Raw genomic sequence first — 55,324 nt, 5'->3', positions numbered from 1 at the left:
GCCGGAGCTCTTCGCACAGCAGCTGGCGGCCGGCGCCTGGGGCCTGACCTTCGCCACGGCCTTCCAGGTCGCGGTGGGGGTGGAGGCCGGTGCGCGCCGCGTCATCATCGCCAACCAGGTGGTGTGCGATGCCGACCTGGACGCGCTCGATGCGCTGCTGGCGCGCCATGCGGATCTCACGGTGTGGTTCCTCGTCGATTCGCTGGCGCAGCTCGCGCTGGTGGAGGACTGGAAGCAGCGCCGCGGCAGTGCCCGTGTGTTCAACGTGCTGCTGGAGATGGGCATCCCCGGCCAGCGCACCGGCTGCCGCACGCTGGACGCGGCACTGGCACTGGCGCGCGCCCTGGCAGCCTCGAAGGCCGTGCACTTCGACGGCACCGAATGCTACGAGGGCGGCGTGGCGCGCTGCGACAACGAACATGACGCACGGGAAGTGACCGCCCTGGTGCGCCGCGTGCTGGAGGTGGCACGCGCCTGCGATGCAGAGCACCTGCTCGCACAGGACCGCATCCTGCTCACCGCAGGTGGCTCGGCCGTGTTCGACCTGGTGGTGCCGCTGCTGCAGGCCCAGGGCCTGTCGCGCCCCGTGGAGGGGGTGCTGCGCTCTGGCTGCTACGTGACGCACGACCACGGCAACTACGCGCGCTTTCTCAAGAACGTGGAGCAGCGCGAGGGGCTCGATGACTCGCTGCGCCCGGCCCTCACGGTCTGGGCCATGGTGCAGTCGGTGCCCGAGCCTGGCCTGGCCTTGCTGACCTGCGGGCGCCGCGACATCTCCTACGACCTGGAGATGCCCATCCCGGTGCAGCTGGCGCGGCGCGGCGAGCGCTCGGCAGCAGCCGCCCCTGCCGGCTGGAGCGTGAGCGCCTTGAACGACCAGCATGCCTACCTGCGCTTCGATGCCGCAGCCGGCGACGCCGCTGCGCCCCGTGTGGGCGACCGCGTGGCGCTGGGTATCTCGCACCCCTGCACCACCTTCGACAAGTGGCGCTGGATGCCGCTGGTGGAAGACGATGGCGCCGTCACGGGTGCCATCAGCACCCGATTCTGAGATGCGGAGAAGCGCATGAACAGCAGCCTGCCTCCTTCGCCATCGTCCACCCAGCCGCCCAGCCCCACGCCGGGGCTGCTGCAGCAGCTGCGCGAGCGCCTGGACAGCCTGCCCGAGGCGCAGCGCAGCGTGGTGCGCGCCGTGCTCGAAGACCCGCGCGCGGCAGTGGCCGCCACGGTGGAGCAGCTGGCGCAGCAGGCGGGCGTGTCCATGCCGACCATCGTGCGCACCTGCCGCAGCTTCGGCTACGACTCGGTGCGCGAATTCATGCTGGCGCTGGCGCAGGACCTGGCGGTATCGGGCTCCTACCTGCACCGCAGCGTGCTGGCCGAGGACACGGCGCAGGACGTCTCGAGCAAGATCATCCATGCGGCCGTGTCCTCGCTGACCGAGCTGGGCCGGCGCATCGACGTGGACGTGATCGACCAGGTGGCAGCCAAGCTCGCCAAGGCGCGGCGCATCGATTGCTATTCGGTGGGTGCGGCGTCGACCTTCACGGCCAGCGAGCTGCAGAGCCGGCTGTTCCGCCTGGGCCTCACGGCCAATGCGATCTTCGACGCGCACCAGCAGCTTGTGTCGGCCAGCACCCTGGGGCCCGAGGGCGTGGCCTTCGTCATCTCGCACGTGGGGCGCATGCCCTACACGGTGGAGGCGGCCAAGTTCGCGCGCTCGCAGGGGGCCACCGTGGTGGCCCTCACCCAGCCGGGCACGCCGCTGGCCGAAACGGCCGACCTGGTGCTGGCGGTGTCGGTGCCTCAGGACGCGGTGATGCGCGTGGGCACCGAAGCCTACCTGGCGCACCTGGTGGTGATCGAGATCCTGATGGTGCGCCTGGCGCAGCAGCTGGGGCCGGTGGCCACGCGGGGCCTGCAGCAATTCAAGGCCCTGCTGCACAAGCACGGATTCGACAGCGCCGAGTATGCCGGCGCACTGGACCATGGACCGGCCATGCACAAGCCGGGCAAGAAAGAACATTGATGGCAGCAGCAATGCAAGCAGCGACCCTGCTCAGGAACGGAACGATCATCGACGGCACCGACCGCCCCGGGTGGGCGGGTGACCTGTTGATGGCGGGCGAGCGCATCGTGGCGCTGGCCGCGCCAGGCGAAATGGACCCCGCACTGCTGGCCGGCCTGGCCGTCGCCACCGTGGACTGCACGGACCGCGTGATCGCGCCGGGCTTCATCGACGTGCACACGCACGACGATGCCGCGGCGCTGGATGCGCCCGACATGCTGCCCAAGCTCTCGCAGGGCGTGACCACGGTGATCGTGGGCAACTGCGGCATCTCGCTGGCGCCGGTGGTGACCGACGCGCCAGCCGCCCCGCTCTCGCTGCTGGGCCGCCAGCAGTTCCGCCATGCCAGCATGGCGGCCTACGCACAGGCCGTGAATGCGGCGCAGCCCGGCGTGAACGTGGCTGCGCTGTTGGGCCATACGGCCCTGCGCATGCGCCACCTGCCCGAACTGGGTCGCGCGGCCACGGCCCATGAACGCGCTGCCATGGCCGCCGATATGCAGGAGGCCATGGATGCGGGCGCGCTGGGCCTGTCGTCGGGCGTGTTCTACAAGGAAGCCTATGCGGCCGACCTCACCGAACTGACCGAGCTGGCCAGCGTGGCGGCGCGCAATGGCGGCGTATATGCCACCCACATCCGCGACGAGCTGGCCGGCATCTTGCCGGCGCTGCAGGAGGCTGCGCTCACGGCGCGCCAGGCCGGCCTGCCGCTGGTGCTGTCGCACCACAAGTGCGCGGGCGCCTCGAACTGGGGCCGCACGCGCGAGACGCTGCCGTTGATCGAGTCACTCGCCCAGGGCCAGCCCATCAGCCTGGACGTGTATCCCTACACTGCGGGCTCGACGGTGCTGCGCACCGACCTGGTGGACGGGGTGATCGACATCCTGATCACCGGCAGCCAGCCCCACCCCGAGATGGTGGGCCGCTACCTCAAGGACATCGCGCGCGAATGGGGTATGAGCGAGCAGGCGGCCTGCGACCGGCTGCAGCCCGGCGGCGCCTGCTACTTCCAGATGCGCGAGGACGATGTGGAGCGCGTGATTGCGCACCCGCTGGCCATGATCGGCTCGGACGGGCTGCCGCACGACGAGCGCCCCCACCCACGGCTGTGGGGCGCCTTCCCGCGCGTGCTGGCATGCTACTGGCGCGAAAAGGGCCTGCTGCGGCTGGAAGAGGCCATCCACAAGATGACGAGCCTGTCGGCCCAGCGCTTTCGCATCGGAGAGCGGGGGCGCCTTGCCGTTGGCTGCATGGCCGATGTGGTGGTGTTCGATCCAGCGCGCGTGCGCGATACCGCCAGCTACGAACAGCCCGTGCAATTCAGCGAAGGCATCGAACAAGTGTGGGTGAATGGCGTGCTGAGCTACACCGCCAGCGGCCGGGCGACCGGTGCGCGCGCTGGGCGCTTTGTGCGTCGGCAAACCATGGGGTAACCCGGGATGGGGGCGGAACCCCCCGTACTTCGGAGGCACCCGGTCTGCCAGGGCAGCGCGGCCTCGACCGAACACCTCACCTCATGACCCGAGGGTAGCGGGCCCGGGGAATTCATCACGGAGCGCCCCACACACAAGGCCCTGACCTGACCTTCGCCAACCCGCAAAGGCTGCAGCCATGACCGCGAAATCGACCGCAGAAACAAAAACGCCCACTGTTCAGTGGGCGTTTGCTGCAAGCGGTGACCGCTACATATTGGTTGCGCGAGAAGGATTTGAACCTCCGACCTTTGGGTTATGAGCCCAACGAGCTACCAGACTGCTCCATCGCGCGGTATGAGATAAATTATACTCTATTATTCAGCTGCTGCCGAATTATTTTCAGTTTCTGCAGCGCGATCGACCAATTCGACCAATGCCATAGGCGCATTGTCGCCCACGCGGAAACCCATCTTCAGAATGCGGGTGTAGCCGCCGGGACGCACCTTGAAGCGGGGGCCCAGGTCATTGAACAGCTTGGTCACGCTGTCACGGTCGCGCAGGCGATTGAAAGCCAGGCGGCGGTTGGCAACGGAGTCTTCCTTGGCCAGGGTGATCATGGGCTCGATCACGCGGCGCAGTTCCTTGGCCTTGGGCACCGTGGTCTTGATGGCCTCGTGCTCGATGAGCGAGTTCATCATGTTCTGCAGCATCGCGAGGCGGTGCGAGCTGGTGCGATTGAGTTTGCGGAGGCCGTGTCCGTGGCGCATGGTGCTTTCCTTCTACTGTCTATGTAATTAAATCGGGCAGCCGTGTCAGGTACTGTCCGAGGCACTGTTCCCTTTCAGTGTCTTACTTCCAGGGAACAAAAAGTCCCCCTTGCGGAGGACTGAAAAACCGGGCTCCCCGTTTCGGGGAACCTGGAATTATAGCGTTTGCTTAACGCTTGTCCAGGCCTGCTGGCGGCCAGTTCTCAAGCTTCATGCCCAGCGTGAGACCACGCGAGGCAAGCACTTCCTTGATTTCGTTGAGCGACTTGCGACCCAGGTTAGGCGTCTTGAGCAGCTCATTCTCGGTGCGCTGGATCAGGTCACCGATGTAGTAGATGTTCTCGGCCTTCAGGCAGTTGGCGGAACGCACGGTCAGTTCCAGCTCGTCCACAGGGCGCAGCAGGATCGGATCGAACGTGGCATTGCCACGTGGGCCGGCCGGTGCGTCGAACGCAGCCAGCTCGCCACCTTCCAGCTGTGCGAACACAGCCAGCTGTTCCACCAGGATCTTGGCCGAGGCGCGCACGGCGTCTTCGGCCGTGATGGCGCCGTTGGTCTCGATCTCGACGACCAGCTTGTCCAGGTCGGTACGCTGCTCCACACGGGCGCTTTCCACGGTGTAGCTCACACGCTTCACGGGAGAGAACGAGGCGTCCAGCACGATGCGGCCAATGGACTTGGTCGATTCATCAGCATAGCGGCGCAGGTTGCCCGGCACATAGCCACGGCCCTTTTCCACCTTGATCTGCATGTCCAGCTTGCCGCCTTGCGACAGGTTGGCAATCACATGGTCAGGGTTGACGATTTCCACGTCGTGCGGGGTCTGGATATCACGGGCCGTCACCACGCCTTCGCCATCCTTGCGCAAGCTCAGTGTCACTTCGTCACGGTTGTGCAGCTTGAACACCACGCCCTTGAGGTTCAGCAGGATGTTGACCACATCTTCTTGAACGCCGTCAATCGACGAGTACTCGTGCAGAACGCCTGCAATCGTGACTTCCGTCGCTGCGTAACCCACCATGGACGAGAGCAGGACACGCCGGATGGCGTTGCCCAACGTGTGGCCGTAACCACGCTCGAACGGCTCCAGTGCGACCTTGGCACGGTTGTGGCCAAGCTGTTCGACATTGATTGCCTTGGGTTTCAGCAAATTGGTTTGCATTCAGACTTCCTCTCAATACCCCCAGCTCGTTACACCGGTAAGGCTGGTGAAGCGCCTAAACCGCGATGCCTCGCGGTTCAGGGACGGTTTTCTTGAATTACGTACTCGACCGATTAGCGCGAGTACAACTCAACGATCAGCGATTCGTTGATGTCGGCACCGAACTCATCACGGTCTGGCGTCTTCTTGAAGATGCCTTCAGCCTTGTCGGCATTCACTTCCACCCATGCAGGCATGCCGACCTGGGCAGCCAGTTGCAGGGCTTCAACGACGCGGGCTTGCTTCTTCGACTTTTCACGCACGGCGACCACGTCGCCAGCCTTCACGAGGTACGAAGCGATGTTGACGGACTTCCCGTTCACCGTGATCGCCTTGTGGGACACCAGCTGACGCGCTTCAGCGCGGGTCGAACCGAAACCCATGCGGTACACCACGTTGTCCAAACGCGATTCCAGCAGGAACAGCAGGTTGGCGCCGGTGTTGCCCTTCTTGCCATCTGCGGCTTCGAAGTAACGGCGGAATTGCTTTTCCAGCACGCCGTACATGCGCTTGACCTTCTGCTTTTCACGCAGTTGCAGGCCGTAGTCGGAGGTGCGGGCACCCGAAGTGCGGCCGTGTTGACCAGGCTTGGAGTCGAATTTGGACTTGTCAGCGATCGAGCGGCGGGCGCTCTTCAGGAACAGGTCCGTGCCTTCACGGCGGGAGAGTTTGGCCTTGGGGCCGAGGTAACGTGCCACTTGAGCTTCCTTTTTGTCATCTGCCGCAAACCATTGCGGGAGCCGCCTGAGGCGCTTGCGCGTTCACAGGCGGCGGTGGGCTTAGAGAAAAATTAGATACGACGGCGCTTTTGTGGGCGGCAGCCGTTGTGGGGCACGGGCGTCACGTCAGAGATCGACGTGATGCGGATGCCCAGTGCGCCCAAAGCGCGCACCGAGGATTCACGGCCAGGACCTGGGCCCTTGATTTCGACGTCCAGGTTCTTGATGCCTTGGTCGATGGCAGCGCGGCCGGCCACTTCCGAAGCCACCTGGGCTGCGAAGGGGGTGGACTTGCGCGAGCCCTTGAAACCTTGGCCACCGGACGAAGCCCACGACAGGGCATTGCCCTGGCGATCGGTGATCGTGATGATGGTGTTGTTGAACGAGGCGTGCACGTGGGCAATGCCGTCCGAAACGTTCTTCCGGACCTTCTTGCGGACGCGCTGAGCTGCGTTATTGGCAGGAGACTTAGCCATGATGATCTTTCAATCTTTATTTCTTCAGTGCAGCAGCACCCTTGCGCGGACCCTTGCGAGTGCGGGCATTGGTACGGGTGCGCTGACCACGCATTGGCAGACCGCGGCGATGGCGGAAGCCACGATAGCAGCCGATGTCCATCAAACGCTTGATGTTCATCGTGGTTTCGCGGCGCAGGTCACCTTCAATGGTGAACTGCTCGATTTGCTCGCGAATTTTTTCCAGATCGCCATCCGTCAGATCTTTGATCTTCTTGGAGTAAGCGATACCAGTTGCTTCGCAGATCTTGCGAGCGCGGGTGCGACCAATGCCAAAAATGGCGGTCAAACCGATTTCCGCGTGCTTGTGCGGCGGAATGTTAATGCCAGCGATACGTGCCATATGCGTCCTCTAATACTTTCCAATCAACCTTGGCGCTGCTTGTGACGCAGATCCGTGCAGATCACACGCACCACACCCTTGCGGCGGATGATCTTGCAGTTGCGGCAGATTTTTTTGACCGAAGCCGAAACTCTCATTGCATTCTCCTAAAACTTTTCCATCCGTCCCGGCTGCTTCGCACGGAACACAATTTGTGCCCGCGAAAAATCGTGGGGCGCCAACTTAACCGACATTCAGTCGTTTGCAAGCGGCACCGCCATGCGGCCACCGCTTTCCTTCATCTTCAACCGCCGGCATTGCCCTTGAAATTGGCTTTCTTGAGCAGCGACTCGTACTGTTGCGACATCATGTAGTTCTGAACCTGGGCCATGAAGTCCATGGTCACCACCACAATGATCAGCAGCGATGTTCCACCGAAGTAAAACGGGACGTTGTACTTCAGGATCAGGAACTCCGGCAGCAAGCACACAAAGGTGATGTACACGGCGCCCGCCAAAGTCAGGCGGACCAGGATTTTATCGATGTAGCGTGCGGTCTGCTCACCTGGGCGAATACCCGGAATGAACGCACCACTCTTCTTCAGGTTGTCTGCCGTTTCACGGCTGTTGAACACCAGCGCCGTGTAGAAGAAACAGAAGAAGATGATCGCTGCAGCATAGAACATCACATAGATGGGCTGACCGGGGGTCAGAGCACCCGAAATGTCCTTCAACCAACGCATCGACTCACCAGCACTGAACCAGTTCACCACCGTTGCAGGCAACAGGATGATCGACGAAGCAAAGATCGGAGGAATCACACCCGCCATGTTCAGCTTGAGAGGCAGGTGCGACGATTGGCCGCCATACACCTTGTTCCCCACCTGCCGGCGAGCGTAATTCACCAGGATCTTGCGCTGACCCCGTTCAACGAACACCACGAAGTAAGTCACCAGCCCCACCACAAGGACGATGAAGATGGCAGCCAGAATGCTCATGGCACCCGTGCGCACCAGCTCCAGCAATCCGCCGATCGAACTGGGCAGACCTGCAGCAATCCCACCAAAGATGAGGATCGAGATGCCATTGCCCAGGCCGCGCTCGGTGATCTGCTCACCCAGCCACATCAGGAACATCGTACCGGCCGTCAGGCTGACCACCGCCGTCACACGAAAACCAAAGCCGGGGCTCAGCACCAGACCGGCAGAGCTTTCCAGTGCCACAGCGATCCCCAGCGACTGGAACAGGGCCAGGCCCAGGGTTCCATAGCGGGTGTACTGCGTGATCTTCCTGCGGCCGGCTTCGCCTTCCTTCTTCAACTGTTCGAACGCGGGCAACACATAGGTCATCAGCTGCATGATGATCGATGCCGAGATGTACGGCATGATCCCCAGAGCGAACACCGTGAAGCGCGAAAGCGCACCACCCGAGAACATGTTGAACAGGTTCAGGATGCCGCCTTGCTGGCCGCTGAACAGCTGCTGGAGTTGGGCTGGATCGATACCTGGCACAGGGATATGAGCCCCGATGCGATACACGACCAGCGCAAGCAACAGAAAAACCAGACGACGACGCAGGTCGCCGAACTTGCCGGTCTTTGCAATTTGAGCCGCGCTAGTAGCCACAGATGCCTTCCTTCAGTGTCACATTCAGGCGACGCTGCCGCCAGCAGCTTCGATCGCTGCCTTGGCACCTGCCGTAGCGCCCACACCATTCAGCTTGACAGCCTTGGTGAGGGAGCCGCTCTTGATCACCTTGACCACCTTGGCCAGCTCACCGATCAGACCGGCTTGCTTCAGCGCCAGGACATCCACTTCGGCCAGGCCGAGCTGGTCCAGAGCCGTCAGCGTCACTTCTGCATTGAACTTGAGCAGGTGCGACTTGAAGCCGCGCTTGGGCAAGCGACGTTGCAGAGGCATTTGACCGCCTTCGAAACCCACCTTGTGGTAGCCACCGGAGCGGGACTTCTGACCTTTGTGACCACGGCCAGCGGTCTTGCCCAGGCCGGAGCCGATACCACGGCCTACGCGGCGCTTGGCATGCTTGGCGCCGTCTGCGGGCTTGATGCTATTGAGTTCCATGATCTATCTCTCAGACGATTTTGACCAGGTAGCTGATCTTGTTAATCATGCCGCGCACTTCGGGCGTGTCCTGCAGCTCGCTCACACTGTTGAGCTTGCGCAGACCCAGGCCACGGACGGTGGCGCGGTGCGATTCCTTGGTGCCAATCGGGCTGCGCACCAGTTGAATCTTGACGGTTTGTTGCGTAGTCATATTCAAACTCCGGTTCAGGCGAAGATGTCTTCGACCGTCTTGCCGCGCTTGGCTGCGACATTCGACGGAGTCGTCGAATTGACGAGCGCATCGAACGTAGCACGAACCATGTTGTACGGGTTGGACGAGCCGTGGCTCTTGGCCACGATATCGGTCACGCCCAGCACTTCAAAGACTGCGCGCATAGGACCGCCGGCGATGATACCGGTACCCTTGGGAGCGGGAGCCATCATCACAACAGCGGCGCCATGGTGGCCCGTCACATTGTGGTGAATGGTGCCGTTCTTCAGAGAGACCTTGACCATGTTGCGGCGGGCTTCTTCCATCGCCTTCTGCACGGCAGCAGGCACTTCCTTGGACTTGCCCTTGCCCATGCCAACGCGGCCGTCACCGTCGCCAACCACCGTCAGTGCGGCAAAACCGAGAATACGGCCACCCTTCACGACTTTGGTCACGCGGTTGACCGCGATCATTTTTTCGCGCAGACCGTCGTCCTGACCTTCGCTCTGCACTTTGGGTTGAAATTTAGCCATTTTTTATTCCGCTCCGCTTAGAACTGCAGGCCGGCTTCACGGGCTGCGTCGGCCAGGGCCTTGACGCGACCGTGGTAGGCAAAGCCTGCGCGATCAAATGCAACCTTCTCGACGCCTGCTGCCTTCGCCTTTTCAGCGATGCGCTTGCCGATGATCTGGGCTGCAGCGGCATTGCCACCCTTGCCCGAACCGCCGAGCGACTTGCGCACGTCGGCTTCTGCGGTGGAGGCACTGGCCAACACCTTGCTGCCGTCGCCGGAAATCACACTGGCGTAGATATGGAGGTTCGTGCGGTTCACGGTGAGACGGGCCACGCCTTGCTGTGCAATGCGGATGCGGGTCTGACGCGAACGACGAAGACGCTGCTCTTTCTTGGTCAACATGTTGCAGCTCCTTATTTCTTCTTGGTCTCTTTGATCGTGATCTTTTCGTCCGCATAACGGATGCCCTTGCCCTTGTAAGGCTCGGGAGGACGAACAGCACGGATCTCAGCAGCGATTTGACCGACGCGTTGACGGTCGGCACCCTTGATCACCACTTCCGTGGGCGTCGGGGTGGCCACCGTGATGCCTGCGGGCATTTCGATGTTGACCGGATGCGAATAACCAACGGCCAGGTTCAGCTTGGAACCAGAGGCAGCGGCCTTGTAGCCCACGCCCACCAGGCTGAGCTTCTTTTCAAAGCCCTTGCTGACACCGACCACCATGTTGTTGACCAACTGGCGAATCGTGCCGCTCATGGCGTTGGCTTCGCGGGAGTCATTGACAGGCTCAAAGCTGAGCTTGCCGTCATTGCTCGACACCTTCACCAGCACGTTTTGTGCAAGCGACAGGGCGCCGCCAGAACCCTTCACAGAGATCTGGTCTTCTTTCACGGACACATCCACACCTGCGGGGATGGTCACGGGCATTTTTCCTACTCGGGACATTTCAGTTTCTCCTCAATGCCGCGGGTTAGGCCACGTAGCACAGCACTTCGCCACCGACACCGGTAGCACGCGCCTTGCGATCGGTCATCACGCCCTTGGGCGTCGTGACGATTGCTACACCCAGACCGTTCATGACTTGTGGAATGGAATCACGGCCTTTGTAGACACGCAGGCCAGGGCGGCTGACGCGCTCGATGCGCTCAATCACGGGGCGACCTGCGTAGTACTTCAGGGCAATTTCGAGTTCGGACTTGCCAGCTTCGGTTTTCACCTGGAAGCCGTCGATATAACCTTCGTCCTTCAGCACCTGGGCGATGGCGATCTTCACTTTGGAAGAAGGCACCAGAACCGTGGCCTTGGAGACCATCTGTGCATTACGGATGCGGGTCAGCAAGTCAGCGATGGGATCACTCATGCTCATGTTTAATCTCTCCTGCCTGCTTACCAGCTGGCCTTGGTGACACCGGGGATGTCGCCTGCAAAAGCCAGTTCGCGGATCTTGGCGCGAGCCAGACCGAATTGACGGAAGGTGCCGCGTGGACGACCGGTGATTTCGCAACGGTTGCGCTGACGCGTGGGGTTGGCGTTGCGGGGGAGCTTCTGCAGACCCAGGCGGGCTGCATCACGCTCTTCGTCGCTGCGCTTGGCATCGCCAGCGATTGCCTTCAGTTCCGCATACTTCGTTGCGTACTTGGCGGCCAGTTTTTCGCGCTTCAGTTCGCGCTGGATCAAAGCTACTTTAGCCATGCTTCGCCTCAGTTCTTGAACGGGAAACGGAAACCAGCGAGAAGCGCCTTGGCTTCTTCGTCGGACTTGGCCGTCGTGGTGATGCTGATATTGAGACCGCGCAGGGCGTCGACCTTGTCGTACTCAATTTCAGGGAAGATGATCTGTTCTTTGACGCCGATGTTGTAGTTGCCACGGCCGTCGAATGCGCGACCGGAGATACCACGGAAGTCACGAACGCGGGGCAGAGCCACGGTCACGAAACGGTCCAGGAACTCATACATCTGCACGCCACGCAGCGTGACCATGCAACCGATGGCCTGGCCTTCGCGGATCTTGAAACCAGCGATAGCCTTCTTGGCCTTGGTCACCACAGGCTTCTGACCAGCAATCTTGGTCAGGTCTGCCACGGCGTTGTCCATCACCTTCTTGTCCGAGACTGCCTCGCTCACGCCCATGTTCAGCGTGATCTTGGTCAGACGGGGGACCTGCATCGGCGAGGTGTAACCGAACTGCTTGGTCAGCTCGGGGGCGACTTTGTCGCGGTAAATTTCTTGCAGTCGTGCCATGTTTACCCCTTAGGCCGCCTTGATTTCAGCGCCGCTGGACTTGAACACGCGAACGCGCGTACCGTCAGCCTGCACCTTGATGCCCACGCGATCACCCTTGCCGGTAGCCGCATTGAAGATGGCCACGTTGGACTGGTGAATCGGCATTGCCTTTTCAATGATGCCGCCCGTCGTACCCTTCATGGGGTTTGGCTTGGCGTGCTTCTTGACCAGGTTGATACCGTCGATCACGAGATGGGAGTCATCCTTGCGCAGCGACACCGTGCCACGCTTGCCCTTGTCACGGCCGGTCAGCACGATGACTTCGTCGCCCTTGCGAATCTTGTTCATGGCGCGTCCTTAGAGAACTTCAGGAGCCAGAGACACGATCTTCATGAACTTCTCGGTACGCAGTTCACGCGTCACGGGTCCAAAGATGCGGGTGCCGATGGGCTCCAACTTTGCATTCAGCAACACTGCAGCGTTGCCATCGAATTTAACGAGCGAGCCATCGCCACGGCGAATACCCTTCGCCGTACGGACCACCACTGCGCTGTAAACCTCGCCTTTTTTGACGCGGCCACGCGGAGCAGCTTCCTTGATGCTCACCTTGATGATGTCGCCCACGCTTGCATAGCGACGCTTGGAACCACCCAGCACCTTGATGCAAAGGACGGACTTAGCGCCGGTATTGTCGGCAACCTCTAACCGAGATTCTGTCTGGATCATTTCAATATTCCCAACTTGCACCAGAAGACAACAGCCCCAGAGAACTTCTCAAGGGCTGCAGATCAGCCAGTCAGTCTTGGGCCCGTCGTCCGCACCGCAAACCATTTGCAGCACTTCCCGCTGGGCAGAAACTTCACGCTTTGAACGCGAAGCCCTCGATTATTGCAAAAGACTTTTACGAAGTCAAGTGCAAGTACCGGGATCAAGCCGGAACATGCAGGTACTGCTGGGCCAGGGCCAGGAAGTCGTCCAGGCGCGGGTCGGCACCAAGCTCCTCCTGCAGGATGCGAGCCACCACTGGCGCCAGCGCGATCGCCTTGCGGGCATCCAGGAACAGCAGCCGGGAGCGGCGGGCCAGCATGTCCTCGACCGTGCAGGCGTATTCGTGGCGCGCGGCAAAGCGCACCATGGCCTCCGTGAGGCCCCCACCCAGCTCCGTCTGCGCCCCAGGGATGTCGAGCACGGCTGCGGCCTCGCTTCCGTAGGAATGCAACCCCTGGGCGTCGCAGATGCGATGCCGGACTGCCTCCTGGGGCGTGCCTACCAGGGGCAGGTGATTGGTCACACCCGCAGGTTTTTCGGGGAGCAGGCCCGTTGTGAAGCATTTTTGCAACACATCCTCGGCCATGGCCCGGTAGGTGGTCCATTTGCCCCCTGTCACGGTGATCAGCCCGCTGCGGCTGGCCAGCACGGTGTGCTCGCGGCTGATCTTCTTGGTGTTGTCGCCGTCGTCGTCCTGCGGCTTCACCAGAGGGCGCAAACCCACCCAGATGCTGCGGATGTCGTCCACCTTGGGCGCGCGGGTGAGGTAGCGCGCAGATTCCTCCAGGATGAAGCGGACCTCTTCGCTGAACGGCTCCGGCTCCCGCACGATGTCTTGGCGCGGGCTGTCGGTCGTGCCCAGAATGAGCTTGCCCAGCCATGGCACGGCAAACAGAACCCGGCCGTCGGCCGTCTTGGGCACCATCAGGGCGTGGTCGGAGGGCAAAAACTCGCGGTCCACCACGATGTGCACGCCCTGGCTGGGCGCGACGATGGGCTTGGCGGGGCGGCCAATGGCCTCGCCATCCATCTGGCGCAGCGAGTCCACCCACACGCCCGTGGCGTTCACCACCGTGCGGGCGCGCACCGTGAACTGCTGCCCACTGTCCGCATCCTCACACACAAAGCCGGCCACCTTGCCGGCCTCGTGGACCAGGGCCCGCGCGGGGCAGTAGTTGACCACCAGTGCCCCCAGGCTGGCCGCCGTGCGCGCCAGCGCCAGCGCCAGGCGGGCATCGTCGAACTGTCCGTCCCAATACTTGACGCCGCCCTTGAGCCCTTCGGTGCGGGCCGTCGGCAGGCATTCGAGCGTGCGGGCGCGCCCCAGGAACTGGGTGGCGCCCAGCCCGGCCTTGCCCGCCAGGGCGTCGTACATCATGAGCCCGATGCCGTAGAACGGCGTCTCCCAGAAGCGGTAGGACGGCATCACAAACGGCAGGGGTTGCGCCAGGTGAGGCGCGTTGTGCAGCAGGGTCGTGCGCTCATGCAGCGCCTCGCGCACCAGCGCGATGTTGCCCTGGGCCAGGTACCGGACGCCGCCATGCACCAGCTTGGTGGCACGGGACGAGGTCCCCTTGGCGAAGTCGTGCGAGTCCACCAGGACCACGCTGAACCCGCGTGCCGCCGCATCCAGAGCCACCCCCAACCCCGTCGCCCCCCCACCGATCACGGCGAGGTCATAGTGGTGCGGCTGGGCCAGACGGGCCAGCAGGTCGGCGCGTCGCGTAGGAAGGGGTGCGGAGGCAGTGGTCATGGGGGTGATTGTCCATGGGTGAAGCAAAAATTAAGGGTTTACCCTTTAATTCTTGACACATCCGGGGAGAAAAACGGCCCTCGGCGCAGTCACCGGCGAGGGCAGCATGGAGTGAAAAAGGCAGCCAGAGACCTTGTGAGCCCTGGCTGCCAGTGGGTTGTCAAAACGCGGTGGTCACAGACTCACTCAACGCGTCTTGCCATCCTTCCAAGCCTGCAGCAGCTTGTCGTAGGCAATGGTTTCGCCCTTTGGCTTCTCGTTGGCCAGCTTCTTCCAGGGGGCCTGCTTGTCGCTCAGCCACTTGTTGGGATCGCTCTTGGGGTTGAGCTTGGGCGCGCAATGGGCCATGCCCGCGCGCTCCAGGCGCGCCATCACCTGGTCCATTTCGTCGGCCAGCGTGTCCATGGCACCCTGGGGGGTCTTCTCGCCGGTCACAGCCTGCGCCACGTTCTTCCACCACAGCTGGGCCAGCTTGGGGTAGTCGGGCACGTTGGTGCCGGTGGGCGACCAGGCCACGCGGGCCGGGCTGCGGTAGAACTCCACCAAGCCACCCAGCTTGGGCGCGGCGTCGGTCATGGCCTTGGACTGGATGTCGCTCTCGCGGATCGGGGTCAGGCCCGTCAGCGTCTTCTTGAGCGACGTGGTCTTGGCGGTCACGAACTGGGCGTAGAGCCAGGCGGCGGCCGTCTTGTTGGCGTCATGGTCCTTGAAGAAGGTCCAGCTGCCCACGTCCTGGTAACCGTTCTGCATGCCCTGCTTCCAGTAGGGGCCATTCGGGCCAGGGGCCATGCGCCACTTGGGCGTGCCATCGGCATTCACCACGGGCAGGCCGGGCTTGGTCATGTCGGCGGTGAAGGCGGTGTACCAGAAGATCTGCTGCGCGATCTGGCCCTGGGCGGGCACGGGGCCGGCTTCGCCGAAGGTCATGCCCGTGGCTTCCTTGGGCGCGTACTTCTTCATCCAGTCCACGTACTTGGTGAGCGCATAGACGGCGGCAGGCGAGTTGGTCGCACCGCCACGGGCCACCGAGGCGCCCACGGGCGTGCACTTGTCGTCGGCCACGCGGATGCCCCATTCGTCGATTGGCAGGCCGTTGGGCGCACCGATGTCGGCCGAGCCAGCCATCGACAGCCAGGCATCGGTGAAGCGCCAGCCCAGCGAGGGGTCCTTCTTGCCGTAGTCCATGTGGCCATAGATGGCCTTGCCGTCGATCTGCTTGACGTCATTGGTGAAGAACTCGGCGATGTCTTCGTAGGCGCTCCAGTTCAGCGGCACGCCCAGGTCGTAGCCGTACTTGGCCTTGAACTTGTCCTTGATGTCCTTGCGGTCGAACAGGTCGGCACGGAACCAGTACAGGTTGGCGAACTGCTGGTCGGGCAGCTGGTACAGCTTGCCGTCAGGCCCGGTGGTGAACTTGGTGCCGATGTAGTCCTTGAGGTCGATACCGGGGTTGGTCCACTCCTTGCCAGTACCGGCCATGTAGTCGGTCAGGCTCATGATCTTGCCGTAGCGGTAGTGCGTGCCGATCAGGTCCGAGTCCGAGATCCAGCCGTCATAGATGGACTTGCCCGACTGCATGGAGGTCTGCAGCTTCTCGACCACGTCGCCTTCCTGGATCAGGTCGTGCTTGACCTTGATGCCCGTGATTTCCTCGAAGGCCTTGGCCAGCGTCTTGGATTCGTATTCGTGCGTGGTGATGGTTTCGGACACCACCGAGATTTCCTTCACGCCCTTGGCCTGGAGTTTTTTTGCTGCGTCGATGAACCACTTCATCTCGGCCATCTGCTGGTCTTTGTTCAGCGTGGATGGCTGGAATTCGCTGTCGATCCACTTCTTGGCCTCGGCCTCGCCGGCCCAGGCAGCCTGCCCCATTGCCAGGGCCGCGGCGGCGAAAGCGATCGCCTTGAACTGCATCTTCATTGCTGTCTCCTCTCAGATTGAGACCCCCATTGGTAGACCGGCACCAACCCGGGGGGGAACCAGGCCAGGCCTTCGACACTACAAAAACAATAGCTACAAGCGCTTATCCATCATGCGCAAGCGACCATTTTCCAGATCAACCCTTGCGCAAGATCAGCACCAGCAGCGCCATCGACGCCACAAAGCTGATCCAGACCGAGGGGTCGCCCTGCAGGCTGAACCACTGGGCCAGCTTGCCGCTGACGCCCACAAAAATCAGGTTCACATAGGCCGCCGACAGCAGCCCAATGAAGAGCCGGTCGCCGCGCGTGGTCTCCAGGGGCAAGAACCCCTTGCGCAGGGCCGTGGGCGACTTGATCTCCCACACCGCCATACCCACCAGCATCAGCACGATGCAGACAAAAAACACGGCCACCGGCAACGTCCAGGCCATCCAATCAAACATGGCGCATCCTCCTCAAACCCGGCCCATCGCGAAACCCTTCGCGATGTAGTGCCGCACAAACCAGATCACGATGGCACCCGGCACGATGGTCAGCACGCCCGCCGCCGCCAGCGTGGCCCAGTCCATGCCCGAGGCGCTCACGGTGCGCGTCATGGTGGCCACGATGGGCTTGGCGTTCACGCTGGTCAGCGTGCGGGCCAGCAGCAGCTCCACCCAGCTGAACATGAAGCAGAAGAACGCCGCCACGCCCACGCCCGCCTTGATGAGCGGCAGGAAGATCGCCACGAAGAAGCGCGGAAAGCTGTAGCCGTCGATGTAGGCCGTCTCGTCGATCTCGCGCGGGATGCCGCTCATGAAGCCTTCGAGAATCCACACCGCCAGCGGCACGTTGAACAAGAGGTGTGCCAGCGCCACGGCAATGTGCGTGTCCATCAGCCCCACGGTGGTGTAGAGCTGGAAGAACGGCAGCAAAAACACGGCCGGCGGCGTCATGCGGTTGGTGAGCAGCCAGAAGAACACATGCTTGTCGCCCATGAACTGGTAGCGCGAGAACGCGTAGGCCGCGGGCAACGCCACGGTGAGCGAGATCACCGTGTTGATCGCCACATAGATCAGGCTGTTGATGTAGCCCAAGTACCACGACGCATCGGTAAAGATGGTCTTGTAGTTGGCCCAGGTGAAGTGCTGCGGAAAGAACGAGAAGCTCGACAGGATCTCTTCATTCGTCTTGAAGCTCATGTTGACCATCCAGTAGATGGGCAACAGCGCAAACAGCAGGTACGCAATCAGGAACAGCGTGCGTTTTTGAAAACGTTTTTCATTCATGGCCGGCTCCTTCGTCGCTGACGGTGCCCACGCGCTGCATCCAGTTGTAGAGGATGAAACACAGCAGCAGGATGATGAAGAAATAGATCAGCGAGAAGGCGGCCGCAGGGCCCAGGTCAAACTGGCCAACCGCCTTGGTCGTGAGGTACTGCGAGAGAAAGGTGGTGGCATTGCCCGGCCCGCCGCCCGTGAGCACGAAGGGCTCGGTGTAGATCATGAAGCTGTCCATGAAGCGCAGCAGCACCGCAATCATCAGCACGCCGCGCATCTTGGGCAGCTGGATGTAACGGAACACCGCCAACTTGCTGGCGCCGTCGATGCGGGCGGCCTGGTAGTACGCATCGGGGATGGACCGCAGCCCGGCAAAGGCCAGCAGCGCCACCAGCGGCGTCCAGTGCCACACATCCATCAACAGCACCGTGAGCCAGGCCTGCGTGGCGTTGCCGGTGTAGCTGTACTCGATGCCCGCCTCCTGCAGCAGGCGCCCCATGAGGCCGATGTCGGCGCGGCCATAGATCTGCCAGATGGTGCCCACCACGTTCCAGGGGATCAGCAGCGACAGCGCCACCACCACCAGCACGGCGGACGACTTCCAGCCCTGCGCGGGCATGGACAGCGCCAGCAGGATGCCCAGCGGAATCTCCACCGCCAGCACCGCCAGCGAGAAGGTCAGCTGGCGCCACAGTGCCGCATGCAGCTCCTCGTCGCGCATCACGGCGACAAACCATTCGGTGCCCACAAACACGCGCCGCTCGGGCGAGATGATGTCCTGTACCGAATAGTTCACCACCGTCATCAGCGGCAGGATGGCCGAGAAGGCCACGCACAGAATCACGGGCAGGATCAGGAACCAGGCTTTCTGGTTCACGGGTTTGGTGGTTGCGCTCATGCCAGCAACTCCTCATTCTTGTAAAAGCAGGTGTGCTCACCCAGCACCTGCAGCCACGCCGTGTCACCGGCCGATGGCAGACGGGTCTCGGGCGCAAAACGCGCCTTGACGGTGTGCTCGCCCACCTTGGCGGTCAGCATCAGGTAGGTGCCGATGTCCTGCACCTGCGCCACGGTGCAGGCCAAGGCCCCAGGCGCCTCGGCCGATGCCAGCGCCAGATACTCCGGCCGCACGCCCACCTGCAGCGCCCCTGCGGGCAACGCACGCCCTGCGGGGGCCTGCAAGCGGTGGCCCGCAACGCTGAGCTGCCCGCCATCCACCTGCGCGGGCAGGAAGTTCATGCCCGGCGAACCAATGAAGTGCCCCACAAACACATGCTGGGGCCGCTCGAACAGCGCGTCGGCCGAGCCGACCTGCACCGCCTTGCCACGCGTCATCACCACCACCTGGTCGGCAAAGGTCAGCGCCTCCACCTGGTCGTGCGTCACATAGATCAGCGTGAGCTTGAGTTCGTGGTGGATCTGCTTGAGCTTGCGGCGCAGCTGCCACTTGAGGTGCGGATCGATCACCGTGAGTGGTTCGTCGAACAGCACCGCGGCCACGTCCGGGCGCACCAGCCCCCGGCCCAGCGAGATCTTCTGCTTGGCGTCGGCCGCCAGGCCCGCCGCACGCTGGTTGAGCTGGCCGCTCATTTCCAGCATCTCGGCGATCACGCCCACGCGCCGCTTGATCTGGTCCTCGGGCACCTTGCGGTTGCGCAGCGGGAAGGCCAGGTTCTCGGCCACCGTCATGGTGTCGTAGATCACCGGGAACTGGAACACCTGCGCGATGTTGCGCTCCTGCGGGCTGGCACGCGTCACGTCGCGGCCATCGAACAGCACCTTGCCATGCGAGGGCACGAGCAGCCCCGACATGATGTTGAGCATGGTGGTCTTGCCACAGCCCGAGGGGCCCAGCAGCGCATAGGCGCCACCGTCCTCGAACTCCATCTTGAGGGGCAGCAGCGCGTAGTCGCTGTCCTGCTGCGGGTTGGGCTTGTACGAATGCGCCAAGTCCAGACTGATGCGGGCCATCTCAGCGACCTCCTTGTGCGGTAACGGGCCGCGCGGGCGCCCGGGCCAGGCGGCCATCGGCACCAAACACATAGGCCTGGGCCGGGTCCAGGTGCAGCGTGATGGCCGTCCCCAGTTCAAAGTAATGCACGCCGGTGAGTTGTGCCACCAGATCGCCCCAGGGCGTAGAGGCATGCACAAAGGTGTCAGAGCCCGAAATCTCCGCCAGCTCCACCACCCCGGCCACGCTCACATCGCCGGGGCGTGCGTGCACCCGCAGCGCACTGGCGCGCACGCCCACCGTCAGCCCGGCCGCTGTCGCCACACCTTGCGGCAGGGGCAGCGTCAGCTCGGCCCCGCCTTGCAGGCGCACGCCCTGCGCGGTGGCCGAGGCCGCCATCAGGTTCATCGGCGGGTCGCTGAAAGCGCGCGCCACCCGCAGCGAATTGGGCGCATGGAACACCTCGGCCGTGGGGCCGTACTGCAGCAGCTGGCCCTCATCCAGCACCGCCGTGTAACCGCCCAGCAGCAGGGCTTCGCCCGGCTCGGTGGTGGCATAGACCACGGTGGATTGACCGGCGGCAAACAGCTGGGTCAGCTCTTCGCGCAATTCTTCGCGCAGCTTGTAGTCCAGGTTCACCAGGGGTTCGTCCAGCAGCATCAGCGGCGCCCCCTTGGCCAGCGCCCGCGCCAGCGCCACGCGCTGCTGCTGGCCGCCCGACAGCTCGGCGGGATAGCGGTCCAGGAACATGTCGATGTGCAGGCGGCTGGCGATCTCGCGCACCCGGGCGTCGATGTTCTTTTCGCCGCGCAGCTTCAGGGGCGACGCGATGTTGGCCGCCACCTTCATCGAGGGGTAGTTGATGAACTGCTGGTACACCATGGCCACGTTGCGGTCGCGCACGGGCATGCCGGTCACGTCCACCCCGTCCACCGTCACGCGCCCGGCCGTGGGCGTATCGAGCCCCGCCATGATGCGCATGAGACTGGTCTTGCCCGCCTGCGTGGCGCCCAGCAGCACCGTGACGGCGCCGCTCTGGAGCGCCAGGCTCATGTCATACAGCCAGGTCTGCGCCCCCACCTTCTTGCTGATGCTGTCCAATGCCAGCTGCATCACGCAACCTTTCGTTTGTGCCCCTGGGGCAAGTGAAGAATCCTGCGCCGCTGCGATCAGTGACGCAGGCAGCCCTCTCGGTTTTCGATTGCGTTCATTTTTGTTCTTTTTTGATCGTATTGAATCAAGGTTTACCCTTAATCGGTTCCTTTTTGTTCGATTTAAAGTATCCATCACCTTTAGACGCCTCCATTCGCGTGAATACGAACCCCCGACAACTGCTGCTTCTGGAAGAAGTCCGTGCGCGCAAGTCCGCCACGGTGGAACAACTGGCCGACACCCTGGGCGTGACGCTGCAGACCGTGCGCCGCGACGTGCAGCGCCTGGCCGAGTCCGGCCTGCTCACGCGCTTTCATGGCGGTGTGCGCGTGCCCAGCTCCACGGTCGAAAACCTGGCCCACACCCAGCGCGAAACGCTCAATGCCGAAGGCAAGGCGCGCATTGCGCGCGCCGTGGCCGAGCAGGTGCCCAACGACTGTTCGTTGATCCTGAACATCGGCACCACCACCGAGGCCATCGCCAAGGCCCTGCTGCACCACCGCGGCCTGCGCGTGATCACCAACAACCTGAACGTGGCCGCCATCCTGAGCGGCAACCCCGAATGCGAAGTGATCGTGGCCGGCGGCGTGGTGCGCCCGCGCGACCGGGGCATCGTGGGCGAAGCTGCGGTGGACTTCATCCGCCAGTTCAAGGTGGACATCGCGCTCATCGGCATCTCGGGCATCGAGCCCGACGGCTCGCTGCGCGACTTCGACTACCGCGAGGTGAAGGTGGCGCAAACCATCATCAAACAGTCGCGCGAAGTCTGGCTGGCGGCCGACCACAGCAAATTCAACCGCCCGGCCATGGTGCAGCTGGCCACGCTGGGCCAGATCGGCCGCCTGTTCACCGACGCCCCGCCGCCCGAGCCTTTCCCGGCCCTGCTGCAAGACGCCGGTGTGATCTGCACCGTCGCCGCCTGACCCCCTGACGTCCTTTTCACCATGACCTACCTGCTCGCCCTCGACCAAGGCACCTCCAGCTCCCGCAGCATCGTCTTTGACGAAAGCGGCCACATCGTGGCCCAGGCGCAGGTGGAGCTGCCACAGATCTACCCCCAGCCCGGCTGGGTGGAGCACGACCCGCTGGAGATCTGGCGCACCCAGCTGGCCACCGCACGCGATGCACTGGCCAAGGCCGGCATTGCGGCCAGTGCCGTGCGCGCCGTGGGCATCACCAACCAGCGCGAAACCACGGTGCTGTGGAACCGCCAAACCGGCCAGCCCGTGCACCACGCCATCGTGTGGCAAGACCGGCGCGCCGAACCCGCCTGTGCCCAACTGCGCGAACAAGGCCACGCCGTCACCATCCAGGCCAAGACGGGCCTGCTGGTGGATGCCTACTTCTCGGGCACCAAGCTGCAGTGGCTGCTGGACCATGTGCCCGGCGCGCGCGATGCGGCCGAGCGCGGCGAACTGGCGTTTGGCACCGTGGACAGCTGGTTGATGTGGAAGCTCACCCACGGCCAGGTGCATGTGACGGACGTGAGCAACGCCGCGCGCACCATGCTATTCAATGTGCACACCAACCAGTGGGACGAGGAGCTGCTGGCGCTGCTGCGCATCCCCAAGGCGCTGTTGCCCGAGGTGCTGCCATCAAGCGCCCACTTTGGCGACATCGCCGCCGACCTGCTGGGCCACCCCATCCGCATCGGCGGCGTGGCGGGCGACCAGCAGAGCGCGCTGTTCGGCCAGGCCTGCTTCACGGCCGGCATGGCCAAGAACACCTATGGCACGGGCTGCTTCATGCTCATGCACACGGGGGGCGCGTTCCAGACCAGCCAGAACGGCCTGCTCACCACCAGCGCGGCACAGCCGGGCACGCAGCCCGAATTCGCCATGGAAGGCAGCGTGTTTGTGGGCGGCGCCGTGGTGCAGTGGCTGCGCGACGGCCTGCGCGCCATCACCAACAGCAGCGAGGTCGAGTCGCTGGCGCAGAGCGTGCCCGACTCGGGCGGCGTGATGATGGTGCCCGCCTTCACCGGCCTGGGCGCGCCCTACTGGAAGCCCGACGCACGCGGCACCATCACCGGCCTCACGCGCGGCACCACCATTGCCCACATCGCGCGTGCGGCGCTGGAGAGCATCGCCTACCAAAGCGCCGCCCTGCTGCAGGCCATGAGCCGTGACGCGGTCGCTGCGGGCGGCGCCCCGGTGAGCGAGCTGCGCGTGGACGGCGGTGCCTGCGTGAATGACCTGCTCATGCAGTTCCAGGCCGACCTGCTGGGCATCCCCGTGGTGCGTCCGGCCGTCATCGAGACCACGGCGCTGGGCGCCGCCTACCTGGCGGGGCTGTCCAGCGGCGTGTACGCCTGCACCGGCGAGCTGTCGCACCTGTGGCGCGCCGATCGGCGTTTTGTACCCACGCTGAGCAGCGCACGTGCGCAGGAGCTGATGGCGAACTGGGAACACGCGGTGCGGCAAACTGTTGCAGAGTAGCCCCCCTGAGTCGCCTTCGGCGCCTTCCCCCCGCTCTCGCATCGCTGCGCGTTGCGGGCGGGGGGACGCTCCCAGCGCGGCGGGGCGGCCCTTGCGCGGGAGCACTGGCTTTGGCCACGCCAGTTGCACGAGTCTTCGAGCAACTCATAGGTCTAGCAGCGCTACCATCGGCTCTCCCTTTCCAGCCTGCCCGCAAAATGACCTCCCCCGCTCCAGCCACAGCAAACTCCTCCCTCCCCACCATCGCCTTCATCGGCGGCGGCAACATGGCCAGCGCCATCATTGGCGGGCTGATCCGCCAGGGCCACCCGGCCAGCCAGATCGAGGTGGTCGAGCCCTACGCCCCCACGCGCGAGGCGCTGCTCAAGAACTTCGGCCTCACGGCGCAGCCCGAGGCGGGTGCCGCCCTGCAGCGCGCCAGCATCGTGGTCTGGGCGGTCAAGCCCCAGACCTTCAAGGACGCCGCCGCGCAGGCCAAGGCGCACACCCAGCAGGCCCTGCACCTGAGCGTGGCGGCAGGCATCCGCTCGGACAGCATCGCGCAGTGGCTCGCTACGGAGCGCATCGTGCGCACCATGCCCAACACGCCCGCCCTGGTGGGCAAGGGCATGAGCGCGATCTACGCACGCCCCGCCGTGACCAGCGCCGAGCGCCAGAGTGTGGAGGCCATCATGGCGTCCACCGGCGAGTTCCTGTGGGTGGAGAGCGAGACGCAGCTCGACGCCGTCACCGCCCTCTCGGGCTCGGGCCCGGCCTATGTGTTCTATTTCCTTGAAGCCATGGCGCGCGCGGGGGTGGGCATGGGCCTGTCCGCGCAGCAGGCGCACCAGCTGGCCGTGGGCACCTTTGTGGGCGCCTCCGAGCTGGCCCGGCGCTCGGACGAGCCCCCGGCCGTGCTGCGTGAGCGCGTCACCTCCAAGGGCGGCACGACCTATGCGGCCCTGCAGTCGATGGAGGCCAGCGGCGTGTCGCAGGCGTTCGAGGCCGCCATGCGCGCCGCCGAAAAACGCGCCAACGAACTCGGCAACGAGTTCGGGGCCTGACCCCCGGCACCCTGTTCACGGCTCTGCGGGGAATCGTGAACAGTTTTTATGGCTTTTTTGGCACTCTGCGCTTACCCATCAAGCGCCAGCAGCTATCAATTTGTGAGTATCACCCGCACCAGGTAGCTGCCCGCGATGCCCGCAAACACCGTGGCGCCCAGCCAGTGGTTGATGCGGAAGGCCTTGAAGCAGCCCTCGCGGGTGCGGGTGCGGATGAGGGTGAAGTGCCACACGGCCTGCGCCAGCGCCGCAGCAAGTGCTATGTAAAAAATAGCACCTAGCGCATAAGGGGCAAGCGCTACCGCCCAAATACCGATAAAGAGCAGGTAGAACAGCACAATGCCCGCCACATCGAAGCGCCCCAGCGTGATGGCCGAGGTCTTGATGCCGATCTTGAGGTCGTCGTCGCGGTCCACCATGGCGTATTCGGTGTCGTAGGCCAGCACCCAGAACATATTGCCCAGCCACATCCACCACGCCACGGCGGGCACGCTGCCCTGCACCGCAGCGAAGGCGATGACGATGCCAAAGTTGAACGCAATGCCCAGCACCGCCTGCGGCATGGAGATGAGGCGCTTGGTGAACGGGTAGGCAATGGCCACCAGCACGGCAGGCACGGACCAGAGGATGGCAGCGGTGTTGGTGGTGAGCACCAGGCCAAACGACACGAGGGCCAGCACAGCGCCCAAACCCAGCGCCTCTTTCACCGACACGGCGCCCGTGGTCACGGGCCGCTGCGCCGTGCGCTTGACGTGTTTGTCAAAGTCGCGGTCGGCCACATCGTTCACGCAGCAGCCGGCGCTGCGCATGAGGAAGGTGCCCAGCACAAACACGGCTAGCAAATGCCAGCCGGGGAAACCATCGGCCGCAATCCACAGCGCAGACAGCGTGGGCCACAGGCACACCAGCCAGCCGGCGGGGCGGTCCCAGCGGATGAGGTCGAGATAAAGCGAAAAGCGGCTGCGGGGGACGGTGGTGGCGGCGGTCATTGGGCGGGATTTTCCCAGATGCAGGCCCGGCATCGGCCCGGCAAGCAAAACGCCCGGGGCCTTGCGGCCACCGGGCGTTCGGTTCACAGCGCAGCGGCTGGCTTAGAGCGGATAACAAAACCCAGCGCAGCGGTTCTGGCTAGGCGCCGCGTCGCAGGCAGTACGACTAGTACGACAAGACGCGGCAACGACGCCAGAAGGGTTTTGTTAGCCGCTCTTACTCTTCGAGCAGCGAGCGCAGCATCCACGCCGTCTGTTCGTGCACCGTCAGGCGCTGGGTCAGCAGGTCCGCCGTGGGCTCGTCGCTGGCTTTGTCGGCCAGAGGGAACAGGCTGCGCGCCGTGCGGGCCACGGCCTCGTGGCCTTCGACCAGCACACGCACCATGTCCAGCGCCTTGGGGGGCTTGGCGGGGGCGTCGGGCACCGTGGCCAGCTTGCCAAACTCGGCGTACGAGCCGGGAGCCACATGGCCCAGCGAGCGGATGCGCTCGGCGATCGGGTCCACCGCATTCCACAGCTCGGTGTACTGCGCCATGAACATGGTGTGCAGCGTGTTGAACATGGGGCCCGTCACGTTCCAGTGGAAGTTGTGGGTGGTGAGGTACAGGGTGTAGGTGTCGGCCAGCAGGCGCGACAGGCCCTGGGCGATGGCTGCGCGGTCCTTGTCGCTGATGCCGATGTTGATGCTGGGGGCGGCGGGGGTCTTGGCGGCTTTGGCCATGGAGGCTCCTTCGTTGAAATGCAATCGATGGATCTGCCACGCCGCAGAGCCCCCGGCAAGGGTGCCCGGGGCCGCAGCGCGGCGGCTCGCGGTCACTTTAGCGCAAGCCCCAAGCCCTTCACTGCATCTGGCTCAAATTCCCGATGCGCACCAGCATCTCGGTGAACATCTGCATGTCGGCGTCCAGGTCCACCACTTCCTTGAACTCCTTGGCGTTGTGGGCCGTGTACTTCTTGCCCGGCATGGCGGGGCCGAAGTTGATGGCGTTGGGCATGAGCTTGGCCGTGGTGCTGCCCGCCGTGGGCACGGGCTTGGCTTCGAGGCCTGTGGTGTCGCCAAAGGTGTTGAGCAGCGTGGCCAGCCAGGCACCCTTGGGGTCGCGCGCCATCCAGTTGCCCTGGCTGTGGTCCACCTCCACCGCCACGCCCGCCTGGGCGCCCCAGGCCTTGACCTTGGCCGAGGTGGCCTGCGAGAGCGCCTCGGGCGTGCTGCCCCGGGGCATGCGCACGTTCACCAGCACATCGACCTTGCCATCCTTCTCGCGGATGAGGTTGGGCGACAGGGTGAGCGGGCCCATGAAGTCGTCGCTGTAGGCCAGGCCCAGGGTGCGGCCCAGGTAGTCCACGCCATACAGGTCGGTGAGGTAGCGCACGGCCTGCGCGTAGCCATTGGGGGCCAGCGCCACGCCCGACTCCTTCAGGAACAGTGCCAGGCGCGGCAACGGGTTCACGCCTTCTTCGGGGCGCGAGCCATGGGCCGATGCGCCCGTGACCTTGACCAGCACCTCTGCGCCATCGCGCGCCACGTCGATGCTGAACTTGCCGCCCTGGCCGGTGTATTTGCCGATAAAGGCGTCCTTGGCAACGCTGAGCTGGCGGGCGGTGGCGTCGGCATCACCACCCCGCAGGCGGGCGGTGGCCGTTTGCGGCACGGCGTTGGCCGAAGCGGCGCCCGCCATGGCCACGATGGTGGGCTGGTTGCCAGCGGCGGCGCCCAGCGCAAAGGTGGCGCGCAGCGCGCCCGAGCCCTTTTCGGCCACCACGGCGGGGTACTTGCTGTCGAGCACAATGTTGTACTCGGGCAGCGCGGTCTTGGCACGGTAGTACTTCATCGCGTCGCCACCGGTTTCTTCGGTGGTCTCGATCATGAGGCGGATGGTGCGCGCCAGCGGCAGGCCACTGTCCTTCACGGCCTTCATCGCAAACAGCACGGTGGCGATGGAGCCCTTGTCGTCGATGGAGCCCCGGCCATACAGGTTGCCACCCACGCGGGTCAGCTTGAAGGGGTCGAGCTTGGTGCCGTCGTCCAGCACCCATTCGTCGGCCACCACGGGCACCACGTCGGCATGGGTGAGGATGCCGAACTCTTCGGGGCCGCTGCCGGGCAGCTTCACTTCGAAAATGCGGTTGTCCACGTTGCGGTACTGCAGGCCGAAGTCGCGCGCCATGCTTTCCACCAGAGCGCCAAAGGCAATGATGTGCTTGTCCTCGTGCGGAGGCACCTTGTCGGCCCGCACGGTGGGGATGGCGACCATCTTCGCGGTGGCATCGATCACGGCCGCCTGGTTGCGCAGGCGGTTGTGCAGGCCCAGCAGGCGGCCAATGTTGACCAGGTCGTCACCGGCCAGGGGCTTCTTCGCCAGGTAGGCCGCCACGGCCGGTTGCAGCCCGGGCTGCATCTGCGCCGCCAGCGCCAGGAACTGGCGGAAGTCCGCAGCCGCCGCTGCGCTGGGCGCTGCCGCAATGCGGTCCAGCGCGGGCTTCTTCAGCGTGGCGGCCGTGGGCGCGGTGGTGGGAGAAAGGGACGAGCAGGCCGTCAAGGCGGCGGCCAGGGTGGCGGTGAGCCAAAGCTTCTTCATGGGAACCTCTTGGGAATGGGCCCGCCCCCGGGCTCGGGGGCAAGCGCTGCAAAAAATGCATGCCCGGCTTGCGCAGGCCGGGTGGGCCGGCACAGGGGCGGCGCGAGTGTAGCGCCGATTCCCTGTGGCACCGCCAGGCGGGGCAGCCCGCTCAGGACAGGCGGTTCACGCCCGGCAGTTCGCAGGCGTAGATGGCGTTGCGCAGGGCGGCAATGGCCTCGTAGCGCGTGAAGCTGCGGCGCCAGGCCAGCACCACGCGGCGCACGGGCGGCGGGCTGCCATCGTCCTCGCGGATGGGCAGGTAGCGGATGTAGGTCTCGTCGCTCTTGCGGCGGCGCGACACGGTGAGCAGCGCATCGCGCGGCACCGACAGGCGCGGCACCAGCGTCACGCCCATGCCGGCGGCCACCATGTGCTTGATGGTCTCCAGCGACGAGCCCTCGAACGACTTGCGGATGCCCTCGGCATTGCTCGCAAAGCGCGCAAACTCGGGGCAGACCTCCAGCACATGGTCGCGGAAACAATGGCCCGCGCCCAGCAGCAGCATGGTCTCGTTCTTGAGCTCGGCGGCCGTAACGGACTTCTTGGCCGCCAGCGGGTGTGTGCTGGGCACGGCCGCCATGAAGGGCTCGTCGTACAGCGGCGCCATGGCCAGGCCCGTGTCCGGGAAGGGCTCGGCCAGGATGGCGCAGTCGATCTCGCCCGTGCGCAGCATCTCCAGCAGCTTGACGGTGAAGTTCTCCTGCAGCATCAACGGCATCTGCGGCGTGCGCGTGATGGACTGGCGCACCAGCTCGGGCAGCAGGTAGGGCCCGATGGTGTAGATCACCCCCAGCGTGAGCGGCCCGGCCAGCGGGTCCTTGCCGCGCTTGGCGATCTCCTTGATGGCCGCCGCCTGCTCCAGCACGCTCTGCGCCTGGCGCACGATGTCCTCGCCCAGCGGAGTCACCGTCACCTCGCCCGCGCTGCGCTCGAACAGCTTCACATCCAGCTCTTCTTCCAGCTTCTTGATGGCCACCGAGAGCGTGGGTTGCGACACATAGCAGGCATCGGCCGCATGGCCAAAATGCTTCTCGCGGGCCACCGCAACGATGTACTTGAGTTCGGTGAGGGTCATGGTGACGTTCCTGAGCCGTCATTGTGCAACGCAACGCGGCGCGCCGCCCAGGGCGTTGCAAACCCGCGATGCAGCACGAACCCCGTGAGCAACACCAAAACAGCCGTGCACATGACCGTGAAGGGTCCCGCAAAGCTGATGCCCGGCAGCGCGGCGTTGAAAATCGGGCGGCGCAACGCCTGCAAGGTGACCAGCAGCAGCCCGCCCCACACCAGAGCCAAAACAAGGTGGGGCGCTTGCGCGGGCAGGGTGCGCGCGGGGGCGCGGCGGTGTTGCCACGCGGCCAACAGCCCATGCAGCGCCACCACCGTGACTGCGCACAGGCATGCCACCCACCAAAACGCCTCCACCCCCGACACAAACAGCGCCGACACCCTCCCCCATCGCAGCTGGGGTGGCGTCGCCACGATCACAGCGTGCGCCAGCGTGAACAGAACCAGCAACGCTGTCGTTACCCCCATGCCCAGCAAGCCCGCCAGGTCCCATGCCGATACCGTGCGCAGCGGCACACCGGCTCCACGCGCCCATCCCGCCACGGTCTGCAGCGCCCGTTGGGCACTCTGCCCAGGCTGCACAACAAATCCGGTGGCGGGAATGAAGTAGGACTCCGCCGTGCCAACCCTGTACAGGCGCAGGCCCGTGGCATCCACATGCATGGCCCGAAACCAGCCCCACTGCGAACGGGATTCATGGCGCACGCTACCGTCAGGCGTGTCCACGCGGTAGACCAGGCCCGCGTCTGAAAGCTCCCAGCGTGCGGTATCGCCGACAAACGTGTATCGACGGGCCGTGGCCTGCCACATGGCGTGAAACGTCTGTGCACCACCCAGTGCAAGCAAAACAGCGGCGAACACCAGCAGGGGCACATGCGCCAGGATCGGCTCGCCCCCGTAGAGACTGCCCAGCAACCCCCAGGGAGAAAACACGAGCGCAATGCCTGCGCCCATCCACAACGGCCCCAGGAAGCGCGCCCATACAGGCCGATCGATGAACCCCATACGCACGGCACGGTCACGGTAGGCATCGTCGCGCACCCAGGCGGCCACCACGGCGGACGGCGCAATATCAGAAGCCGGAAGGGTGTCGGGCTGCGGCGTGGGCATGGGTGCGTCGGTCAGGCCTTGAGATAGTCCGATTTTCCACCCAACCAGCGTGCCACGTGCTTCGCCGCGAGTTCTGGATAACGATCCAGCATCTGCGGTGCCAGCTCGCGCGCCCATTCAAGCAGGTGCGTGTCGGTCGCCAGGTCGGCAAACCGCAGCAGCGCATCGCCCGACTGGCGCGCGCCCAGAAACTCGCCGGGGCCGCGGATGTCAAGGTCGCGGCGGGCGATTTCGAAGCCGTCGTTGGTCTCGGCCATGGCGCGCAGGCGCTCCTTGGCGGTTTCGCCCACGCGGCCGCTGTCGTTGGTGGCGTACAGCAGCACGCAGGCCGATGCCGCCGCGCCCCGCCCCACCCGGCCGCGCAGCTGGTGCAGCTGGCTCAGGCCAAAACGCTCGGCGTGCTCGATGACCATGAGGGACGCATTGGGCACGTCCACGCCCACTTCGATCACGGTGGTGCTGACCAGCACACCCATCTGGCCGCTGGTGAACAGCGCCATCACGGCCTTCTTTTCGGCGGTTGGCATGCGCGAGTGCAGCAGGCCAACCATGACGCCGGGCAAGGCCTCGCTCAGGTCGGTGTGGGTGGCGGTGGCGTTGGAGAGGTCCAGCGCCTCGCTCTCTTCAATGAGCGGGCACACCCAGTACACCTGCCGGCCAGCCTCTACCTGCGCGCCGATGCGCTCGATCACCTCGTCCTTGCGGCTATCGGCAATGAGTTTGGTGACGATGGGCGTGCGGCCTGGCGGCAGCTCATCGATGACCGACACGTCCAGGTCTGCGTAGTAGCTCATGGCCAGCGTGCGCGGAATCGGCGTGGCGCTCATCATCAGCATGTGCGGCTCCATGCCGTGGGCCGCCAACTTTTGCCGCAAGGCCAGCCGCTGCGCCACGCCAAAGCGGTGCTGCTCATCAATGATGGCCAGCGCCAGGTTCTTGAACTGCACCTGGTCCTGGATCACGGCGTGCGTGCCCACCACCAGCGCGGCCTCGCCGCTGGCCACCAGCGCGAGCATGGCGCTGCGGTCCTTCTTTTTTTGCCCGCCCACCAGCCAGGCCACCTTGCGGCCGCGCGCGGCCAGCAGGGGTTCGAGCCAGCCGATCATCTTGGCGAAATGCTGCTCGGCCAGGATTTCGGTGGGCGCCATCAGTGCACACTGCCAGCCCGCGTCCATGGCCAGGCAGGCGGCCAGGGCCGACACCACGGTTTTGCCCGAGCCCACATCGCCCTGCAGCAGCCGGTGCATGGGCACCTGGCGCGCCAGGTCCACGGCGATTTCCTCGCCCACGCGGCGCTGGGCGGCCGTGAGGCTGAAGGGCAGCACGGCCATGAGCTGCTCGTGCAGGGGCCGCGCGCCGTCCTTGGCAGGCTGCGGGCGCAGCACCGGGGCACGCAGCCGGTCGCGCTCGCGCCGCGACTGGTACTGCGACAGCTGCTGCGCCAGCAGCTCCTCGGCCTTCAGGCGCTGCCAGGCCGGGTGGCTGTGGTCTTCCAGCGTAGACAGCGCCACGTCGGGCGTGGGGTGGTGCAAAAAGATGAGCGCCTCGCGCAAGCTGAGAGCGCGCTGGAGGCCATTTTGGCCATAGGACCGCGCCCAGGGCGGCTCGGCACCGGGCGGCAGCGTGTCCGACAGGTCCACCCGCGCCAGCGCACTGACCACGGCGCGGCGCAGGTAGGGCTGGGGCAACCCGGCGGTGGTGGGGTAGACGGGCGTGAGCGCGGCAGGCAGCTCGCCCCCCGCCACGCGGAACGCCGGGTGCAGCATCTGCCGCCCCCAGAAGCCGCCCTTGACCTCGCCCCGGATGCGCAGGCGCGCACCCACCGCCATCGTTTTCTGGTGCGAGGGGTAGAAGCTGAAGAAGCGCAGCTCGCAGCTGCCGCTGTCGTCCTCCACCTGCACTACCAGCTGGCGGCGTGGGCGCAGCTGCACCTCACTCGCGACCACGGTGGCTTCGATCTGCGCCATCTGCCCATCGCGGGCGTTGGCCAGCGGAATGATGCGCGTTTCGTCTTCGTAGCGCAGGGGCAGGTGCAGGGCCAGGTCGATGTCGCGGCGCAGCCCGAGTTTTTGCAGCGCCTTCTGCGCCACCGAGGCCCCGCCCTTGGCCGCAGCGGCAGGGGCCGCCGGGGCCTTGGCACTAGGGGAAACTCGGGGGGCGGCGGAAGGCATGTAGCGGGTTTTACGAACGCCATGGGCGGGGCAAAAAGGCTACCATGGTTACCGCTGCCAACACCTGAAGGCGGCGCATTTTCGAGCCCCAGGCTGCCCCATGCTCAAGCGCATCCAAATCCAACACCTTACCCTGGGCATGTACCTGCACGAGTTCTGCGGCTCGTGGATGGAGCACCCGTTCTGGCGGGCCAAGTTCCTGCTCAAGGACCCCAAGGACCTGGAACGCATCAAGGCCACCGCCATCCACGAATGCTGGATCGACACCGCCAAGGGCCTGGACGTGGCCGAGGGCACCACGTCGGTGTCGCGCGAAGAGGTGGACGCCAGGATCGAAACCGATTTCAACCGGCTGGAAGACCTGCCGCCCATCCAGGTGAGCCTGCCCGTGCCGCCGCCCCCGGTGCGCAACCGCATGCCCACCGACATGCGCGGCGAACTCAAGATGGCGGCGGCCATCTGCGTGAAGTCCAAGAAGGCCGTGGTGTCGATGTTCAACGAGGCCCGCATGGGGCGCGCGGTGGACTCCGTGGGCGCGCAGAACCTGGTGGAGGAAATCTCGGACTCCGTCACCCGCAACCCGGGTGCGCTGATCAGCCTGGCGCGCCTGAAGACGGCCGACGACTACACCTACATGCACTCGGTGGCGGTGTGCGCGCTGATGGTGGCGCTGGCGCGCCAGCTCAAGCTCAACGACGAACAGGCGCGCCTGGCGGGCATGGCGGGCCTGCTGCACGACCTGGGCAAGGCGGCGATCCCGATGTCGGTGCTCAACAAGCCGGGCAAGCTCACCGACAAGGAGTTCGCCGTGGTGCGCAGCCACCCGGTGGAGGGCTTTCACATGCTCAAGGAGGGCGGCAACGTGCCCGATGCCGTGCTCGACGCCTGCCTGCACCACCACGAAAAGATCGACGGATCGGGCTACCCCGACAAGCTCAAGGGCGAAGGCATCAGCGTGATCGCGCGCATGACGGCCATCTGCGACGTGTACGACGCCATCACCTCCGACCGCCCCTACAAGCGCGGCTGGGACCCGGCCGAATCCTTGCGCCGCATGGCCGAGTGGACCACCGACCACTTCGACGCGCGCATCTTCCAGGCCTTCGTCAAGAGCATTGGCATCTACCCCGTGGGCTCGCTCGTGCGGCTGGCCTCGGGCCGCATCGGGGTGGTGACCGAGCAGGCCCCCACGGCGCTCACCACGCCCATCGTCAAGGTGTTCTTCTCGACCAAGTCCGACCTGCGCATCCCGCCCGAACTGGTGGACCTGGCCGCCCCCGGCTGCACCGAGAAGATCGTGGCGCGCGAAGACCCCGAGAAGTGGCACTTCCCAGACCTGGACGAGCTGTGGTCGGGCCTGGCCGAGAAGGCCTGGTAGCCGCAGCGCGGCAACCCCGCCCTGCGTTGCACCCATGCCCGCCCTGATCACCCTCACCCCCAACCCGGCGCTGGACCTGGCCACCACCACCGAGCGCGTGGCCCCCACCCACAAGCTGCGCTGCGGCCCGGTGCGGCGCTTTGCGGGTGGTGGCGGCATCAACGTGGCCCGCGTGCTGCACCGGCTGGGCGCCGATGTCCAGGCCTGGGCGCTGGCGGGTGGCGCGGCGGGCGCCCAAGTGCAACAGCTGCTGGCCGACGAAGGGGTGCCCACGGTGCTGCGACCCATCGCGGGCGACACGCGCGAAAATTTTTCGGTGGTCGAGACCCACACCGGCCAGGAGTTCCGCTTTGTGCTGCCCGGCCCCACGCTGCAGGCCGCCGAATGGCAAGGCTGCCTGGACGCGCTGGCCACCCTGCCCACGCCGCCGCGCTGGCTCATCGCCAGCGGCAGCCTGCCGCCCGGCACCCCGGACGACTTCTACGCCCGGCTGGCCTGCGCCCTGGCCACGCAGGGCACACCGACCCGCCTGGTGGTGGACACCTCGGGCCCGCCGCTGGCCGCCGCGTTGCAGGCCGGGGTGGCGCTGGTCAAGCCCAGCCTGCGGGAGCTGCGCGAGCTGGTGCAGCAGCCGCTGGAGCACATGGCCGACTGGTGCGCGGCCGCCCAGTCGCTGGTGGCCCACGGCGCGGCCGAGACCGTGGCCCTGTCGGTGGGGGAACAAGGCGCCGTGCTGGCCACACGCGCCGGCGTGTGGCAGGCCCCGGCGCTGAACGTGCCCGCCACCACCGGCACCACGGGCGCGGGCGACTGCTTTCTGGCGGCGCTGGTCTGGGCGCTGGACCGGGGCGACGCGCCCGCCGAGGCCCTGCGCTGGGGCGTGGCCGCCGGGGCGGCCGCCCTGCTGCACCCGGGCACCACGCTGGCCCAGGCGGACGACGTGCAGCGGCTGGTGCACAGCGTGCCTGCGCCCGTGGCCGTCACCACGCAGCCATAACCCCGGCCCGGCGGGCAGCACAGGCCGCGTGGGACAATCCCGCCCTTCGCATTTTTTACCTTGGCACGGGCCCGTTCGGCCCTCAAGCACGATGACTGATTTTTCCCCCGGCGCAGCCAGCGCGCCCCTCACCACCAGCACCCCTGCAACACCCCGCGTGTTCACCCTCAGCGACTTCGACTTCTCGCTGCCCCCCGAACTCATTGCCCAGCACCCCGCGCCCGAGCGCAGCGCATCGCGCCTGCTCGATGGCCGCGCCATGCAGCCCGTGGACCGCATCTTTCGCGAGCTGCCCGGCCTGCTGCGTGCGGGCGACCTGCTGGTGTTCAACGACACGCGCGTGGTCAAGGCGCGCATCTTTGGCGAGAAAGCCAGCGGCGGCAAGCTGGAGCTGCTGATCGAGCGCGTGCTGCCCGCCGAGGCCGGCAACCCGGGCAACGAAGTCGTGGCCCACATGAAGGTCAGCAAAAAGCCCCTGCCCGGCAGCGTGGTGCACATGGCAGGGGGCCGCCGGGGGGGCGGATTCGATGCGCTGCTGCTGGGCCGCTGGCCCACCGAGGATGGCCCGCTGTTCCGCTTTGCGCTGCAGGGCCCCGCAGGCGAGTCGCCCTGGGAGCTGATGGACCGCCACGGCCACCTGCCGCTGCCGCCCTACATCGAACGCCACCAGAACACCGACCACGACCCCGACGAGGCCGAAGACAGCCAGCGCTACCAGACCGTGTTTGCGCGCGCCCCCGGCGCCGTGGCCGCGCCCACCGCCGCACTGCACTTTGACGAAGGCGTGCTGGCCGACCTGGCCGCACGCGGCATCGAGCGCGCCAGCGTCACGCTGCATGTGGGCGCGGGCACCTTCCAGCCCTGCAAGACCGAGAACCTGGCCGAGCACCAGATGCACAGCGAGTGGTACGAAGTGCCCCTGGCCACACTGGCTGCGCTGGAGCGCTGCCGCCAGCGCGGCGGGCGCGTGGTGGCCGTGGGCACGACCACGGTGCGCACGCTCGAATCCTGGGCGAAGACCGGCCGGGCCACGGGCGACACCAACATCTTCATCACGCCGGGCTTCAACTTCCAGGTGGTGAATGTGCTGGTCACCAACTTCCACCTGCCCAAAAGCACGCTGATGATGCTGGTGAGCGCGTTTGCGGGCTACGCCCACATCATGGGCCTGTACCGCCACGCGATGGCGCAGCAGTACCGCTTCTTCAGCTACGGCGACGCGATGCTGCTGGAGCGCGCACGCGGCACGCCGTGAGCCCTGCCGCCCCCACGCCCGCCACCCGCCTGCATGCAGCGCTGGCGGGCATCGCGCTTGCCGTGGCCGCCTGCGCGTTTTTTGCCTTGCTGGACACCGCGAGCAAGCTGGTCAGCGCGAGCGTGCCCATCGTCATGGCGCTGTGGATGCGCTACATGTTCCAGTCGCTGCTGACCACGGCCTTTGTGCTGCAACGGACGGGGCGCTCGGCCCTGCGCACCACGCAGCCCCGCTTCCAGGTTCTGCGCGGCGCGCTGTTCGCCATGACCAGCCTGTTCGGCTTCATCAGCCTCACCGCCATGCCGCTGGCGGAGTTCACGGCCATCGTGGCCACCGTGCCGCTGTGCGTGACGGTGGTGGCGGCCTTGTGGCTGCATCAGCCGGTAAGTCCTGTGCGCTGGCTGCTGGTGGTGACAGGGCTGGCGGGCACGCTGGCCATCATCCGGCCTGGCGGCGAGGCCTTCACCGGGGCGCTGCTGTGGCCGCTGTGCATGTTGGCTGCGGGCACGGGCTACCAGGTGCTCAGCAGCAAGATGGCGGGCCAGGAGAGCCCGGCCACCACGCAGCTCTACACCAGCTGGATCGCCACCGCGCTGGTGTCGCTGGGTGTGCCGTTTTTCTGGCAGCCGGTGAGCGACCCGTGGCTGTGGGCGGGCATGTTCACCATGGGCTTGTCGAGCGCCGTGGGGCACATGCTGCTGCTCAACGCCTATGCGCGCACCACGCCCGTCGTCATCGCGCCGTTCTTGTATTCACAGATCGGCTTTGCCATGCTGGCGGGCTGGCTGGTGTACCGCCATGTGCCGGATGCGTGGTCCATGGCGGGCATTGCCGCCATCGTGCTCAGCGGCGCGGCGAGCGCCTGGCTCGCGGTGCGCGAAACCCGCTGAGTGCCCCGCCCGGGGCACGGCACCTCGGCCGCACCACCTCAGCGGCAGGTGCGTGCTGGCGCGATGCGCGGGGCCGCCCCCATGGCCGGAGGCTGGTTGGCCGAGGGCAGCTCCACACAATAGGTGCCCCAAGGGCCCGTCACCTCGACCGTGCGCCGGCCGTCCGCGCCGCGCAGGTCGCGTTCGGCGGCATCCGCCCCCAACGCCGCACCCACCGCCGCCGGGGCCACCTCCCAGCGCTGCGGCGACAGCGCCCCCTGCCGGCGCTGCCAGGCCCGCTCGCGCTGCAGCACCCGCGCCACGTCGTCCAGGCCGGGGGCGGGCGGCGGCCCCTCGGGCCTGGAGGCGGGAGCCAGCGGCGCGGGCAAGGCCACCAGGGCCGCAGGCGCCTCCCGAACATCGGCCCCGGCGGAAGCCGGCGGCGCGCGGTGTTCGGGGGCCGGCGCGCTGCTCCTGGCCCGGCCCACGGGCCGGGAGGCCACGGCGGCCGAGCGCGCCCCGGGTGTGACGGAAGGCGAAGGCTGCGATGGTGACGGCGATGGCGGCGGCGCGATCGCCACCCACACCATGGCGGGCGCTGCCCCGGGCCCGGGCGCGGGCCGTGTTGGCCCGGGGGTGCGCCACAACACCACCAGGGCCAGCCCGTGCAGCAGCAGCGCCCCGCCCACCGCCCAGGCCAGGCGCGGACGACCGCCGGGGGTGCCGGGCCCTGGGCTAGTCGCCCTGCGCCAGGCCACTCGCCCCACCACCCGAGGGCGCCGCGCCCGCCTCGCCGTCCCCATCGGGAACCCAGGCCAGCAGGTCTGCCGGCTGGCACTGCAGGTAGCTGCAGATGGCGGACAGGGTCTCGAAGCGCACGCCCTTGACCTTGCCGCTCTTGAGCAGGGACAGGTTGGCCTCGGTGATGCCCACGTGGGCCGCGAGATCCCGCGACTTGACCTTGCGGCGCGCGAGCATTTCATCCAGGGTCACAACAATCGCCATAAAAAATCCGGTTCCTGGAAGGGCTACACGAACGCATCCGCCTCGGCCTGCAGGCGACAGCCCTCGGCCAGCACATGGGCCAGCAGCAGCATCATCAGCGCCACCACCAGCACGCTCATTTCGAACGAGCCCACGCCCAGCGCCACGAGCCCGCCCTTCTGGCCGGAGGCCAGCCACGACAGCAGCGCCGTCACGCCCACCTGGTAGACCAGCGAGGTCACGAACATCGCCAGGAAACCCCAGCCCACGCCCCGGAAGCCGTGCACCACCACCGACCCGAACACGGCCCCCGCCAGGAAGGCCCGGCAGATGCGGTGCACACACAGCACCGTGTACACCATGGCCAGGGCCGGAATGCACTCCAGCGCCACCCCCACCCAGCGCCACGGGGTCTCCATGGACTGGGGCGGGGTCAGGCCCAGCAGCAGCGCCTGCGCGGGCACCACCGTGACGGGCATCCACCCGCCCCAGCCCGCCTCATGCCCGATCGCGGCCCAGCGCCCCAGCGAGAACACCAGCGACACCAGCGCACACACCCAGCTGGCCGCCAGCAGCCCCCAGGCCAGGCGGCGAAAGGAAGGGCTGTGAACGGGAGACACCGGGGCGGTCCTGCTTGCGCTCATGTCTTATCACCTGTTTTTTCTGTAAAACGATAATAATATACCGCGAAACAGAAACTAACTGCCATGATCTTGTGCTCCCTGCCCCCCTTGCGCCGCGGCCCCGGCCGGTTCCTGGCCCGCGTCCCGGCCCGTGCCGCGGCCCTGCTGGCCGCCCGCGGCCTGGCCGCCGTGTGCGCCACCCTTGTGCTCGCCGCCTGTGGCAGCGTGCCCGTGTCGTCGCTGTGGAAGCTGCGCCAGCTGCAGTTGGAAACACTGGACCCCGCCGCGCTGCGCGCCGCCGTGGTGCACGGCCCCGGCCTGCAGCTGTACGGCCCCACGCTGGAGCTGACGGTGAGCGTGTCGCGCAGGCTGCGCCAGCCCGGGGGTGCCGTCACCACCGAGCGCCTGGAAGAAAAGCTGCCGCTGCAGGAACTGCGCAGCAGCGCGGAGCACAGCCCGCTGGCGGCCTACGACACCGCCCGCAGCGTGGTGCAGGTCTGGCGCATCGACCCGGCTGCCCTGCCCCGGCTGCAGGCGCTGCGCGACAAGGCGCTGGCCTGGAAAGCCCTGGACGACGGCCCGCGCGAGCTGGGCCTGGGGCTGGAGCTGGCGGGCTGCCAGAAAGGCGGCGCGGGCAACCGCCTGGTGACCACGCTGATGCGCTTCACGCCAGCGGGGGAGTACATCCCCTTGGTGCGCGACCTGGACCTGGCGGAGACCATGCCCGCGCAAGAGCTGCCCCGGCGTTTCCCGGACTGCCCCGCGCGCTGAGCCGGGCCGCCCCCGGCGGCCAGGGCCGCGCCGGCCCGCTGCGGCGTGCGCCGGGGCGCCGGCCGGTCAGAATGCCACCGCGTGCCCATCCTTGCGCGGGTCGGAGCCTGCGATGTAGGTGTTGCCATTGCGCAGCACCAGCTGGGCGCCGCCAAAGGCGAACACGCCGTTGCCCGCTTCCACCGTCACCTCGTGCCCGCGCGCGCGCAGTGCGGCGATCACGGCGGGGTCGAACCCCAGCTCCACCGCCACGCCCTTGCCGCCCGTCACACGCCAGCGCGGCGCGTCGGCCGCTGCCTGCGGGTTCTGGCCGTAGCGCAGCACGCGCAGCGCCATCTGCGTGTGGCCCTGGCTTTGCATGGGGCCGCCCATCACGCCAAACGCCATCTGCGGCGTGCCGTCGGCATGCATGGCAAACGCCGGGATGATGGTGTGCGAGGGCCGCTTGCGCGGCGCTACCTGGTTGGCGTGGCCGGGCGTGAGGTTGAAGCCATGGCCCCGGTTCTGCAGGCTGATGCCGGTGCCCGGCACCACCACGCCCGAGCCAAAGCCCATGTAGTTGGACTGGATGAACGAGACCATCATGCCCTGGCTATCGGCCGCCGCCAGGTACACCGTGCCGCCGGGGCGGGGCGCGCCGTGGCCGGGGTCGCCCGCGCGCTCGCGGTCGATCAGCGCGGCGCGGCCCGCCAGGTAGTCGGCATCGAGCAGATCGCGCGGCGCCACCTGCATGGCGTCGATGTCGGCGTTGTACTGGTACAGGTCGGCAAACGCGAGCTTCATGGCCTCGATGCTGGCGTGCACGGTCTCCACATCGTCCACCGGATGGGCCCCGATGCCATGGGCGTCGAGCATGCCCAGCGCCATCAGCGCGGCAATGCCCTGGCCGTTGGGCGGGATCTCGTGGATGACCGAATCGCCAAACCGCTGCTGAATGGTGCCCACCCAGTCGGCCTGGTGCGCGGCCAGGTCGGCCAGCGTCATCGCGCCGCCGTTGGCTTGGGAATGGGCGGCGATGCGCTCGGCGATCACGCCCCGATAGAAGGCCTCGCCCTCGGTCTCGGCGATCAGCTCCAGCGTGCGGGCATGCGCTTCGCTGCGGAAAATCTCACCCGCCTGGGGCACACGGCCGCCCAGAGACTCGGGCATGAAGCACTCGGCAAAACCCGGCTGCGTGCCCAGCTTGGCCGCGCCCAGCGCCCACAGATGGGCGATGGTGGGCGACACCGGAAAGCCGTTGCGCGCGTAGTCGATGGCGGGCTGGGCCAGCTGTGCAAACGGCAGCTTGCCCAGGCGCTTGGACAGTGCCACCCAGGCCGACACGGCGCCGGGCACGGTGACGGCGTTCCAGCCCGTCTCGGGGATGCCGCCCAGCTTGTCGAAATATTCCGGCGTCCAGGCGGCGGGCGAGCGGCCCGAGGCATTGAGGCCGTGCAGCTCCTTGCCATCCCACACGATGGCAAAGCCGTCGCTGCCGATGCCGCAGCCCGTGGGCTCGACCACCGTGAGCGCCATGGCGGCGGCGATGGCGGCGTCCACCGCGTTGCCGCCCGCCAGCAGCATGCGCAGTCCCGCTTGCGCCGCCAGCGGCTGCGAGGCGGAGACCACGTTGCGCCCCATGACCGCACTGCGGTGGGACGCGTAGGGGAGGGACCAGTCGAGGGAAGTTTGGGTCATGGGATGGACTCCAGAGCAGGAACAGCCCGCTCGGTTGAAAACTGGCGCGGCGCAAAGCGAGAGACGCCGAGGAAGGGCCGCCCCGCACCGAGGGCGTCGTCCCCCTTGGGGGGATGGCGCCGAAGGCGACTCAGGGGGGGTCAATCAATGTTTATTTTGTGCTGCCGAATCACCGTGGCCCAGCGGTTGCTGTCCGCCTGCACCATGGCACCGAACTGCGCAGGCGTGCGCGGCGCGGCGGGCTCCACACCCAGCTTGGCCAGGCTCTCGGCCACCTCGGGCGCCTGCACGGCCTTGGCAAAGGCCTTGTGCACCTTCTCAACCAGCGCGGGCGGCGCGCCGGCAGGCAGGTACACACCAAACCAGGTCACCGACGAATAGCCGGGCAGGCCGGATTCGGCCAGCGTGGGCAGCTCGGGCGCCAGGGTGCTGCGCTTTTCGCTGGTCACGGCCAGTGCGCGCAGACGCCCTGCCTTGGCGTGGGGCATGCCCGTAGGCAGCGAATCGAACAGCACATGCGTCTGCCCGGCAATCAGGTCGGGGATGGCCAGGGCCGTGCCCTTGTAGGGGATGTGCGTCATCTCCACCCCCGCCTGGGCGCTGAAGGCCGCAGTGTTCAGGTGCACGATGGTGCCGTTGCCGCTGGTGGCGTAGTTGAGCTTGCCCGGATGGGCCTTGGCATACGCAATCAGCTCGCCCACGGTCTTGGCGGGCAGCGAGTTGGTGACCAGCAGCACACTGGGCGCATCGGCCACATGGGCCACGGGCACAAAGTCCTTGCGCGGGTCGTAGGCCAGCTTGGGCATGAGGTGGGGCGAGATGGCGTGGGTGCTGCTCGTGGTCAGCAGCAGGGTGTAGCCGTCGGGTGCGGCCTTGGCCGCCTCGGCCGTACCCAGGGTGCCGCCCGCGCCGGGCTTGTTGTCCACCACCAGCTGCTGACCCAGGTCGGCCGCCACACGCTGCGTGACCACGCGGGCCACCAGGTCGGTCGCGCCGCTGGCGGGGAAGGGCACGATGACCCGCACCGGGCGGTCCGGCCAGTTGGCCTGCGCGTGCACGGCAGACGCCATCAGCAGCAGGCCGGCCAGGCCCCAGACACCACGGCTCCAGGAAAGTAGACGCATATACGCAGCACTCCAGCAAAGAAGTCGAACAACAACGAAGGGTGGAACCATCTTAGGAAGCCCCGCCTTGCTTGACCACCAGCATTTCGGCAAGCTGCTTTGCCGCTGCGGCAAACCGATGGATACTGCCGGGTCCGACCCGAAGGCCCTCCATGCGCGCCCACCTGCTGCAAGACACCACCCTGCGCTACTTTCTGGAAGTGGCCGAAAGCGGCTCCCTCACCGAGGCCTCGGCCCGCCTGCATGTGGCGGCCTCGGCGCTGAGCCGCCAGATCGCGGGGCTGGAGGCGCAGCTGGGCACGCCGCTGTTCGAGCGCCACCCGCGCGGCATGGTGCTCACGGCGGCGGGCGAGATCCTGGCCGTGCATGCCCGCCGCACCGTGCTGGACGCCGAGCGCGCGCTGGGCGAAATCGGCGCACTGCAAGGCCTGCGCGCCGGGCAGGTGCGGCTGGCCACGTCCGACGCCTTTGCCAACGAGCTGGTGCCACGCCTGTGCGTGGAATTTCAGCGCACCCACACCGGCATCCAGTTCAGCGTGATTGCGCTGCCCACGGCCCAGGTGCCCGACGCGGTGCGCAGCGGCGCGGCCGACATCGGCCTGTGCTTCAGCCGATCGCCCCACAAGGATATTGAAGTGGCCTACCGCCAGACCGCGCCCGTGCTGGCCCTGGTGCCGCCCGGCCACCCGCTGGCGGGCGCCGGCAGCGTCACGCTGGCGCAAATGGCCGAATACCCGCTGGCCCTGCCCCCGGCCGAAACCACGGTGCGCCAGATGATCGACATCGTCTGCAGCCGCCAGGGCCTGCAGCTCAGCGCCGTGCTCATCAGCAACCACGCCAAGACGGTGCTCAACTTTGTGGCGCATGGCGGCGGGCTGTCGGTGGCCAGCGAGATCGCAGCGCGCCACCTGGTGGCGGCAGGCGCCATCGTGGCCCTGCCCATCAGCGATGCGGGCATGGACCTGCGCGACCTGGAGGTGCAGACCCTGGCGGGCCGCAGCCTGCCGGTGGCCGTGCAGGCGTTTGTGGATTTATTGAAGGAACAGTTGCCGGGGCGCTGGTAGCCCCTCCTGGGGCGATTCGCCCCCGGCTCAGTACCCGTGCTCTTCGCGGAACTCCCGCGCCTTGCCAAAGTGCCCGTTGCCGATGAACGGCACGGGCGGGCGCAGTGCCGACAGCGGCGAAGGGTGGTTGGAGGTCAGGATCAGATGCCCCCGGTCCTGCGGGATGAAGGCGCGCTTGGACTGCGCGTGCGAGCCCCAGAGCATGAACACCACCGGGCGCGGGCCTTCGGCCACATGGCGGATCACGGCGTCGGTCAGCGCCTCCCAGCCCTTGCCCGCGTGGCTGGCGGGCTGGCCCTCTTCCACCGTGAGGCCGGTGTTGAGCAGCAGCACACCATTTTTCGCCCACTTCACCAGGCTGCCGCCCGGCTCGGGCATGGGCGGAAAGGCCGTGCCCAGGTCGCGCTGCATCTCCTTGAAGATATTGCGCAGCGACGGCGGCAACGGCACACCCGGCGCGACGGAAAACGCCAGCCCCTCGGCCTGGCCCCGGCCGTGGTACGGGTCCTGCCCCAGGATGACCACGCGCACGGCGTCGGGCGGCGTCAGCTCCAGCGCGCGCAGCGGCTGGGGCGGGAAGACCACCGCCCCGGCGCTGAGCCGCTCCTGCAGAAACCCCTGCAACGCCTGGCCCCGCGTGCCCGCAAAGAAGGCGTCCACCAAGGGCTGCCACCCCGGCGCCACGGGCCATGCGGCCGGATCGGTGCCCTGAAGCTGGGTGGGGGTTTGTGCGGGTGAATTCATGGTCAAAAAGGCCTTCTGCGCGCTATGGACAAGCGCCAACAGCTATCAAAACAATAGTATTCGGCACCCTCAGGCAAACAGCTTGGCAAGCGCCAGGCCCGGGTCGTCCGCCCGCATGAAGGCCTCGCCCACCAGGAAGGCGTGCACACCCGCGTCGCGCATCGTCTTCACATCGGCGGGCTTCAAGATGCCCGACTCGGTGACCAGCAAGCGGTCGGCGGGCACGTCCTTCAGCATGGAGAGGGTGGTGTCCAGCGTGACTTCAAATGTGCGCAGGTTGCGGTTGTTGATGCCCACCAGCGGGGTCTTGAGCTGGAGCGCGCGCTCCAGTTCGGCGCGGTCGTGCACCTCCACCAGCACCGCCATGTCCAGGCTGCGGGCAATGGCCTCAAAGTCGGTCATCTGCGCGTCATCCAGGCAGGCGGCGATCAGCAGGATGGCATCGGCGCCCATGGCCCGCGATTCGTAGATCTGGTACGCGTCCACCATGAAATCCTTGCGCAGCACCGGCAGCAAGGTGCTGGCGCGGGCCTGTTTCAGGTAGTCGGGCTGGCCCTGGAAGAACTGCCGGTCGGTCAGCACTGACAGGCAGGCAGCGCTGACCTTGCCATCCCCTTCCATGTAGCTTTGCGCAATGTCGGCGGGCTCGAAATCGGCGCGCAGCACGCCCTTGCTGGGGCTGGCCTTCTTGACCTCGGCAATTACGGCCGCCTGGCCCTTGGCGATCTTGGCGCGCAGCGCGCCTTCAAAGTCGCGGGTGAGTACGCGGCTCTCGGCATCGGCGCGCATGGCGGGCAGCGGCAGGCGCTTTTTGGCGGCTGCCACTTCTTCGTGCTTGACGGCCACGATTTTGTTGAGAATGTCACTCATAGGGAACCCTTGTTGGTTGTTGTCACGCGGCAGCACCGGCCAGCGCATGCGTGCGCGTGACCACCTGCTCCAGCTTGGCCAGCGCGGCACCCGAGGCAATCGCCGCGCGGGCCCTGGCAAGCCCTGCAGGCACCGAATCGACCACATTGGCCGCATACAGCGCCACACCGGCGTTCAGGCAGACGATGTCCTGCGCGGCGCCGGGCTCGCCCTTGAGCACGCCGATCAGCATTTCGCGCGACTGCTCGGGCGTTTCGACCTTGAGGGCGCGGTTGCTGGCCATAGGCAGGCCGAAGTCCTCAGGGTGGATTTCGTATTCGGTGATCTGGCCGTTTTTCAGCTCGCCCACCAGTGTGGCGGCGCCCAGGCTCACTTCGTCCATGCCGTCACGGCCGTAGACCACCAGCGCGTGCTCGGCGCCCAGGCGCTGCAGCGCGCGCACCTGGATACCGACGAGGTCGGGGTGGAACACGCCCATGAGGATGTTGGGCGCACCGGCCGGGTTGGTCAGCGGGCCCAGGATGTTGAAGATGGTGCGCACGCCCAGTTCCTTGCGCACCGGGGCCACGTTCTTCATGGCGGGGTGGTGGTTGGGCGCGAACATGAAGCCGATGCCGACTTCAGCGATGCACTGGGCGATCTGCTCGGGCTTGAGGTTGATGTGGATGCCCAGGGCCTCCATCACGTCGGCGCTGCCGCTTTTGCTCGACACACCGCGCCCGCCATGTTTGCTGACCTTGGCGCCGGCGGCGGCGGCCACGAACATGGAGCAGGTGGAGATGTTGAAGGTGTTGGCGCCGTCGCCGCCCGTGCCCACGATGTCCACCATATGGGTGGGGTCCTTGACGTGGACCTTGGTGCTGAACTCGCGCATCACCTGCGCGGCGGCAGTGATCTCGCCGATGGTTTCCTTCTTCACACGCAGGCCGGTGATGATGGACGCGGTCATCACGGGCGAGAGTTCGCCATTCATGATGAGCCGCATCAGGTGCAGCATCTCGTCGTGGAAGATTTCGCGATGTTCGATGGTGCGCTGCAGCGCTTCCTGGGGGGTGATGGGCATGACGGTGTCTCCTCTAGCGGCGTTCAAGCCGCTGGTTGATCTGTAAAGGCCAGCTTGAGTCCGAAGCCGATGAACATGGCACCGGCCACGCGGTCCAGCCAGTGCATGCCGCGCTGGATCACCCCGGCACGGCGCGCCATCCACGACGCCGCCAGCGCCCAGCCCACGTTGACCGGGATGGCGTTGATGTTGAACAGCACGCCCAGCAGCACAAAGGCCAGCGCCTTGTTGTCGGTGCCCGGGGCGATGAACTGTGGCACAAAGGCCAGGAAGAAAATGGCGACCTTGGGGTTGAGCACATTGGTCCAGAAACCGCCCAGAAACACCTTGGAGAGCGGCGTGTGCTGCGCAGGGGCCGCCTGCGCGGCCGCCAGCGCTGCACTGTTACCCCCGTCGGCACCGGGCTTGGACAGCAGCATGCGCACGCCCATCCACATCAGGTAGGCCGCCCCCACCCACTTGAGCACGGTGAATGCCGTGGCCGATGCGGCCAGCAGCGCGCCCACGCCCACGGCGGCCGCAAAGATGTGTACGAAGCACCCGGCGGTGATGCCCAGCCCCGCCACGATGCCGGCGCGGGTGCCCGACTTGAGCGCGTTGGTCACGATGTAGAGCACATCGGGCCCGGGCGTGAGGTTGAGCAGCCAGCCTGCGGCAATGAACATCACCAGCTGGTGGGTGTCGATCATCATGTGCGCTGCTCCAGAAAGTTCTTGAGCATGGCGTGGCCGTGTTCGGTGAGGATGCTTTCGGGGTGGAACTGCACGCCTTCGATCGCCAGCGTCTTGTGGCGCACGCCCATGATCTCGCCGTCTTCCGCCCAGGCCGTCACCTCCAGCACATCGGGGCAGGTGGCACGCTCGATGGCCAGCGAGTGGTAGCGGTTGACGGTGAATTGCGCGGGCAGGCCCGCAAACACGCCCTTTTGCGTGGTGGTGATGACGCTGGTCTTGCCGTGCATCAGCTCCTGCGCGCGGATGATGTTGCCGCCGAAGGCCGCGCCAATGCTCTGGTGGCCCAGGCATACGCCCAGAATGGGCAGCTTGCCGGCAAAGTGCTGGATCGCAGCCACGGAGATGCCCGCCTCAGCCGGGGAGCAGGGGCCGGGCGAGATGACGAGGCGATCGAGTTGCCCGGCATTCAGGCGCGCCTCGATCTCGGCCACGGTGATCTCGTCGTTGCGGAAAACCTCGACCTCGGCACCCAGTTCACCAAAGTACTGGACGATGTTGTAGGTGAAGCTGTCGTAGTTATCGACCATCAAGAGTTTCATGCGGCGCTCCCGGCAAGGGCGGGCTCGCGCAGACGGGCGAACTCGCGGTGTTCATAGGCAATGCAGGCCTCCATGAGGCTGCGGTAGATGGCTTCCATCACATCGGCGTCGCCGCCTTCGGCCTGGGCGCGCTCACGCACGCGGGCCACGATGGCCTCGATGCGCGCTTCGTCGCGCACCTGTTCCACACCTTGCTTGATGCGGGCCGCCTGGGTCATGTAGCCCACGCGCTCTACCAGCAGAGGCACCAGCACGTCGTCCAGCGCATTCACTTCGCGGCGCACGTCCTGCATGGTGGTGCAGGCCTTCACTTTGGCAATGGCGCGGGTCATTCCAGGCCCTCCTCGACCAGTTCGGCGGCGCGCAGCAGGGCGCGGGCCTTGTGCTCTGTTTCTTTCCATTCCAGCTCGGGCACCGAGTCGGCCACCACACCGGCGGCGGCCTGCACGAACAGCGTGCCGTTCTTGATGATGCCGGTGCGGATCGCAATGGCCACATCCATGTCGCCCGCGTAGCTCAGGTAGCCGCAGGCGCCGCCGTACAGGCCGCGCTTGGTGGGTTCGAGCTGGTCGATGAGCTCCATGGCATGCACCTTGGGTGCGCCGGTGAGTGTGCCGGCGGGGAAGGTGGCCTTGAGCACGTCCATGCTGGTCATGCCTTCGTTGAGAATGCCCTCCACGTTGCTCACGATGTGCATCACGTGGCTGTAGCGCTCCACGGCAAAGGCCTCGGTCACCTTCACGGTGCCCGTCTTTGCGATACGGCCGATGTCGTTGCGCGCCAGGTCGATCAGCATCACGTGCTCGGCGCGTTCCTTGGGGTCGTTGATGAGTTCGACCTCGGTGGCCTTGTCCTTCTCGGGCGTGGCGCCACGCGGGCGGGTGCCGGCCAGGGGGCGGATGGTGACCTTGGTGCCTTCTTCGGTCTTCTCCTGGCGCACCAAGATCTCGGGGCTGGCGCCCACCACGTGGAAGTCGCCGAAGTCGTAGAAATACATGTACGGCGACGGGTTCAGCGAACGCAGCGCACGGTACAGCGACAGGGGCGACTCGGTGTAGCGCTTGTGGATGCGCTGGCCCACCTGCACCTGCATGAAGTCGCCCGCAGCGATCAGCTCCTTGGCGCGGCTCACGGCGGCCAGGTAGTCGGCCTTGGCAAAGTCGCGCTGGGCGGGGTGGCTTTCGGTGGCTTTGACCACCGGGGCACTCACCGAGTACTTGAGCTGCTCCTTGAGCTCACGCAGGCGCTTCTTGGCCTTGGCGTACGCCTCGGGTGTGGCCGGGTCCGCGTAGACGATGAGGTAGAGCTTGCCCGAGAGGTTGTCGATGACCGCCAGCTCCTCGCACTGCAGCAGCAGGATGTCGGGGCAGCCCAGGGTGTCGGGCGGGCAGGTGGTTTCGAGCTTTTTCTCGATGTAGCGCACCGCGTCGTAGCCAAAGTAGCCTGCCAGACCGCCACAAAAGCGCGGCAAGCCGGGGCGCAGGGCCACCTTGAAGCGGTTTTGGTAGTCGGCAATGAAGTCGAGCGGGTTGCCGGTGGCAGTCTCGACCACCTGGCCGTCGGTCACCACCTCGGTGCGCGCTGCGGCGCCAAAGCCGCTGGCCCGCAGCAGCGTGCGCGCGGGCAGGCCGATGAAGCTGTAGCGCCCGAAGCGCTCGCCACCCACCACGGATTCGAGCAGAAAGCTGTGCTTGCCGCCGTCCTTGGTGTGCGCCAGCTTCAGGTAGAGCGAGAGCGGGGTTTCCAGGTCCGCAAAGGCCTCGACCATGAGCGGAATGCGGTTGTAGCCTTCGCTGGCCAGGCTTTTGAATTCAAGTTCTGTGATCACGGGGAGGGCTCCCAGCTGTCGCAGCGCGTGTCCCTGTGCAGTAGAAAAGGGGCGCTGCGGTCCATTCAATCGGCCTCACCGCATCGGGGTGGAGGCCACGGGTGCACGCTGGGGCGCAGGCCCAGGTGCCATCAGGCGTTCAAAGAGACAGGCTGACGCCAGGGCCAGGCTCCCCGGTCGCTGCAACCTGTGATGAACACGTGGTGAATGAACATGGGCCAAAGTGTAGCAAAGCTTTTTTGGCGGCCCGATTTGACGCGCCGCAAAGTCGAGATCACACAACCCATCGAAAACCCTGTTGCAGGGCTGGGGGAGCACTGCAACAATTAGAAACGAACGACCGTTCTTTTTTAGGAGTTGTGCATGAACTTCCTCCAGCGATGCGCTTTGATGGCCGGGGCCTGCCTGCTGGCAGCAGCGGCCACCGCCCAGCCCATCACCGTGGCCGACGTGAAATACGAAGAGACCGCCAGCCTGAGCGGCAGCACGCTGCAGCTCAACGGCGCGGGCGTGCGCTACAAGGCCGTGTTCAAGGTCTATACGGCGGGCCTGTACCTTGAGAAGAAGGCGCACACGACCCAGGACATCGCCGCCCTCAAGGGCCCCAAGCGCATGAGCATCACCATGCTGCGCGAGATCGACTCCACCGAGCTGGGCAAGCTGTTCTCGCGCGGCATGGAGGACAACATGGACCGCGCGGCGTTTTCCAAGCTGATCCCCGGCGTGGTGCGCATGAGCCAGATCTTCTCGGACCACAAGAAGCTCGTGGCCGGCGACCAGTTCCAAATCGACTGGATTCCTGGCACGGGCACGGTGATCACCGTCAAGGGCAAGCCCCAGGGCGAGCCGTTCAAGGAGCCCGAGTTCTTCAACGCCCTGCTGGGCATCTGGCTGGGCAACACGCCGGCCGACTGGAAGCTCAAGGACGCCCTGCTGGGCAAACCCGCGTAAGACCTGACCGCCGTCAAGCCAGAGGCCCTGCCACCGGGCAAACCCCCACGCCATTGGCCCCCTGGCTGTCACTCGCCCGACAGAGGCAGCCCGGGCTGGGGCGTACGCTGCGGGTGGTCCACCGCCTCCCTTTTTCTTTCAACGCCCGCCCTTTTCTTCTTCTGCCCATCGCCACCCGCCGCGCAGCCGCCCGCCCAGGGCCTGCAACGCACTGTGCGCCCCCTCCTCGCCCCCTGCCCCAAGCCGCTCCCGCGCCAGACATGACCATGAAACTCAGCAACCTCTCCGTCGGCCTGCGCCTGGGCGCATCCTTTGGCGCCATCCTGTTCATCACCGCCCTCATCGCCGCCACGGGCATGTGGCGCATTGCCAGCCTGCAAAGCGCCAGCGAACGCGTGGCCACCCAGGAGATCGAGCAGCAGACCCTGGTCGAGGACTGGGCGTCGGACATCCGACTGAACTGGGTGCGCACCGAGGCTTTCCTCAAGGCCATCGACCGCGACTACATGGACAAGCTCACGATGGACACCCAGGCCACCGCCACGGGCATGGAGGCCAAGGTCAAGCGCATCGAGGCCCTGGTGCAGGGCGAACAGGCCAAGGGCCTGCTGGCGTCCATTGCCACGGCCCGCAAGGCCTACAACGACAAGCTCGGTGAAATCCGCGAACTGCACCGGGGCGGCGAACCCAATGTGCCCGCCATGGTGGACAAGGACCTGCGCCCGCTGGCCGACAACTACCTGAAGTCGCTGGACGACCTGCGCCGGGCCATGGGCACCCAGCTCGCCGAAAGCCAGGCCGACACCTCCACCCTGGCCAAGGCCAGCCAGGTGCTGCTGGGTGTGGGCACGCTGATTGCCGTGGCGCTGGGCGCGCTGCTGGCCTTCACCGTCACGCGCTCCATCGTGCGCCCCGTGCAACGGGGCAAACAAGCCGCCGAAAGCATTGCCGATGGCGACCTGACCCACCCCATTGAAGCCAGCGGCAACGACGAAACCGGGCAACTGCTGCAGGCGCTGGCCACCATGCAATCGCGCCTGGCCTCCATCGTGGGCAACGTGCGCCACAACGCCGAGGGCGTGGCCACCGCCAGCACCGAGATCGCCTCGGGCAACAACGACCTGTCGGCCCGCACCGAGCAGCAGGCCAGCGCGCTGCAGGAGACTGCCGCATCGATGGAGCAGCTGGGCTCCACCGTGCGCCAGAACGCCGACAACGCGCGCCAGGCCAACCAGCTGGCGATGAATGCCTCCACCGTGGCCCAGCAAGGCGGCGACGTGGTGGCCGAGGTGGTGGACACCATGAAGGGCATCAACGACAGCAGCCGCAAAATTGCCGACATCATCAGCGTGATCGACGGCATCGCCTTCCAGACCAACATCCTGGCGCTGAACGCGGCCGTGGAAGCCGCCCGTGCTGGCGAACAAGGCCGGGGTTTCGCGGTGGTGGCAGGCGAGGTGCGCAACCTGGCCCAGCGCAGCGCCTCCGCCGCCAAGGAGATCAAGGGCCTGATCGGCACCAGCGTGGAGCGCGTGGAACGCGGCACGGCCCTGGTGGACCAGGCCGGTGCCACGATGAGCGAGGTGGTGGGCGCCATCCGCCGCGTGACCGACATCATGGGCGAGATCAGCGCGGCCAGCAGCGAGCAGAGCCAGGGCGTCTCGCAGGTGGGCGAGGCCATCACGCAGATGGACCAGGCCACACAACAGAACGCCGCCCTGGTCGAGCAAAGCGCCGCCGCCGCCGACAGCCTCAAGACGCAGGCGGGGCAGCTGGTGGATGCGGTGGCGGTCTTCCGCCTGTCAGGCCATGCGGCCCGCCACGGCAATGCCATGTCCGCACCCGTGCGCGGCAGCAGCAGCCCCGCCAGCGCATCGCAGCTGGACTACCGCGCCGTTGCGCCGCGCCAGTTGCCTGCTTGATGGATCCCGGTATGCATTCAAAAAGCCGTTCACGCTGAGGTTCTATGGTTCAAGTCAAGCACTCTGAGCATGGTTTTGCAGCACAGAGAGTTCAAAGCGCGTGCGGCTCTTGAACAGGCTAAAGGCCACACGCACCATCTTGCGGGCCAGCACATCGAGCGCAGCAGTACCGGACAGTCCCTTGGTGCGCTCGTGCTCATAGCAGCCCCTGTCGAAGCGCTGCGCGAGGCGCAGGCAGGCTCAGCCCGAACGGTTCAAATGGAACGAATGCGAATCCGGATGGGAAGACCAGATCAGGCAAGCTGCGCCAGCGAATCCACAAACCCATCGGCGTCCACGGCCCGCACCGGCTGACCGTGGTTGTAGCCATAGGTGACCAGCACCACCGGGCACCCCGCAGCCCGCGCCGCCTGCGCATCGTTGCTGGAATCACCCACCATCAGCGTGCGCGCCGGGGCCGTGCCCAAGGCCTCGCAGGTCTTGAGGAGGGGCAGCGGGTCGGGCTTCTTGCGCTCGAACGCATCGCCGCCAAACACATGCTCAAAGTACCCGGCGAGCCCCTTTGACTCCAGAAGCGGCTGCGCAAAATCCGTGGGTTTGTTGGTCAGGCAGGCCAGGCGCAGCCCACGCGCGCGCAGCGCCTGCAGGCCGGCCTCCACGCCGCCATACACCCCGGCAAACTGGCCATTGATTGCCAGGTAATGGCGCTGGTAGCTGGCCCAGGCGGCCGGGTAGAGTTCTTCAATTTTCATAGCACTCTGCGCGCTGCCATCCAGCGCCAGCACATGCCGGAGCACAGACCGCAGCAGATGTTCCGAGCCCTTGCCCACCATGTGCTCAATGTGCTGGGCACCGATGGCCGGCAGGGCCAGCTCGGCCAGCATGCGGTTGAGTGCCTCGTTGAAGTCGCCCATGGTGTCCACCATGGTGCCGTCCAGGTCCACGATGACGGCATCTGCGCGGGACAGCAGGGAAGACAGGGCGGCGGTGGCGTGGTCGGACATGGGGCGGGCTCAAAAAAGTAGGAAAGAGAAAGAAAGAGCGCCAAGTTTAAGGAGGCGGGGCCGCCACCCAAGCCGCCCCCCATCCTTCAACGCAAACTCAGGGTCTGCCGCTTCCAGGCCGGGTCCTGCCAGCGCTGGAACAGGGGCAGCGCAGCCACATCGCCCGTCACACGCTCGGTGGTCAGACCCTCCAGCCGCACCACCTCAAAGCTCTTGCGGTAGCGGCCCTGGCCCCGGGCCTCGCGCGCCACCAGCATCTGCTGGCCGCCGGGCACCCAGCCCGCCCATTCGGCCACGCCGGTCTCGGGCGTAGCGGCGGCGGGCGGCAACACATCGGCCAACCAGTCTCCGTCCGTTTTACGCAGCACCCACAGCTCGCGCCAGCCTTCCATGGGCTGCACCGCCAGGGCCAAGGCTGTGCCCTCGCGGTTGGTGCTGGCCGATGCAGTCCACACCACGCCGTAGGTGCAGCGGCGCAGCAGCGGGGCCTTGGCGCTGTGCTGCGCGTCCACCAACAACACGCAGGTTTCGCCGGGGGCGCCGGGCTCGGTCAGCAATGTGGGGCGGGTGCCGGTGGTCACGGCGACAGGCACCGCAGCAGGCACCAGGGCCCAGCGCACGGCACTCACCCGCATGGCGGCGTCGTTGTAGGCGCTCTGGTCTTCGTCGGGCAGGTCGGCCTTGCTCACGCCGGTGAATTCCGCCAGGGCGCGTGCGGCGGCGGCGGCCACCGCCGGGTCGGCCACATTTTTGCGGGCTTGCTGGAAGGCCGCAGCGCCCCACACGCTGGCGCGGCGCATTTGCACGCGGTTGCGCAGGTAGCCGGGCAGGCCCGCCACGTCCACGCGCTCCAGCACCTCGGCCTGCAAGGTGGTGAGCTTGGCACGCTCGTGTGCGGGCAGGTCGGGGTTGATGCATTCGGGGCGGGTCAGCGCCAGGACGGCGCGGGCGCGCTGCTCGGCATCGGCCACGGGCAGGGCCAACAGGCGGCGAAAGGCCTCGCCCTCGTAACAGACCTGCATGCGGCCTTCGACCTCGTAGGTGGCAAAGCGCACGCCGTAGCCATTGGCCACATCCAGGTGGGCCGACAGCGTGGCGCCCGAGGCCTTGCCCGGCACGGCCACCGAGGCACGGCGTGCCAGCCGGTCGGCAAAGGTGCCCAGTGCATCGAAAGCCTGTGCCCCCTCCACACCCGCCAGGGCCTTGGCGGGCGCGGCTTGCAGGTAGGCGGCGGTGAGGCCAATGCCCAGCGCTTCGGCACCCGGGGTGTCCTGCACAAAGCGCAGCACGGCCAGCAGCGCGGGGCCTTCGGCCTCGGTCAGGGCCACGCGGCGCACATCGCTGGCGCGGATGAAGCCACCGCGCTCGCGCTTGTGGTCCCACACCTGCAAATAGTCGAGGCGCTCGCCGCGCACTTCGAGCACTTCGCCCTGCCACAGGCTGGCCTGCTGCTGGGCACTGTCGCGCGGTGCGGCGCGCAGGCTGGCCTGGTCTTGCACCACGATGGCGCTGCCCTGGGCGCTGGGCGATGGCTGGGGGGCGGCCTCGGCCGCCACGGTCACTGCGGCGCTGGCCACGGCCGCGAGCAAAGTTGCGAGGGTGGCGTTCATGCTTATTGCTCCGCTGCTGGGGTGGCGGTTGCGTCCTCAGCCACGGCAGCAGCCTGCGCGGCCCCGGCCTGGGCGTTGCGGTTGCCGCCCAGCAGCGCGGCACCGATGAAGTCGCCATTGGTGGGCGGGGGCGCGATGATGACCTGGATCTTGTCCGAGAGCTTGTCGGCCAGCGTCTTCTGGATAAGCAGCGGGTGCTTGGTCACCAGTGCGCCTTCGCGGGCCATTTGCTCGGCATTGACCTTGCCCACGCGGTCCATGCGGTAGGCCTCGGCTTCGGCCAGCTTCTGGCGGGCGTCGGCCTCGCCGTTGGCTTCGATGCGGCGGGCCTGGGCGCTGCCTTCGGCGGCCTTGACGCGGGCCACGCGTTCGGCTTCGGCCTCCAGCTGGCGCTGCTCGATCTGGCGCTGCTTGAAGGGCAGCACATGCTTCATGGCCTCTTCCTGGGCCTTGGCGGCGATGACCTGCTCGCGGGCGGCAGCTTCGGCGGCGACCTCGCGACGCACCTTGTCGGCACTGGCGTCCAGCTCGGTTTCCTTCACGCGCTTGTCCTTCAGTTCCAGCGTGTAACGCATTTTTTCGGACGCCAGCTCTTCGGCCAGCAGGCTGTCCATGCCCCGGCGGTACTCGGCGGGCAGATCCACCTTGCCGATCTGCAGGCTGCGCAGCGTCACGCCATCGGCAGCCAGGCGGGCGCGCAGTTCGGTTTCGATGATCTGTGCAATTTCGGCACGCTTGGACGAGAAAATTTCGCGCACCGTGTAGCGGGCAAACACCTTGTAGACCAGGCCCTGCACGGCGGGCTCGACGATGTCAACGCCCACGTTGTCGGGCAGGTTGCCGGCCTTGACGGCGGGCGAGTTGGGGTCCAGGGCATAGCGCACGCTCAGGTCCAGCCCCAGCGACAGGCCTTCCACCGACTGCAGCGGCGCGCTGCCCGTGGCCTGGCGCATAGCTTCGGGGCGATAGCTCTGGTCGCGCAGCGAGAACACGCGCACCGTGTGCAAGCCGGGCACCACCCACACGCTGCCATCGCGCCACAGGCTCACGGCAC

General features: G+C 66.4%; 59 protein-coding genes and 1 tRNA gene (2 of these 60 cut by a window edge). 14 read left to right on the top strand and 46 right to left on the bottom strand.

What is annotated here, in order from left to right; genetic code table 11:
• The 3 genes in view from DBV10_RS16500 to DBV10_RS16490 are tightly spaced (at most 15 nt apart) and all read left to right on the top strand, a layout consistent with a single transcriptional unit that may run on beyond the window.
• Positions 1-1,051, top strand: the 3' portion of a protein-coding gene (locus DBV10_RS16500) for an amino acid deaminase (protein ID WP_124514682.1). It extends 239 nt beyond the left edge of the window; the window shows 1,051 of its 1,290 coding nt (coding positions 240-1,290); its start codon lies beyond the left edge, outside the window; it ends in the stop codon at positions 1,049-1,051.
• A gap of 15 nt (positions 1,052-1,066) precedes the next feature.
• Positions 1,067-2,029 (top strand): MurR/RpiR family transcriptional regulator, encoded by a 963-nt coding sequence (locus DBV10_RS16495; RefSeq protein WP_124514681.1) that lies wholly within the window; start codon positions 1,067-1,069, stop codon positions 2,027-2,029.
• A gap of 11 nt (positions 2,030-2,040) precedes the next feature.
• Complete coding sequence (locus tag DBV10_RS16490) at positions 2,041-3,501, top strand: amidohydrolase family protein (RefSeq protein WP_124514680.1); 1,461 nt, start codon at positions 2,041-2,043, stop codon at positions 3,499-3,501.
• A 257-nt stretch (positions 3,502-3,758) separates the two neighbouring features.
• Here the strand turns inward: DBV10_RS16490 and DBV10_RS16485 are convergent.
• From DBV10_RS16485 to DBV10_RS16365, 25 genes are all read right to left on the bottom strand, one after another.
• Positions 3,759-3,835 (bottom strand) — tRNA-Met (locus DBV10_RS16485).
• Positions 3,836-3,857: 22 nt separating this feature from the next.
• Positions 3,858-4,250 carry a 50S ribosomal protein L17 gene (rplQ, locus tag DBV10_RS16480; RefSeq protein ID WP_063462385.1) on the bottom strand — a complete coding sequence of 131 codons (393 nt, stop codon included), beginning with the start codon at positions 4,248-4,250 and terminating at the stop codon, positions 3,858-3,860.
• Between the two features lie 169 nt (positions 4,251-4,419).
• Positions 4,420-5,412, bottom strand: a complete 993-nt coding sequence (gene rpoA / locus DBV10_RS16475) for a DNA-directed RNA polymerase subunit alpha (protein WP_100408937.1) — start codon at positions 5,410-5,412, stop codon at positions 4,420-4,422.
• A gap of 113 nt (positions 5,413-5,525) precedes the next feature.
• Positions 5,526-6,149, bottom strand: a complete 624-nt coding sequence (rpsD, locus tag DBV10_RS16470) for a 30S ribosomal protein S4 (RefSeq protein ID WP_026435318.1) — start codon at positions 6,147-6,149, stop codon at positions 5,526-5,528.
• Positions 6,150-6,241: 92 nt separating this feature from the next.
• Positions 6,242-6,646: a 30S ribosomal protein S11 gene (rpsK, locus tag DBV10_RS16465; protein ID WP_005793662.1), complete on the bottom strand. Its 405-nt coding sequence runs from the start codon at positions 6,644-6,646 to the stop codon at positions 6,242-6,244.
• 16 nt (positions 6,647-6,662) lie between these two features.
• A complete protein-coding gene (gene rpsM, locus DBV10_RS16460; protein ID WP_008906516.1) occupies positions 6,663-7,028 on the bottom strand; it encodes a 30S ribosomal protein S13 in 366 nt (121 codons plus the stop codon).
• A 23-nt stretch (positions 7,029-7,051) separates the two neighbouring features.
• Complete coding sequence (gene rpmJ / locus DBV10_RS16455; protein WP_005793651.1) at positions 7,052-7,165, bottom strand: 50S ribosomal protein L36; 114 nt, start codon at positions 7,163-7,165, stop codon at positions 7,052-7,054.
• A 146-nt stretch (positions 7,166-7,311) separates the two neighbouring features.
• A complete protein-coding gene (gene secY, locus DBV10_RS16450; RefSeq protein WP_124514679.1) occupies positions 7,312-8,631 on the bottom strand; it encodes a preprotein translocase subunit SecY in 1,320 nt (439 codons plus the stop codon).
• 24 nt (positions 8,632-8,655) lie between these two features.
• On the bottom strand, positions 8,656-9,087 hold the full coding sequence (rplO, locus tag DBV10_RS16445; protein ID WP_056420309.1) for a 50S ribosomal protein L15: 432 nt from the start codon (positions 9,085-9,087) through the stop codon (positions 8,656-8,658).
• A 10-nt stretch (positions 9,088-9,097) separates the two neighbouring features.
• Complete coding sequence (gene rpmD / locus DBV10_RS16440; protein ID WP_063462383.1) at positions 9,098-9,280, bottom strand: 50S ribosomal protein L30; 183 nt, start codon at positions 9,278-9,280, stop codon at positions 9,098-9,100.
• Positions 9,281-9,294: 14 nt separating this feature from the next.
• Positions 9,295-9,813 carry a 30S ribosomal protein S5 gene (gene rpsE / locus DBV10_RS16435; protein ID WP_034711783.1) on the bottom strand — a complete coding sequence of 173 codons (519 nt, stop codon included), beginning with the start codon at positions 9,811-9,813 and terminating at the stop codon, positions 9,295-9,297.
• A 17-nt stretch (positions 9,814-9,830) separates the two neighbouring features.
• Positions 9,831-10,196 (bottom strand): 50S ribosomal protein L18, encoded by a 366-nt coding sequence (gene rplR, locus DBV10_RS16430; protein ID WP_005793639.1) that lies wholly within the window; start codon positions 10,194-10,196, stop codon positions 9,831-9,833.
• Between the two features lie 11 nt (positions 10,197-10,207).
• Positions 10,208-10,741, bottom strand: coding sequence for a 50S ribosomal protein L6 (rplF, locus tag DBV10_RS16425; protein WP_124514678.1), 534 nt, complete (start codon positions 10,739-10,741; stop codon positions 10,208-10,210).
• A 25-nt stretch (positions 10,742-10,766) separates the two neighbouring features.
• Positions 10,767-11,162 carry a 30S ribosomal protein S8 gene (rpsH, locus tag DBV10_RS16420; protein WP_005793636.1) on the bottom strand — a complete coding sequence of 132 codons (396 nt, stop codon included), beginning with the start codon at positions 11,160-11,162 and terminating at the stop codon, positions 10,767-10,769.
• Positions 11,163-11,182: 20 nt separating this feature from the next.
• Positions 11,183-11,488 (bottom strand): 30S ribosomal protein S14, encoded by a 306-nt coding sequence (gene rpsN, locus DBV10_RS16415; protein WP_007861712.1) that lies wholly within the window; start codon positions 11,486-11,488, stop codon positions 11,183-11,185.
• An 8-nt stretch (positions 11,489-11,496) separates the two neighbouring features.
• The gene (gene rplE / locus DBV10_RS16410; RefSeq protein ID WP_124514677.1) at positions 11,497-12,036 is read right to left on the bottom strand and encodes a 50S ribosomal protein L5; all 540 of its coding nucleotides are present in this window, start codon (positions 12,034-12,036) and stop codon (positions 11,497-11,499) included.
• Positions 12,037-12,045: 9 nt separating this feature from the next.
• Positions 12,046-12,366, bottom strand: coding sequence for a 50S ribosomal protein L24 (gene rplX, locus DBV10_RS16405; protein WP_124514676.1), 321 nt, complete (start codon positions 12,364-12,366; stop codon positions 12,046-12,048).
• Positions 12,367-12,375: 9 nt separating this feature from the next.
• The gene (gene rplN / locus DBV10_RS16400; protein ID WP_007861702.1) at positions 12,376-12,744 is read right to left on the bottom strand and encodes a 50S ribosomal protein L14; all 369 of its coding nucleotides are present in this window, start codon (positions 12,742-12,744) and stop codon (positions 12,376-12,378) included.
• A 202-nt stretch (positions 12,745-12,946) separates the two neighbouring features.
• On the bottom strand, positions 12,947-14,539 hold the full coding sequence (locus DBV10_RS16395) for a glycerol-3-phosphate dehydrogenase/oxidase (protein WP_124514675.1): 1,593 nt from the start codon (positions 14,537-14,539) through the stop codon (positions 12,947-12,949).
• Between the two features lie 186 nt (positions 14,540-14,725).
• Positions 14,726-16,459 (bottom strand): ABC transporter substrate-binding protein, encoded by a 1,734-nt coding sequence (locus DBV10_RS16390; RefSeq protein ID WP_124514674.1) that lies wholly within the window; start codon positions 16,457-16,459, stop codon positions 14,726-14,728.
• A 136-nt stretch (positions 16,460-16,595) separates the two neighbouring features.
• Positions 16,596-16,904 (bottom strand): DUF2160 domain-containing protein, encoded by a 309-nt coding sequence (locus tag DBV10_RS16385; RefSeq protein WP_124514673.1) that lies wholly within the window; start codon positions 16,902-16,904, stop codon positions 16,596-16,598.
• A 12-nt stretch (positions 16,905-16,916) separates the two neighbouring features.
• Positions 16,917-17,729, bottom strand: coding sequence for a carbohydrate ABC transporter permease (locus tag DBV10_RS16380; protein ID WP_124514672.1), 813 nt, complete (start codon positions 17,727-17,729; stop codon positions 16,917-16,919).
• Positions 17,722-18,618, bottom strand: a complete 897-nt coding sequence (locus DBV10_RS16375; RefSeq protein ID WP_124514671.1) for a carbohydrate ABC transporter permease — start codon at positions 18,616-18,618, stop codon at positions 17,722-17,724. Before DBV10_RS16375 ends, DBV10_RS16380 begins: the two co-directional genes overlap by 8 nt.
• Positions 18,615-19,691: an ABC transporter ATP-binding protein gene (locus DBV10_RS16370; protein WP_124514670.1), complete on the bottom strand. Its 1,077-nt coding sequence runs from the start codon at positions 19,689-19,691 to the stop codon at positions 18,615-18,617. The genes DBV10_RS16375 and DBV10_RS16370 overlap by 4 nt, the downstream gene beginning before the upstream one ends.
• A gap of 1 nt (position 19,692) precedes the next feature.
• Positions 19,693-20,784: an ABC transporter ATP-binding protein gene (locus tag DBV10_RS16365; protein WP_124514669.1), complete on the bottom strand. Its 1,092-nt coding sequence runs from the start codon at positions 20,782-20,784 to the stop codon at positions 19,693-19,695.
• 197 nt (positions 20,785-20,981) lie between these two features.
• On the opposite strand from DBV10_RS16365, the gene DBV10_RS16360 reads away from it, so the two are divergent.
• From DBV10_RS16360 to proC, 3 genes are all read left to right on the top strand, one after another.
• A complete protein-coding gene (locus DBV10_RS16360) occupies positions 20,982-21,746 on the top strand; it encodes a DeoR/GlpR family DNA-binding transcription regulator (protein ID WP_124514668.1) in 765 nt (254 codons plus the stop codon).
• 21 nt (positions 21,747-21,767) lie between these two features.
• Positions 21,768-23,261, top strand: a complete 1,494-nt coding sequence (gene glpK / locus DBV10_RS16355) for a glycerol kinase GlpK (RefSeq protein ID WP_124514667.1) — start codon at positions 21,768-21,770, stop codon at positions 23,259-23,261.
• 197 nt (positions 23,262-23,458) lie between these two features.
• A complete protein-coding gene (gene proC / locus DBV10_RS16350) occupies positions 23,459-24,304 on the top strand; it encodes a pyrroline-5-carboxylate reductase (RefSeq protein WP_124514666.1) in 846 nt (281 codons plus the stop codon).
• Between the two features lie 95 nt (positions 24,305-24,399).
• Here proC and ubiA read toward each other — a convergent pair whose 3' ends face one another.
• The 6 genes from ubiA to recG form a co-directional block, all read right to left on the bottom strand.
• A complete protein-coding gene (gene ubiA / locus DBV10_RS16345; protein ID WP_124514665.1) occupies positions 24,400-25,293 on the bottom strand; it encodes a 4-hydroxybenzoate octaprenyltransferase in 894 nt (297 codons plus the stop codon).
• Positions 25,294-25,510: 217 nt separating this feature from the next.
• Complete coding sequence (locus DBV10_RS16340; RefSeq protein ID WP_124514664.1) at positions 25,511-26,014, bottom strand: Dps family protein; 504 nt, start codon at positions 26,012-26,014, stop codon at positions 25,511-25,513.
• Between the two features lie 118 nt (positions 26,015-26,132).
• A complete protein-coding gene (locus DBV10_RS16335) occupies positions 26,133-27,872 on the bottom strand; it encodes a dipeptidase (RefSeq protein WP_124514663.1) in 1,740 nt (579 codons plus the stop codon).
• A gap of 151 nt (positions 27,873-28,023) precedes the next feature.
• Positions 28,024-28,989 (bottom strand): LysR substrate-binding domain-containing protein, encoded by a 966-nt coding sequence (locus DBV10_RS16330; protein WP_124514662.1) that lies wholly within the window; start codon positions 28,987-28,989, stop codon positions 28,024-28,026.
• Complete coding sequence (locus DBV10_RS16325) at positions 28,986-30,092, bottom strand: hypothetical protein (RefSeq protein ID WP_124514661.1); 1,107 nt, start codon at positions 30,090-30,092, stop codon at positions 28,986-28,988. Before DBV10_RS16325 ends, DBV10_RS16330 begins: the two co-directional genes overlap by 4 nt.
• An 11-nt stretch (positions 30,093-30,103) precedes the next feature.
• Positions 30,104-32,263 (bottom strand): ATP-dependent DNA helicase RecG, encoded by a 2,160-nt coding sequence (recG, locus tag DBV10_RS16320; RefSeq protein ID WP_124514660.1) that lies wholly within the window; start codon positions 32,261-32,263, stop codon positions 30,104-30,106.
• 100 nt (positions 32,264-32,363) lie between these two features.
• Between recG and DBV10_RS16315 the strand changes: the two genes are divergently transcribed.
• From DBV10_RS16315 to DBV10_RS16300, 4 genes are all read left to right on the top strand, one after another.
• Positions 32,364-33,641, top strand: coding sequence for an HD-GYP domain-containing protein (locus DBV10_RS16315; RefSeq protein WP_124514659.1), 1,278 nt, complete (start codon positions 32,364-32,366; stop codon positions 33,639-33,641).
• A 34-nt stretch (positions 33,642-33,675) separates the two neighbouring features.
• Positions 33,676-34,638 (top strand): 1-phosphofructokinase family hexose kinase, encoded by a 963-nt coding sequence (locus DBV10_RS16310; RefSeq protein WP_124514658.1) that lies wholly within the window; start codon positions 33,676-33,678, stop codon positions 34,636-34,638.
• A gap of 91 nt (positions 34,639-34,729) precedes the next feature.
• The gene (gene queA / locus DBV10_RS16305) at positions 34,730-35,893 is read left to right on the top strand and encodes a tRNA preQ1(34) S-adenosylmethionine ribosyltransferase-isomerase QueA (protein ID WP_124514657.1); all 1,164 of its coding nucleotides are present in this window, start codon (positions 34,730-34,732) and stop codon (positions 35,891-35,893) included.
• The gene (locus DBV10_RS16300; RefSeq protein WP_233589954.1) at positions 35,890-36,783 is read left to right on the top strand and encodes a DMT family transporter; all 894 of its coding nucleotides are present in this window, start codon (positions 35,890-35,892) and stop codon (positions 36,781-36,783) included. Before queA ends, DBV10_RS16300 begins: the two co-directional genes overlap by 4 nt.
• Positions 36,784-36,821: 38 nt before the next feature.
• Here the strand turns inward: DBV10_RS16300 and DBV10_RS16295 are convergent, their stop codons facing one another.
• From DBV10_RS16295 to DBV10_RS16285, 3 genes are read right to left on the bottom strand one after another with little or no spacing between them, the layout of a single operon-like run.
• A complete protein-coding gene (locus DBV10_RS16295; protein ID WP_124514656.1) occupies positions 36,822-37,520 on the bottom strand; it encodes a hypothetical protein in 699 nt (232 codons plus the stop codon).
• The gene (locus DBV10_RS16290) at positions 37,498-37,767 is read right to left on the bottom strand and encodes a helix-turn-helix transcriptional regulator (RefSeq protein WP_124514655.1); all 270 of its coding nucleotides are present in this window, start codon (positions 37,765-37,767) and stop codon (positions 37,498-37,500) included. The genes DBV10_RS16295 and DBV10_RS16290 overlap by 23 nt, the downstream gene beginning before the upstream one ends.
• A gap of 23 nt (positions 37,768-37,790) precedes the next feature.
• Entirely contained in the window at positions 37,791-38,366 is a 576-nt protein-coding gene (locus DBV10_RS16285; protein WP_233589953.1) for a DUF2975 domain-containing protein, read from the bottom strand.
• A gap of 87 nt (positions 38,367-38,453) precedes the next feature.
• Here DBV10_RS16285 and DBV10_RS16280 point away from each other — a divergent pair, with 87 nt between their 5' ends.
• Positions 38,454-39,140 carry a hypothetical protein gene (locus DBV10_RS16280; RefSeq protein WP_124514654.1) on the top strand — a complete coding sequence of 229 codons (687 nt, stop codon included), beginning with the start codon at positions 38,454-38,456 and terminating at the stop codon, positions 39,138-39,140.
• A 66-nt stretch (positions 39,141-39,206) separates the two neighbouring features.
• Here the strand turns inward: DBV10_RS16280 and DBV10_RS16275 are convergent, their stop codons facing one another.
• Both DBV10_RS16275 and DBV10_RS16270 read right to left on the bottom strand, forming a co-directional pair.
• Positions 39,207-40,817 carry a gamma-glutamyltransferase family protein gene (locus DBV10_RS16275; protein WP_124514653.1) on the bottom strand — a complete coding sequence of 537 codons (1,611 nt, stop codon included), beginning with the start codon at positions 40,815-40,817 and terminating at the stop codon, positions 39,207-39,209.
• A gap of 140 nt (positions 40,818-40,957) precedes the next feature.
• On the bottom strand, positions 40,958-41,941 hold the full coding sequence (locus DBV10_RS16270; protein WP_199740128.1) for a tripartite tricarboxylate transporter substrate binding protein: 984 nt from the start codon (positions 41,939-41,941) through the stop codon (positions 40,958-40,960).
• A gap of 152 nt (positions 41,942-42,093) precedes the next feature.
• Between DBV10_RS16270 and DBV10_RS16265 the strand changes: the two genes are divergently transcribed.
• Positions 42,094-43,005, top strand: coding sequence for a LysR substrate-binding domain-containing protein (locus DBV10_RS16265; RefSeq protein WP_124514652.1), 912 nt, complete (start codon positions 42,094-42,096; stop codon positions 43,003-43,005).
• 27 nt (positions 43,006-43,032) lie between these two features.
• Here the strand turns inward: DBV10_RS16265 and DBV10_RS16260 are convergent, their stop codons facing one another.
• The 7 genes from DBV10_RS16260 to trpE all read right to left on the bottom strand — a co-directional run bounded on the left by DBV10_RS16260 (position 43,033) and on the right by trpE (position 48,783).
• The gene (locus tag DBV10_RS16260; protein ID WP_124514651.1) at positions 43,033-43,749 is read right to left on the bottom strand and encodes a uracil-DNA glycosylase; all 717 of its coding nucleotides are present in this window, start codon (positions 43,747-43,749) and stop codon (positions 43,033-43,035) included.
• A gap of 69 nt (positions 43,750-43,818) precedes the next feature.
• The gene (gene trpC / locus DBV10_RS16255) at positions 43,819-44,619 is read right to left on the bottom strand and encodes an indole-3-glycerol phosphate synthase TrpC (protein WP_124514650.1); all 801 of its coding nucleotides are present in this window, start codon (positions 44,617-44,619) and stop codon (positions 43,819-43,821) included.
• A 22-nt stretch (positions 44,620-44,641) separates the two neighbouring features.
• Entirely contained in the window at positions 44,642-45,682 is a 1,041-nt protein-coding gene (trpD, locus tag DBV10_RS16250; RefSeq protein ID WP_124514649.1) for an anthranilate phosphoribosyltransferase, read from the bottom strand.
• 23 nt (positions 45,683-45,705) lie between these two features.
• Positions 45,706-46,371 carry a LysE family translocator gene (locus DBV10_RS16245; protein ID WP_124514775.1) on the bottom strand — a complete coding sequence of 222 codons (666 nt, stop codon included), beginning with the start codon at positions 46,369-46,371 and terminating at the stop codon, positions 45,706-45,708.
• Positions 46,371-46,955, bottom strand: a complete 585-nt coding sequence (locus DBV10_RS16240) for an aminodeoxychorismate/anthranilate synthase component II (RefSeq protein ID WP_124514648.1) — start codon at positions 46,953-46,955, stop codon at positions 46,371-46,373. Before DBV10_RS16240 ends, DBV10_RS16245 begins: the two co-directional genes overlap by 1 nt.
• Positions 46,952-47,287: a chorismate mutase gene (locus DBV10_RS16235; protein ID WP_099656915.1), complete on the bottom strand. Its 336-nt coding sequence runs from the start codon at positions 47,285-47,287 to the stop codon at positions 46,952-46,954. Before DBV10_RS16235 ends, DBV10_RS16240 begins: the two co-directional genes overlap by 4 nt.
• Entirely contained in the window at positions 47,284-48,783 is a 1,500-nt protein-coding gene (trpE, locus tag DBV10_RS16230; RefSeq protein WP_124514647.1) for an anthranilate synthase component I, read from the bottom strand. Before trpE ends, DBV10_RS16235 begins: the two co-directional genes overlap by 4 nt.
• A 363-nt stretch (positions 48,784-49,146) precedes the next feature.
• Between trpE and DBV10_RS16225 the strand changes: the two genes are divergently transcribed.
• Entirely contained in the window at positions 49,147-49,734 is a 588-nt protein-coding gene (locus tag DBV10_RS16225) for a chalcone isomerase family protein (RefSeq protein WP_124514646.1), read from the top strand.
• A 266-nt stretch (positions 49,735-50,000) separates the two neighbouring features.
• On the top strand, positions 50,001-51,656 hold the full coding sequence (locus DBV10_RS16220; RefSeq protein ID WP_124514645.1) for a methyl-accepting chemotaxis protein: 1,656 nt from the start codon (positions 50,001-50,003) through the stop codon (positions 51,654-51,656).
• A 293-nt stretch (positions 51,657-51,949) separates the two neighbouring features.
• On the opposite strand, the gene gph is transcribed toward DBV10_RS16220, so the two are convergent.
• From gph to DBV10_RS16205, 3 genes are all read right to left on the bottom strand, one after another.
• Positions 51,950-52,660, bottom strand: coding sequence for a phosphoglycolate phosphatase (gph, locus tag DBV10_RS16215; protein WP_124514644.1), 711 nt, complete (start codon positions 52,658-52,660; stop codon positions 51,950-51,952).
• Positions 52,661-52,746: 86 nt separating this feature from the next.
• Entirely contained in the window at positions 52,747-54,270 is a 1,524-nt protein-coding gene (locus DBV10_RS16210) for a hypothetical protein (RefSeq protein WP_233589952.1), read from the bottom strand.
• A gap of 2 nt (positions 54,271-54,272) precedes the next feature.
• Positions 54,273-55,324: the 3' portion of an SPFH domain-containing protein gene (locus tag DBV10_RS16205; RefSeq protein ID WP_124514643.1), read on the bottom strand. The gene runs 298 nt beyond the window's last position; only the last 1,052 of its 1,350 coding nucleotides appear in the window; its start codon lies off the right edge, out of view; the stop codon is at positions 54,273-54,275.

The sequence above is a fragment of the Acidovorax sp. FJL06 genome (assembly GCF_003852545.1).
Taxonomy (GTDB): Bacteria; Pseudomonadota; Gammaproteobacteria; order Burkholderiales; family Burkholderiaceae_C; genus Acidovorax.
The sequence above is the reverse complement of the archived record's forward strand: the minus strand, read 5'-3'. Positions and strand labels throughout refer to the sequence as shown.

Coding starts and splice junctions, on each gene's coding strand:
- DBV10_RS16310 (WP_124514658.1), top strand. CDS start 33,676: ATGCCCGCCCTGATCACCCTCACCCCCAACCCGGCGCTGGACCTGGCC.
- rpsM (WP_008906516.1), bottom strand. CDS start 7,028: ATGGCACGTATCGCTGGCATTAACATTCCGCCGCACAAGCACGCGGAA.
- glpK (WP_124514667.1), top strand. CDS start 21,768: ATGACCTACCTGCTCGCCCTCGACCAAGGCACCTCCAGCTCCCGCAGC.
- DBV10_RS16385 (WP_124514673.1), bottom strand. CDS start 16,904: ATGTTTGATTGGATGGCCTGGACGTTGCCGGTGGCCGTGTTTTTTGTC.
- DBV10_RS16395 (WP_124514675.1), bottom strand. CDS start 14,539: ATGACCACTGCCTCCGCACCCCTTCCTACGCGACGCGCCGACCTGCTG.
- rplN (WP_007861702.1), bottom strand. CDS start 12,744: ATGATCCAGACAGAATCTCGGTTAGAGGTTGCCGACAATACCGGCGCT.
- ubiA (WP_124514665.1), bottom strand. CDS start 25,293: ATGACCGCCGCCACCACCGTCCCCCGCAGCCGCTTTTCGCTTTATCTC.
- queA (WP_124514657.1), top strand. CDS start 34,730: ATGACTGATTTTTCCCCCGGCGCAGCCAGCGCGCCCCTCACCACCAGC.
- trpD (WP_124514649.1), bottom strand. CDS start 45,682: ATGCCCATCACCCCCCAGGAAGCGCTGCAGCGCACCATCGAACATCGC.
- DBV10_RS16275 (WP_124514653.1), bottom strand. CDS start 40,817: ATGACCCAAACTTCCCTCGACTGGTCCCTCCCCTACGCGTCCCACCGC.
- gph (WP_124514644.1), bottom strand. CDS start 52,660: ATGTCCGACCACGCCACCGCCGCCCTGTCTTCCCTGCTGTCCCGCGCA.
- DBV10_RS16375 (WP_124514671.1), bottom strand. CDS start 18,618: ATGAGCGCAACCACCAAACCCGTGAACCAGAAAGCCTGGTTCCTGATC.
- DBV10_RS16315 (WP_124514659.1), top strand. CDS start 32,364: ATGCTCAAGCGCATCCAAATCCAACACCTTACCCTGGGCATGTACCTG.
- DBV10_RS16325 (WP_124514661.1), bottom strand. CDS start 30,092: ATGCCCACGCCGCAGCCCGACACCCTTCCGGCTTCTGATATTGCGCCG.
- DBV10_RS16370 (WP_124514670.1), bottom strand. CDS start 19,691: ATGGCCCGCATCAGTCTGGACTTGGCGCATTCGTACAAGCCCAACCCG.
- DBV10_RS16330 (WP_124514662.1), bottom strand. CDS start 28,989: ATGACCCTCACCGAACTCAAGTACATCGTTGCGGTGGCCCGCGAGAAG.
- rpsK (WP_005793662.1), bottom strand. CDS start 6,646: ATGGCTAAGTCTCCTGCCAATAACGCAGCTCAGCGCGTCCGCAAGAAG.
- rpsH (WP_005793636.1), bottom strand. CDS start 11,162: ATGAGCATGAGTGATCCCATCGCTGACTTGCTGACCCGCATCCGTAAT.
- rpoA (WP_100408937.1), bottom strand. CDS start 5,412: ATGCAAACCAATTTGCTGAAACCCAAGGCAATCAATGTCGAACAGCTT.
- rpsE (WP_034711783.1), bottom strand. CDS start 9,813: ATGGCTAAATTTCAACCCAAAGTGCAGAGCGAAGGTCAGGACGACGGT.
- DBV10_RS16495 (WP_124514681.1), top strand. CDS start 1,067: ATGAACAGCAGCCTGCCTCCTTCGCCATCGTCCACCCAGCCGCCCAGC.
- rpmD (WP_063462383.1), bottom strand. CDS start 9,280: ATGACTACGCAACAAACCGTCAAGATTCAACTGGTGCGCAGCCCGATT.
- DBV10_RS16240 (WP_124514648.1), bottom strand. CDS start 46,955: ATGAAACTCTTGATGGTCGATAACTACGACAGCTTCACCTACAACATC.
- rplO (WP_056420309.1), bottom strand. CDS start 9,087: ATGGAACTCAATAGCATCAAGCCCGCAGACGGCGCCAAGCATGCCAAG.
- proC (WP_124514666.1), top strand. CDS start 23,459: ATGACCTCCCCCGCTCCAGCCACAGCAAACTCCTCCCTCCCCACCATC.
- rpsN (WP_007861712.1), bottom strand. CDS start 11,488: ATGGCTAAAGTAGCTTTGATCCAGCGCGAACTGAAGCGCGAAAAACTG.
- DBV10_RS16280 (WP_124514654.1), top strand. CDS start 38,454: ATGATCTTGTGCTCCCTGCCCCCCTTGCGCCGCGGCCCCGGCCGGTTC.
- DBV10_RS16225 (WP_124514646.1), top strand. CDS start 49,147: ATGAACTTCCTCCAGCGATGCGCTTTGATGGCCGGGGCCTGCCTGCTG.
- DBV10_RS16290 (WP_124514655.1), bottom strand. CDS start 37,767: ATGGCGATTGTTGTGACCCTGGATGAAATGCTCGCGCGCCGCAAGGTC.
- rplX (WP_124514676.1), bottom strand. CDS start 12,366: ATGAACAAGATTCGCAAGGGCGACGAAGTCATCGTGCTGACCGGCCGT.
- rpmJ (WP_005793651.1), bottom strand. CDS start 7,165: ATGAGAGTTTCGGCTTCGGTCAAAAAAATCTGCCGCAACTGCAAGATC.
- rplQ (WP_063462385.1), bottom strand. CDS start 4,250: ATGCGCCACGGACACGGCCTCCGCAAACTCAATCGCACCAGCTCGCAC.
- DBV10_RS16220 (WP_124514645.1), top strand. CDS start 50,001: ATGAAACTCAGCAACCTCTCCGTCGGCCTGCGCCTGGGCGCATCCTTT.
- DBV10_RS16365 (WP_124514669.1), bottom strand. CDS start 20,784: ATGCAGCTGGCATTGGACAGCATCAGCAAGAAGGTGGGGGCGCAGACC.
- DBV10_RS16270 (WP_199740128.1), bottom strand. CDS start 41,941: ATGCGTCTACTTTCCTGGAGCCGTGGTGTCTGGGGCCTGGCCGGCCTG.
- DBV10_RS16260 (WP_124514651.1), bottom strand. CDS start 43,749: ATGAATTCACCCGCACAAACCCCCACCCAGCTTCAGGGCACCGATCCG.
- rplF (WP_124514678.1), bottom strand. CDS start 10,741: ATGTCCCGAGTAGGAAAAATGCCCGTGACCATCCCCGCAGGTGTGGAT.
- DBV10_RS16380 (WP_124514672.1), bottom strand. CDS start 17,729: ATGAATGAAAAACGTTTTCAAAAACGCACGCTGTTCCTGATTGCGTAC.
- DBV10_RS16390 (WP_124514674.1), bottom strand. CDS start 16,459: ATGAAGATGCAGTTCAAGGCGATCGCTTTCGCCGCCGCGGCCCTGGCA.
- DBV10_RS16335 (WP_124514663.1), bottom strand. CDS start 27,872: ATGAAGAAGCTTTGGCTCACCGCCACCCTGGCCGCCGCCTTGACGGCC.
- trpC (WP_124514650.1), bottom strand. CDS start 44,619: ATGAGTGACATTCTCAACAAAATCGTGGCCGTCAAGCACGAAGAAGTG.
- rplE (WP_124514677.1), bottom strand. CDS start 12,036: ATGGCACGACTGCAAGAAATTTACCGCGACAAAGTCGCCCCCGAGCTG.
- DBV10_RS16210 (WP_233589952.1), bottom strand. CDS start 54,270: ATGAACGCCACCCTCGCAACTTTGCTCGCGGCCGTGGCCAGCGCCGCA.
- DBV10_RS16340 (WP_124514664.1), bottom strand. CDS start 26,014: ATGGCCAAAGCCGCCAAGACCCCCGCCGCCCCCAGCATCAACATCGGC.
- DBV10_RS16245 (WP_124514775.1), bottom strand. CDS start 46,371: ATGATCGACACCCACCAGCTGGTGATGTTCATTGCCGCAGGCTGGCTG.
- DBV10_RS16265 (WP_124514652.1), top strand. CDS start 42,094: ATGCGCGCCCACCTGCTGCAAGACACCACCCTGCGCTACTTTCTGGAA.
- DBV10_RS16235 (WP_099656915.1), bottom strand. CDS start 47,287: ATGACCCGCGCCATTGCCAAAGTGAAGGCCTGCACCACCATGCAGGAC.
- DBV10_RS16490 (WP_124514680.1), top strand. CDS start 2,041: ATGCAAGCAGCGACCCTGCTCAGGAACGGAACGATCATCGACGGCACC.
- rplR (WP_005793639.1), bottom strand. CDS start 10,196: ATGTTGACCAAGAAAGAGCAGCGTCTTCGTCGTTCGCGTCAGACCCGC.
- recG (WP_124514660.1), bottom strand. CDS start 32,263: ATGCCTTCCGCCGCCCCCCGAGTTTCCCCTAGTGCCAAGGCCCCGGCG.